Genomic DNA, 57671 nt, shown 5'->3' on the forward strand with positions numbered 1-57671 from the left:
CGTAGAGGTCGAGACTGTGCATCACGCTGCGTACGGTCCGCGAGAATCGGGAACCTGAATCGGACATGCCGCCCCCCTGGGAAGAATCGCTCCAGAAGTGTTGTCTCCAGGGGCGGGTGGCGTGAACCGGGCCGTGCGGAGTCGGCCGGCTGTCGAGCTCGAGCCAGGTCGGGTCAGCCGTCGAACCAGACGACCAGGCGGACGCCCTCGTCGCCGTGGAGGTTCGCCAGTGTGCGCATCACCGACCAGACGGGGGCCCAGTCCCTGTGCGGCACGGCATCCTTGCGGCGGAGGCGGCCGATGCGGAAGAGGCGGTCGCCGTCCGGCCACTCGGTGCCCTCGGCGTAGACCCTGCCCGCGTGGTGGAGGGTGTGGTGGTCGGTGTGACCGGAGAGCTCGGCGAAGCGGGTGAGGCCGGAGTTCTGCCCGTGCATCACCCAGGTCCCGTCGGGGCTGCGGCGGTACTCGTGAACGCAGTCGTCGACCTCGTTCGCGATCTCCTCCCAGTCCGCGGCCTTCAGCTCCGCCCAGGTGATCCAGGATGCGTCGGGGCAGGTCCGAGCCCCAGGACTGGACGTCGGCGAGGGTCTCCCGCGACGCGTCGGACGGAAGGCCGCGGAGATCGGCGAGCGGGCGGAAGGAGGTGGTGTCGCGGACACCGAACAGCGACCCGAAGGCGACGTAGGAGCGCCCGTTGTACAGATGCATGAGGTTGATGGCCCTGAACCAGACCCGGTCGTCCTCGTCCAGCCAGTGATCCCAGCGGCACTCTATGAACCCGTAAATGTCCGTCCCCATGACGGGAATTGTTCTTCGTCGGGGCGAGGAGGGCGACGGGATTTCCGCTGTGCCGGCGCCCGGACGGGCGTGTCGGCTGCTCGCAGTCGCCCCCTCGCGGCGCGGACCGCGTCGTCCGGGCCGTCTGCGGGCCGTGAACGGTCGGTCGAGGCCGACCGCGGTCGACAGGGGACACCGGAGAGTGACGGGGGCCTCACCCGTCCGACCTGGGGCGCCCCAAACGATCTGCGACACTGGACGGACCATGCCTGCACCCGGAGAACTCACTTTCGTCGCGCCGCGCGCCGCCAAGAAGCCGCCGCGGCACCTCGCCGACCTCACGCCCGACGAGCGGCGGGAGGTGGTCGCGGAGCTGGGGGAGAAGCCGTTCCGGGCCAAGCAGCTGTCGCAGCACTACTTCGCGCGGTACACCGACGACCCGGCCGCGTGGACGGACATCCCGGCGGCGTCGCGCGGGAAGCTGGCCGAGGGGCTGCTGCCGGACCTGATGTCGGTCGTGCGGCACAGCAGCACGGACAACGACACGACGCGCAAGACGCTGTGGCGGCTGTTCGACGGGACGCTGGTCGAGTCGGTGCTGATGCGCTACCCGGACCGCGTGACGATGTGCATCAGCTCGCAGGCGGGCTGCGGCATGAACTGCCCCTTCTGCGCGACCGGGCAGGCAGGCCTGGACCGGAACCTGTCCACCGGCGAGATCGTGCACCAGATCGTCGCGGGCATGCGCGCGCTGCGTGACGGGGAGATCCCGGGCGGCCCGGCGCGGCTGTCGAACATCGTCTTCATGGGCATGGGCGAGCCGCTGGCCAACTACAAGCGCGTGGTGGGCGCCATCCGCCGGCTGACCGACCCCGAGCCGGACGGGCTGGGGCTGTCGCAGCGGGGCATCACCGTCTCCACGGTCGGCCTCGTGCCGGCGATGCTGCGTTTCGCCGACGAGGGCTTCAAGTGCCGCCTCGCGGTGTCGCTGCACGCGCCCGACGACGAGCTCCGCGACACCCTGGTGCCGGTCAACACGCGCTGGAAGGTGCGCGAGGTGCTGGACGCCGCGTGGCACTACGCCGACGTGTCCGGCCGCCGCGTGTCGATCGAGTACGCGCTGATCCGGGACATCAACGACCAGGCGTGGCGCGCCGATCTGCTGGGGCGGCTGCTCAAGGGCAAGCGCGTGCACGTCAACCTGATCCCGCTCAACCCGACGCCGGGCTCGAAGTGGACGGCGTCGCGGCCCGAGGACGAGCGGGCGTTCGTCGCGGCGCTGGAGGCGCACGGCGTCCCGGTGACCGTGCGCGACACCCGGGGCCAGGAGATCGACGGGGCCTGCGGGCAGCTGGCGGCTTCCGAGCGCTGAGCGGCGCTTGCTAGGGTGGCGGTCGTTTGCGGCCGTTTGCCCTGAACGGCCTGAACGACAACAGAACATCCGACAGGGGAGCGCACACAGCGCTGAGAGTGCGGCACGGCCGCAGACCCTCGAACCTGATCCGGGTCATACCGGCGTAGGGAGTCACTTGATGAGCACCATCCGTCGGCGTGCCGCCGGCACCGCCCTCGTTGTCGCGCTCGGCGCGGCGTCCCTCGCGGCCTGCGGCGGAGGCGGCGATTCTGCCGCCGGCGGCGGTTCCAGGACCGTCACCCTCGTCAGCCACGACTCCTTCGCCGCCTCGAAGGCCGTGCTGAAGGAGTTCACGCGGCAGACCGGCTACACGGTCAAGGTCCTGCGCGGCGGTGACGCGGGCGCTGCGGTCAACCAGGCCGTGCTGTCCAAGGGCAACCCGCAGGGCGACGTCTTCTTCGGCGTCGACAACACCCTGCTCTCCCGCGCCCTCGACAACGGCCTGTTCACGCCGTACGAGGCGAAGGACCTGGACAAGGTGCCCGCCGCCCTGCAGCTCGACGCCGCGCAGCACCGCGTCACGCCCGTCGACTTCGGCGACGTGTGCGTCAATTACGACCGCGCCTGGTTCGCCGCGCACAAGGTGCCCGTTCCCGAGACTTTCGACGACCTGGTCAAGCCGGAGTACAAGGACCTGCTGGTCACGGAGAACGCCGCGACCTCCTCCCCGGGTCTGGCCTTCCTGCTGGCGACCACCGCGAAGTACGGGGACGAGGGCTGGCAGGACTACTGGACCAAGCTGAAGGCCAACGGCGTCCAGGTCGTCGACGGCTGGGAGCAGGCGTACTACGACAACTTCTCCGGAGCGGGCGGCGGCAAGGGCGACAAGCCGCTGGTCGTGTCCTACGCCTCCAGTCCGCCCGCCGAGGTGCTCGCGCTGAAGGAGCAGCCCGCGCAGGGCCCGACCGGCGTGGCGACGGCCACCTGCTTCCGGCAGATCGAGTTCGCCGGGCTGCTGGACGGCGCGAAGAACACCGAGGGCGGCAAGGCGCTGATCGACTTCCTGCTGAGCCGCGCCTTCCAGGAGGACATGCCGCTCAGCATGTTCGTCAACCCCGCCCGCGGCGACGCGAAGCTGCCCGAGGTCTTCACCAAGTACGCGCCCGTGATCAGCGGTTCGGCCACCGTCGAGCCGAAGAAGATCGCCGCGAACCGTGAGCAGTGGGTCAAGACGTGGTCCTCGCTCGTGCTGAAGTGACCGGAGCGGCCCGGCGCAGGGCGGCCGCCGCGCGGCCGCACGCCGTGCGGCTCGGCCTGATGGCCGTGCCGGCCGCCTTCTTCGCGGTGTTCTTCGGCTACCCGGTCGCCGCCATCGTCACCCGCGGGCTCCGCGAGGGCGGCCGATGGCGCCTGGGCCGGTTCGCGGAGGTGCTGGGCGATCCCGACATCCTGCACGTGCTGTGGTTCACCTGCTGGCAGGCGGCCGCCTCGACCGCGCTGACCCTGGCGGTCGCCCTGCCGGGCGCCTATGTGTTCGCGCGCTTCGACTTCCCCGGACGGCATCTGCTGCGGGCGGTGGTGACCGTGCCCTTCGTACTGCCGACGGTCGTCGCCGGGTCGGCGTTCCTCGCGCTGCTGGGGCGGGGAGGGCTGCTGGACGAGCTGTGGGGGGTGCGCCTGGACACCACGGTGTGGGCGATCCTGCTGGCGCACGTCTTCTTCAACTACGCGGTGGTCGTACGGACCGTGGGCGGCCTGTGGGCGCAGCTCGACCCGCGGCAGGAGGAGGCCGCGCGGGTGCTGGGTGCCGGGCGGTTCGCCGCGTGGCGGCGGGTGACGCTGCCCGCGCTCGCGCCGGCCGTGGCGGCGGCCGCGGTCATGGTGTTCCTCTTCACCTTCACGTCCTTCGGGGTTGTGCAGATCCTCGGCGGGCCCGCGTACTCCACCCTGGAGGTGGAGATCTACCGCGAGACCGCGCAGCTGCTGGACCTGCCGACCGCGGCCGTGCTGACGATCGTCCAGTTCGCCGCCGTCGTCGGCATCCTGGCCGTGCACGCCCGGACGGTACGCCGCCGCGAGAGCGCGCTGCGGCTGGTCGACCCGGCCGGGACGGCCCGGCGCCCGCGCGGCGCGGGCGAGTGGGGGCTGCTGGCCGGGGTGCTCGCGGTGGCCGCGCTGCTGATCCTGGTGCCGCTCGGCGTCCTCGTCGAACGGTCGCTGGACGGGCCCGCGGGATACGGCCTGGACTTCTACCGCGCGCTCGGCTCCTCCGACGGCAGCGGCGGCACGTTCGTGGTCGCGCCCGTGAACGCCGTGTGGAACTCGCTGGAGTACGCGGCCGCGGCGACCGCGATCGCCCTGGCCGTCGGCGGCCTGGCGGCGGCCGCGCTCACCCGGCGCGCCGGGCGGTTCGTCCGCGGCTTCGACGCGCTGCTGATGCTGCCGCTGGGCACCTCCGCCGTCACCATCGGCTTCGGCTTCCTCATCACCCTCGACGAGCCCCCGCTGGACCTGCGGTCCTCGTGGATCCTCGTGCCGCTCGCCCAGGCGCTGGTCGGGGTGCCCTTCGTGGTGCGCACCATGCTGCCGGTGCTGCGTGCCGTGGACGAGCGGCTGCGCGAGGCCGCCGCGGTGCTCGGGGCGTCACCCCCGCGCGTCTGGCGCGAAGTGGATCTGCCGCTGGTGCGGCGGGCCCTGCTGGTGGCGGCCGGCTTCGCCTTCGCGGTCTCCCTCGGAGAGTTCGGGGCGACGGTCTTCATCGCGCGGCCCGACAACCCCACGCTGCCGGTCGCGGTGGCCCGGCTGCTCGGGCGGGCCGGCGAGCTCAACTACGGGCAGGCGATGGCGCTGAGCACCGTGCTGATGCTGGTGTGCGCGGGCGCGCTGCTGGCGCTGGAACGACTGCGGGTCCGCGCGATCCGCGGCGACGAAAGGCCGGGGGAGTTCTGATGGCCCTGCTGCGACTGGACGGCGCCACAGTGCGCTTCGGCGGACGGCCCGTCCTGGACGCCGTGGACCTGGAGGTCGCCGACCACGAGACGGTGTGCGTGCTCGGGCCCAGCGGCGGCGGCAAGTCCACGATGCTGCGCGCCGTGGCCGGGCTGCAACCGCTGGACGCCGGGCGCGTCCTGCTCGGCGGCCGGGACCAGGCAGGCGTTCCGGCGCACCGCCGCGGGGTGGGCCTGATGTTCCAGGACCACCAGCTCTTCCCGCAGCACGACGTCGCGGGCAACGTCGGTTTCGGCCTGCGGGTGCGCGGCACGGGACGGGATGAACGCGACCGCCTGGTGGGGGAGTTGCTGGAGCTGGTGGGGCTCCCCGGCGCGCAGCGCCGCGCCGTGGCCTCCCTGTCGGGCGGTGAGCAGCAGCGGGTCGCGCTGGCCCGCGCGCTCGCGCCGGAGCCGCGGCTGCTGATGCTGGACGAGCCGCTCGGGCAGCTCGACCGCGGTCTGCGCGAACGTCTCGTGGTCGAACTGCGCCAGCTCTTCCGCCGGCTGGGCACGACCGTGCTGGCCGTCACCCACGACCAGGGCGAGGCCTTCGCGCTCGCCGACCGGGTCGTCGTCATGCGCGACGGGCACGTCGAACAGGCCGGGACGCCGCTGGAGGTGTGGCGGCGGCCCGCGTCGGAGTTCGTGGCCCGCTTCCTCGGCTTCGGCAACGTACCGGCCGTGACCGTCACCGGCGATGTCGCCGACACCCCCTGGGGCAAGATCCCCGTACCGCCCGGATCACCGCAGGGGCCCGGCCGGCTCCTGGTGCGCCCCGCCGGGGTGCGGCTCGTCCCGGTCGAGGAGGGGCTGCCCTGCGCGGTGGCCGCCCGCACCTTCCGCGGCGACCAGGTCACGCTCCTGCTGGAGCCCGCCGACGGTCCGCGCCTGGAGGCCTCGTGCGCCCTGCGCGACGCGCCGTCCGAGGGCACGACGGTCGGCGTCGCCTTCGCCCCCGACGAGGTCGTGCTCCTCGGGACGTGAGGCCCGGGGCGACGGCCCCGACGGGACCCGGATCCCGGGTGCGCCGCCGTCGGCGCGTGCCGGCGGCCGGGTCGGTCCTCGTCGGGAACCGGCGGCCCATGCGCGAGGCCGCCCTCGCGATCGCGACCAGTGTGCGCGGCGCGGCGGTCGCCTAGCCCCGGCGCGGCCGCGCGCGGGGTTCGCTCGGTGGGGCGGACGTGCTGGAGTGGGTGCGGCAGCGGTGCGTGCGGCGGTGGCTGGGCGTGTGCCCTTCGTGCCGTGCTGCCGTCGGGCAGCACTGAGGTGGCGGCGTAGCTGCCATTGCGGCGGCGACCGGTGTGCGCCGGCGTCGCTCGGTGGGGCGGATGTGCTGGAGTGGGTGCGGCAGCGGTGCGTGCGGCGGGCGGCCGAGCCCGTGCCCTTCGGGCCGTGAGGTAGCGGCACGGAGCCGCCGGCCGTCTGGATCCCGTGGCCGGCGCCGCAGGGCCGTGAGCGCCTCGCGCAAGGCCACCGCGGACACACTCGGCCCGATGGCGTCCGCAGGCCGCCGCACGACCGCGTTCGCTCAGGCGAGGTTCCCGGCCCCGCGTCGCGAGGGTCGGGACGCGGGCCTACTGAGCGGCCTCCGCCGAGAGGCGGGCCAGTGCTCTCGGGGCGTCCTCGATGGAGTTCACCAGGGCGATGCGCGGCGCCATGCTGCGGCCCTCGGCGAGGGCCTGGAGCAGGGGCCAGGCCGGGAGGCGGGTCGTCCAGTGCTCCTCGTCGACCAGCACCATGGGGCGCGGGGCGCCGTTCGACTCGTAGTAGTTGGGCGTGGTGTTGTCGAAGATCTCCTGCACGGTGCCGGCCGCGCCCGGGAGGAAGACCACGCCCGCCGTGCAGCGGGCCAGCAGGCCGTCCTCGCGGGTGGCGTTGGCGAAGTACTTGGCTATGTGCGCGGCGAAGGCGTTCGGCGGCTCGTGGCCGTAGAACCAGGTCGGCACGCCGACCGAGGCGCCCCCGCCGGGGTAGCGGTCGCGCACGGCGAAGACCGCGCGGGCCCAGTCGGTGATGGAGGGCCGGAAGGAGGGGACCTGGGCGAGGGTGTCCAGGGCGTCCTTGAGCATCGCGTCGTCGAAGGGGGCCGCGTACGCGCCGAGGTTGGCCGCCTCCATGGCGCCGGGACCGCCGCCGGTCGCCACGGTCAGGCCCTCGCGGGCCAGTGCCCTGCCGAGCCGGGCGGCGCCCGCGTAGGCGTCGGTGCCGCGGGCCATGGCGTGGCCGCCCATCACGCCGACGACACGGGATCCGGCGAGGACTTCGTCGAAGGCGTCGGAGACGGCGTCGTCGTGGATGCTGCGGAGCATCGAGGCGAAGATGTCGCCCGTGCCGCGGGTGCGCAGGAACCACTGGTACGCGTGCGCGTCGGGTGTCGCGTCGTACCCGTCGGGGCCGGTCAGGCCCTCGTACAGGGCGTCCGGGGTGTACAGCGAGCCCCGGTACGGGTCGAAGGGCAGCTCCGGCACGGGCGGGAAGACCAGGGCGCCGGTGGAACGCACATGGGCGGCGGCCTCGGGCTCCATCGGGCAGCCGAGGAACACGGCCTCGGCGGTGTCCGCGGAGAGCAGGGCGAAGGTACGGGTCGTCAGATCGACCGACTGCACGCGGTGTTTGCGCAGGGAGCCCGACGCGGCGACGCGGTCGAACTCGTCCAGGGTCTCGATCTCGGTGTCGCGGGGCGGCTGTTGCACGCCCGCCAGCCTAGCGAGCACCCGCGGACGGGTCGGGGGCGGGGGGATGGGGCGCCCGGTTCGAGGAGGGGAATCGGGCGCCCCGGTCCAGCGGGGCCCGGAGGGTGCCGGGCCCGGGGCCCACTACGGCAGGGGGAGAGTGCCGAGGTGGGAGACCAGCCAGGTGACCGGCGCCACCAGGACGAGCGCGGTGGTCGTCCGCAGGGTGGCGGCGGAGCGCAGCAGGGAGGCGGGGGCGCCGAGGCGGGTCAGTGCCGACGTCGAGGGGCGCCGGGCCCGCCGGGCGTCGACCGTCGCGGTGAGCGCGGTGGCGGCGGCCGCGACGGCGACGAGCGTGGCGCCGAGGACGGTCAGCGGCCCGAGCGGCCGGGCGCCCGCGTCGAGCCGGGCCGTCGTGGCGAGCCCCGCGGCGCACACGGCGCACAGCACACCGAGCGGCCTGCCGACGCGCGGGGCCTCCTCCTGAAGGGCGCGCCCGGCGAGCAGGCGCAGCGCGGTCGGCCGGCAGGAGGCCAGCAGGCGGCCGCACTCGTGGAGCAGCCCCGGCATGGCCAGGACCAGGCCGATGGCGATGAGGATCCAGCCGCCCGCCACGGCCGGCGCGATCCCGCCGAGCCCGCCCGGCAGCGGGAGGAGCGTGCCCGCCGGGGTGCGGCGCGCGTCGTGGGCGGCGGTGATCTCTACAGCGAGGCCGATCGTGGTGAGCGCCGCGCCCCAGGGCAGTCCGGTGGGCGGCGTGCGGAGAGCCGTCTCGTCGGTGGTCGCGGTGCGCGCCGCCCGCAGGCAGTACGCGGTGGCCACGGCGCAGACCACCGGCACCAGGGCGATCAGGGTGAGCGCCCCGACCAGCGGCAGCGGGCGGTCCGCGCCGAGCGGCCCGGCGAGGGCGCCGCCCAGCGGGGAGCCGGGCAGGTCGCCGCGCAGATGCAGGAAGGCCAGCAGCGCGAGCAGGACCCCGAGTCCGGTGCTGAGGGCGGTGCTCGCCGCGCCCAGCAGCGGCAGACCGTGCCGTCCGAGCCCGGCCGCGGACAGGCCGGCGTGCAGCCGCCCGCTGGGCTCGGTCCGCGCGACGAACACCGACAGGTGGACGGTGGCGGCGAACGGCACGGCGCACCACGCGAGCCGGATCAGCCCGCGGCCGGTGTCCCCGGGGTGGACGAGGGCGTGGCCCAGGGTGGCGAGCAGCAGGAAGCCGGTGCCGGCGGCCGCCGCGACGACCAGAGCCCGGCGGGCGAGGACGGCCGGCCGGGAGCCGAGCGCTACACGGAGGCTGAGCACGAGTCGGCGCCCTCTCGGTCCTGCTGCGGCATGCCCGCGACGGGGCGCCCGTCGACAAGGGTGATGACCCGGTCGGCGAGCGAGACGACCTCAGGTTCGTTGGACGCCAGGACGACGGTGATGCCGTGCGAGCGCGCCGCGCTGGTCAGCATGCGCAGCACCTGGGAGCGGTCGGCGCGGTGCAGCGGGGCGGTCGGCTCGTCCGCGAAGACCACGGCCGGCCGGTTGACCAGGGCCCTGGCGATCGCGACGCGCTGGCGTTCGGCCTGCAGCAGCTGGCCGGGACGCTTGCGGGCGGCGCCGCCGATGTCGAGGCGGTCCAGCCAGTCCTGGGCGGCGGTGCGGGCCGTGCGGTAGGGGATGCCGGCCAGCAGCAGCGGCAGCGCGGCGTTCTCACGGACCGTCAGCTCGGGCAGCAGTTGCGGGGTGCTCTCGACCCAGCCGAACCGCTCGCGGCGCAGTCGCTCGCGTGCGGCGCTGCCCAGGGTGTGCACGGGTGCGCTGTTGAACCACACCTCGCCCTGCTCCGGCAGCAGTTCGCCGGACAGGCAGCGCAGCAGGGTCGTCTTCCCGGCGCCGTGCGGGCCGAGGATGCCGAGGATCTCGCCCTCCCGCACGCCCAGGGACACACCGAGCAGGGCGGGTGAGCGGTCGTGCGTGTGGCGCAGGCCGCGGGCCCACAGCACGTCGTTGTCGGGTGGGTTCACGTTGGCCTCTAACGAACGCGGGGAGTCCGGGTCACTGCGGGCACGCTACGCGCCAGGACCCCCGGGGCCGCGCTTCTCGCGGGCTGTTCCCGCACGCGGCCACCCGTGCGGCCTACGCCGGCCGTCGGCGAGTGAGCCGAAGGGGCGCGGCCGGTGTCGAAAAGGAGAGCACGCGCAGGCCCCGAGGAACGAGGGACCGAGCATGGTCGACTGTCGACACCGGCTGGAGCGCCCCGGAGGCGAACCGAGCCCCAAGAAGACGTCAGAGCTTGGTCCAGGCCTCCGTCAGGACCGTGCGCAGCACGCCCTCGATCTCGTCGAACGTCGACTGGTCGGCGATCAGCGGCGGCGCGAGCTGGACGACCGGGTCGCCGCGGTCGTCGGCGCGGCAGTACAGGCCGTTCTCGAAGAGCGCCTTGCTGAGGAAGCCGTACAGGACGCGCTCGGTCTCCTCGTCGGTGAAGGTCTCCTTGGTGACCTTGTCCTTGACGAGTTCGATGCCGTAGAAGAAGCCGTTGCCGCGGACGTCGCCGACGATCGGCAGGTCGTGGAGCCGCTCCAGGGTGGCGCGGAAGGCGTCCTCGTTGTCGAGCACGTGCTGGTTGAGCTGCTCGCGCTCGAAGATGTCGAAGTTGGCGAGGGCGACCGCGGACGACACCGGGTGGCCGCCGAAGGTGTAGCCGTGCAAGAAGGTGTTGCCGCCCTTGTAGAAGGGCTCGGCGATGCGGTCGGAGATGACGCAGGCGCCGATAGGGGAGTAGCCCGAGGTCATGCCCTTGGCGCAGGTGATCATGTCCGGGACGTAGCCGAACTTGTCGCAGGCGAACATGGTGCCGAGCCGGCCGAAGGCGCAGATGACCTCGTCGGAGACGAGCAGCACGTCGTAGCGGTCGCAGATCTCGCGCACGCGCTGGAAGTAGCCGGGGGGCGGCGGGAAGCAGCCGCCCGCGTTCTGCACGGGCTCCAGGAAGACGGCCGCCACGGTGTCGGGGCCCTCGAAGAGGATCTGCTGCTCGATCTGGTCGGCGGCCCAGCGGCCGAAGGCCTCGGGGTCGTCGCCGAAGATCGGGGCGCGGTAGATGTTGGTGTTGGGCACCTTGAACGCGCCGGGGACCAGCGGCTCGAAGGGCGCCCGCAGGCCGGGCAGGCCCGTGATGGACAGGGCGCCCTGCGGGGTGCCGTGGTAGGCGACGGCGCGCGAGATGACCTTGTACTTGCTCGGCTTGCCCTTGAGCTTGAAGTACTGCTTGGCCAGCTTCCAGGCGGTCTCGACCGCCTCGCCGCCGCCGGTGGTGAAGAAGACCTTGTTCAGGTCGCCGGGGGCGTAGTCCGCGAGTCGTTCGGCGAGCTCCACGGCCTTGGGGTGGGCGTAGCTCCACACCGGGAAGAAGGCGAGTTCCTGCGCCTGCTTGTAGGCCGTCTCGGCGAGCTCGACCCGTCCGTGGCCGGCGTTGACCACAAAGAGGCCCGCGAGGCCGTCGATGTACCGCTTGCCCTTGTCGTCGTAGATGTACGTGCCCTCGCCGCGCACGATGGTCGGCACAGGGGCGTTCTCGTACGACGACATGCGGGTGAAATGCATCCACAGGTGGTCGTACGCGGTCTTTGAATGGTCCGCGCTCATGACTATCTGGTTCCCCAGGTGTAGGTCTGCTTCCGGAGCTTGAGGTAGACGAAGCTCTCGGTGGACCGCACGCCGGGCAGCGTGCGGATTCGCTTGTTGATCGTCTCCAGGAGGTGGTCGTCGTCCTCGCAGACGATCTCGATCAGCAGATCGAAGGAGCCCGCGGTGACGACGACGTACTCGACCTCCGTCATCGCGGCGAGCGCGTCGGCGACGGGGTCGATGTCGCCGTCGACGGTGATGCCGACCATGGCCTGCCGCCGGAATCCCACGGTGAGCGGGTCGGTGACGGCGACGATCTGCATGACGCCCTGGTCGAGCAGCTTCTGGACCCGCTGGCGCACGGCCGCCTCGGACAGGCCCACGGCCTTGCCGATGGCGGCGTACGGACGCCTGCCGTCCTCCTGGAGCTGCTCGATGATCGCCTTGGAGACGGAATCGATCACAAAGGTGCTGTTGGCGCCTCTGGGATCCGGAGTACGAGTGGCCACGCACACACTGTGCATGAGAGGTCAGCAGTCGCGCAAGCCCCAATCAATGAAATCCGCAGTTTTAGGGCCTCAAACTCACGGAATCCATTGTCGCGGAGTTTCGGCTATGTCGAATACCGCAGTGCTGTGGGTACTCTGGGGGCGTCTCACACATCGGACAGGACAGGGAGAGGTGCAGTGAGCGAGCTCCGTATCTTGCGCAACTACATCAACGGAGAATTCCGCGACGCCGCCGACGGGCGCACCACGGACGTGGTCAACCCGGTCACCGGCGAGGCCTACGCGACCGCCCCGCTGTCCGGTGCCGCCGACGTCGACGCCGCCATGGCGGCGGCCGCCGCCGCCTTCCCGGTCTGGCGCGACAAGACGCCCTCCGAGCGCCAGAAGGCGCTGCTGAAGATCGCCGACGCCTTCGAGGCGCGCGCGGACGAGCTGGTGGCCGTCGAGAGCGAGAACACCGGAAAGCCGATCGGGCTGACCGCGAGCGAGGAAATCCCGCCGATGGTCGACCAGATCCGCTTCTTCGCGGGCGCCGCCCGCATGCTGGAGGGCCGGTCCGCCGGCGAGTACATGGACGGGATGACCTCCATCGTCCGCCGCGAGCCGGTCGGCGTCTGCGCCCAGGTGGCGCCGTGGAACTACCCGATGATGATGGCCGTGTGGAAGTTCGCCCCGGCGATCGCCGCGGGCAACACGGTCGTCCTGAAGCCCTCGGACACCACGCCCGCCTCCACTGTGCTGATCGCGGAGATCATCGGTGGCGTCCTCGCCGAACTGGACCTGCCCCAGGGCATCTTCAACGTGGTCTGCGGCGACCGCGACACCGGCCGGCTGATGGTCGAGCACGCCACGCCCGCGATGGCCTCCATCACCGGTTCGGTGCGGGCCGGCATGCAGGTCGCCGCCAGCGCCGCCAAGGACGTCAAGCGGGTCCACCTGGAACTGGGCGGCAAGGCCCCCGTCGTGGTCTTCCAGGACACCGACATCGCCAAGGCCGTCGAGGACATCTCCGTCGCCGGCTACTTCAACGCCGGCCAGGACTGCACCGCCGCCACCCGCGTCCTGGTGCACGAGTCCATCCACGACGAGTTCGTGGCCCAGCTCGCCAAGGCCGCCTCCGACACGAAGACCGGCGCCCCGGACGACGAGGACGTGCTGTACGGCCCGCTCAACAACGCCAACCAGCTCGCCCAGGTCACCGGCTTCATCGAGCGCCTGCCCGCGCACGCCAAGGTCGAGACCGGCGGCCACCGGGTCGGCGACAAGGGCTACTTCTACGCCCCGACCGTGGTGTCCGGCCTCAAGCAGGACGACGAGATCATCCAGAACGAGGTCTTCGGCCCGGTCATCACCGTCCAGTCCTTCACCGACGAGGACCAGGCCGTCGAGTGGGCGAACGGTGTCGAGTACGCCCTGGCGTCCTCGGTGTGGACCAAGGACCACGCGCGCGCGATGCGCATGTCCAAGCGCCTCGACTTCGGCTGCGTGTGGATCAACACCCACATTCCGCTGGTCGCGGAGATGCCGCACGGCGGCTTCAAGAAGTCCGGCTACGGCAAGGACCTGTCGGGCTACGGCTTCGAGGACTACACCCGCGTCAAGCACGTCATGACCTCGCTCGACGGCTGACACCACCGGCACGAACCCCCGCCACGGCCCCGGCGCGACCCCGCGTCCGGGGCCGTGGCGCGTGCGCGTACGCTCCGGAGCATGGAGGATCGAAGATCTCTTGAACAGCGTATACGCGCCTGGCTCGTTGTCTTCGTGGTGTGCCTGGTGCTGAGCGGCGTGACCGCGTTCCCGCTCGTCCACGAGGTGCGGTGGCTGGACGGCTGGGACCTTCCCGGCTTCGCCGACGACTGGATCTCCCGGGTGCGGGAGGGGCTGGACGCCACCGACGCCCACTACCCGTTCCTGTTCTACGGAACCGACTGGCTGGCCTTCGCCCACCTGGTGATCGCCACCGCCTTCTACGGCGTCTGGCGCGACGCGGTGCGCAACATCTGGATCGTGGAGTGGGCCATGATCGCCTGCGCCGGGGTCGTCCCGCTCGCGGCGATCTGCATCCCGCTGCGGGGCCTGCCGCTGTGGTGGATGCCGGTCGACATGGCGTTCGGCGTCTTCGGCGTCGTCCCGCTGCTGATCCTGCGCCGCATGATCAAGCGGCTGGAGGCGATGCCCCCGGCGGCCGCCGCGCCGTCCGGGCCCCTGTCAGGCGCGGGCGCCCCGGCCTGAGCACGCACGGCGCACCCGGCCGGACGCCCCGCCCGCCGTCACCGGCGGGCGGCAGGGTCCGGCCGGCCGCCGAGCTCGTCGAGCAGCACCTCGATGCGGTTGGAGGTGACGGCGTCCACGCCCAGCCGCTCCAGCCGGCGCATCGTACGCCGCAGGTCCGCCGTCCACGCGCCCACCAGCAGGCCCTCGCCGCGCGCCCACGCCACCAGGGGCCTTCGCACCAGCCCGAAGCGCAGATTGACCCAGCGCGGCCGCAACTCCGTGAGCAGCAGCGGGGGCACCGGCGCGGCGGTCTTCCAGGTGAGCGCGATCTCCGCGGCCGGGTCGCGGTCCCGGACGGCGAGCATCACCGCTGCCTCGCCGCAGTAGTACGTCCGGTCCTCCGCGCCCGCGTCCCGCACCGCGGCCAGGACCGCGGGCGCCGACTCCGGCACCGTCATGTCGACCAGCGCCCGGCACCCCTCGACGGCGCCCAGCGCCTCGTACAGCGTCGGGATCCCCGGCGGCAGGGCGGCCGCGGGCAGTCCGGCGAGGGCCGCGTCCACTCCCCACAGCCGCGTGAGGGTGGGATCGTGCAGCAGTACCGGCACGCCGTCGCGGGTCACCCGTACGTCCATCTCCACCGCGTCCGCCCCCGCACGCAGTGCGCTGCGCAGCGAGGGCAGGGTGTTCTCGCGGTGGCGGTACGGGTCGCCGCGATGCGCGACGGCTAGCGCTGCCATCCGGCCAGGTACGCGTCGATCTCGGCGGACAGCCGCGCCTTGCCGCTGGCGTCGAGGAAGGACGCCTCGACGGCGTTCCGGGCCAGGGCGGCCACGCCCGCCTCGTCCAGCTCCAGCAGCCGGGCGGCCACCGCGTACTCGGAGTTGAGGTCGGTGCCGAACATCGGCGGGTCGTCGCTGTTGATCGTGACCAGCACGCCCGCGGCCACCATCTGCTGCACCGGGTGCTCGTCCAGGGTGGCCACCGCGCGGGTGGCGATGTTGGAGGTCGGGCACACCTCCAGCGGGATGCGGTGCTCGGCCAGGTGGTCCAGCAGCCGCGGGTCCTGCGCGGCGCTGGTGCCGTGGCCGATGCGCTCGGCGCCCAGCTCGTTCAGCGCGTCCCAGATCGTCTGCGGGCCGGTGGTCTCGCCCGCGTGCGGCACGCTGCGCAGGCCCGCCGCACGGGCGCGGTCGAAGTACGGCTTGAACTGCGGGCGCGGCACACCGATCTCCGGGCCGCCCAGGCCGAAGCTCACCAGGCCCTCCGGGCGCAGTTCGGTCGCGATCCGCGCGGTCTCCTCCGCGGAGGCGAGACCGGCCTCGCCGGGGATGTCGAAGCACCAGCGCAGCACGATGCCGAGCTCCTTCTCGGCCGCCGTGCGCGCGTCCTCGATCGCCTCCACGAACGCCCGGTCCGGGATGCCGCGCCGCACCGAGCTGTACGGGGTCACGGTCAGCTCGGCGTAGCGGATGTTCTGCCGCACCATGTCGCGGGCGACCTCGTACGTCAGCAGGCGCACGTCCTCCGCGTCGCGGATCAGGTCGACGACGGACAGGTAGACCTCGATGAAGTGGGCGAAGTCACGGAAGCTGAAGTACTCGGCGAGTGCGGCGGGGTCGGAGGGCACCTTGGAATCCGGGTGCCGCGCGGCCAGCTCGGCGACGATGCGGGGCGAGGCGGAACCCACGTGGTGGACGTGGAGTTCGGCCTTCGGCAGCCCCGCGATGAAGGCGTCGAGGGCGGGCACGGTGTCGGACATGCGGTGATCCTCCTGAGCGGTCGGCGGCAACGGCCATCGTAGACGCGAAATTGTTGCGGTCCGCAGTCTTCGCAGGCCATAGCATTGCCCGACGTAGCCAGGAGGATCACCGCATGTCCGACGACCGCGAGACCCCGGCGCCCCACGACGCCGCCCCCGCCCAGCCCCCCGTCCCGCCGCCGGACGACACCCCCGACGACCGCACCCGGGCCTTCCGCCGTCCCCCGGCGGAGCCGCAGGCGGCGGCACCGGACGGCCAGGCCGCCGAGGTGGTGCCGCCCGGCGGTCCGGTCGAGCACGTCCCCGCGCGGGAGTCGGATGCGGTGGAGCCGCAGGCCCCGGCTCCGGAGCCGGTCGGTCAGGCGGCCGAGGAGGCCCCGTCGGTTGAGGATGCCTCGCCGGCCGGTCCGGTCGAGGGTGTGCCCGTGCGGGAGTTCGGTGGGGTGGAGGCGCAGGACCCGGCACTGGAGCCCGCCGGTCCAGTCGAGCCTGTCGCGACGCGGGAGTTCGGAACGGTGGAGCCGCAGGCGTCCGCGTCGGAGCCCGTGGCGGTGCCGGTCGGTCAGGCTGCTGAGGAGGTCCCGTCGGTTGAGGATGTCCTGCCGGCCGGTCCGGTCGAGGGTGTGCCCGTGCGGGAGTTCGGCGCGGCGGAGCCGCAGGCGGCGGCCCCGGTGGGCAATCCGTGGGCCCCGCCGGTGCCCGGGGCCGGACAGCCTGGCGGTCCGGTCGACGGCGTTCCCGCGCAGGAGTTCGGCGCGGCGGAGCCGCAGGCGGCGGCGCCGGTGGGCAATCCGTGGGCGCCGCCGGTGCCCGGGGCGGGGTATCCGGGCGCGCCGCAGCCGGGGCCGTGGGGGTACCCCGTGGCCGGCGCACCGGCGCAGGCGCAGGCGCCGGGGGCAGGGGATCCGTGGGCGCCGCCGCCCATACCGCAGGCGCCCGGCGTGGAGATGACGAAGCGGCCCGTGCCCGCCGACGCGCCCGCGCCGCAGGCACCGACGCAGCCGTACCCGTACGGCCCGTGGGGAGCCGTCCCGCCGCAGGGGCAGTACCCGGGGCACCCCGGACACCCGGGATACGCCGACTACCCGGGGTACCCGGGTTATCCGGGCTACCCCGGCGGCCCGTACGGGGCCTGGGGGCAGCCCGCCCCGCGCAACGGGTTCGGCGTGACCGCGATGGTGCTCGGCATCATCGGGGCGATCCTCGGCATCGCGTGCTTCGGGGCGTTCCTCGGCCTGCCCCTCGGCCTGGCGGCGCTGGTCTTCGGCATCGTCGGCCTGCGGATCGTGCGCCGCGGCGAGGCGACCAACCGCGGCCAGGCGCTGACCGGCCTGATCCTCGGCATCGTGTCCGTGGTGATCTCCGGAGCGATGATCGCGCTGCTGGTCGGCGGGATCGCCGGCGGCTGGTTCGACGCGATGGACGACGACCTGATCAGCGCGGACCAGGGCGCGTACGGCACGCCGATGGCGGCCGGCAGCCCCGTGACGTACGACGACGGCGTGGTGGTGACCGTCTCCGCCGCGCACGCGGCCGGCGGCGCGCCCGCTGACGCGGTCTCCGACGGCACCGCCGTGACCTTCACGGTGACCGTGGAGAACACCGGTGACCAGACCGCCGACACGGAGGAATCCGAGGCCAACGCCTACGCCGAGGAGGAGGACGACAACACCCTGGAGGACGTCACGCGCGGCCGCGGGCTGCCCTCCGAACTGCGTTCCGGCGCCACGGTGACGTCCGACGTCACCGTGATCGTTCCCGACGACGACCCGGACGGCAGGTTCCAGGTCGAGATCGCCCCGGGCTACAACTACGACTACACCTACTGGGAGTTGCCGCTTCCCTGACCTGCCGCCGCGGCCGGCCTACCGCCGCACCGCCTCCAGCGCGAGCAGCGCCACATGCAGCGACAGGCAGGACTCCACCTGGTCCAGGTCGACGCCGAGGACGCGCTCCACGCGGTGCAGCCGGTCGTAGAAGGAGGGCCGTGACAGGTGCGCGGCGTCCGCCGCCGCGGACTTGTTGCGGCCGCTCTCCAGGTAGACGGCGAGGATGCGCACGAGGTCCGTGCCGTGTTCGGCGTCGTGCGCCAGCAGCGGGCCGAGTTCGCGCTCGACGTACGTCTGGAGGCGGGCGTCGTCGCGCAGCAGGTGCAGCAGTCCGCGCAGCCGCACGTCGGGCAGCCGGTAGTAGGCGCGTCCGCCGCCCGTCCTGCCCCCCTCCTGCCGGGCGCCGTGCAGCGCGGCGTCCGCGACCTGGGCGGCCTCCAGCAGGGTCCGGCGGGCGTCGCGCAGCGATCCGACGGAGGAGCCGGCGGCCATGACGAAGGCCGGGCCGCCGTCGGGGGCGGGCTCGGTCAGCCGGGTGAGGGCCGCGGCGAAGCCCTCCAGCGCGCTGTGCTCGTCGTCGGCGGGGCCGAGGGAGACCAGGACGCCGACCGCGCCGTCGTCGAGCGTGCCGGTGAGCGCGGTCAGCCCCCGGTCGCGCACGGCCTGGCCCGCGGTCTCGGTGAAGTCCCGCAGTCTGGCCTGCGCCTCCAGGGCCGCGGCGACGCCCGCGCCGCGCAGCCGCAGCATGACGCCGACGAGCCGGCGCCCCTCCAGGGGCACGCCGATCGCCCGGGCGCGCAGGGCGACGTCGGAGACGGTGAGGGCGTGGGTGAGGATTCCGGACAGCAGCGTGCGGTGGGTCTGGCGTTCCAGCGACTCGCGGTCGCGTTCCAGCAGGCGGTTCAGGGCGAGGGTGGCGGCGCCGCGTTCGAGGAGCACGGTGTGCGGGTGCGGGCGCTGGTCCGCCGCCGGCGCGGTGTCCGGGAGCGGTTCACCGACGACGACCAGCCGCCCCCAGTCGCGGCCGCGCGCCCCGACCCCGGTGACCAGCCAGCCGGTGCGGGGGTCGTGGCCGGTGCGTCCGGACGGGGCGACGCCGCGGCTGCGGCGCTCCCAGCCGTCGAGCAGGGCCTGCGGGTCGTGGCCCGCCGGGTCGAAGGCGAGCACCTGGTGGGAGAGGTTCTCCAGGACGACGGGCGCGCCCGCGATGCGTGCGACCTCGCGGACGATCTCGTCGGCCTCGGCGCCCTCCACGGACAGCTCGTTGAAGGTCTGGTGGATCGCCTCGGAGGCCCGCAACTCGCTGAGCTGGGCGTCCACGACGTGCGCGTGCACGGCCTCGGTGACGGCGACGAACCGCACCTCGTTGCGGAGCGCGACGAGTGTCAGCCCGCGCCGCTCGGCGGCCCGCACCAGCGGCCGCGGCAGGGTGTCGGCGTACCGGCGGCCGAGTTCGACGACCAGGCCCGCGGCGCCGACGTCGGCGAGGTCGTCGATGTACCGGGCGAGCGGTTCCTTGTCCTCGGGGAGCATGACGCCCGTGGTCAGCACCAGTTCGCCGCCGTGCAGCATGCCGGCGATGTCGGCGAGTTCGCTGACGTGGACCCAGCGCACCGGGCGGCCGAGCCCGTCGGCGCCCGCGACGACCTGCGGCGACCCGCGCCGGAGCGCGTCGAGCTGCAGGACCTCGGCGACGGTGGGGAACACGGTGCGACCTCCGGTGGAGGGAAGGACAGGATCGGCGGGCGGACGGGGAGGCGCGCCCGCGGGCGGCGATTCCACCGTAGCCCGCAGGGTGTAAGGGCGGCCGGGGCACGGCATGCGATGTGTCGGTTGCCGGGCGCGGCCGGCGTTCGGCATTGTCCACGTCAGCGGCGCCGGCGGATCGTCAGTGGTCGCCGATGAAGACAGATTTCGTCGCGTAATCAAAAGGAAACAACGGAATCACTTGTTGGGGCGAGCCTACTCTGTCAGGATCGTCCACCAATCCAGGCTTTGGCCACGCAGCCCGAGCGGATCCGAGGAGAAGACGATGGCCCTCAGTGCGCATGGCGCGTTCGATGTACAGGAACGGTTCGCTGAGGGGGCCCAGTACATCGCCGGAGAACTCCGCCTGGGCACGTCCGGCCACGACCACACCGTGGTCGACCCCGCCACCGGCAAGGCCGTGCACCAGTATGCGCTGGCCGGCACCGCCGACGTGGACGCGGCCGTCGCCGCCGCGAAGGCCGCCCTGCCCGGCTGGGCGGGCGCCACCCCCGCGGCCCGCTCCGACGCCCTGCACCGCTTTGCGGCCGTACTGGCGGAGCGGGCGGCGGAGTTCGCCTGGGCCGAGTCGCTGCAGTGCGGCAAGCCGCTGAGGCTGACCACCGAGTTCGACGTCCCCGGCACGATCGACAACACCGCCTTCTTCGCCGGGGCCGCCCGCCACCTGGAAGGCAGGGCCGCGGCAGAGTACTCCGGCGACCACACGTCCTATGTGCGCCGCGAGCCGGTCGGCGTCGTCGGGTCCGTCGCGCCGTGGAACTACCCGCTGCAGATGGCCGCCTGGAAGATCCTCCCGGCCGTCGCCGCGGGCAACACCATCGTGCTCAAGCCCGCCGAACTGACGCCGCTGACCTCGCTGATGTTCGCCCAGGCGGCCGGCGAGGCCGGCCTCCCGGACGGCGTGGTCAACATCGTCACCGGCGCCGGCCGGCCCGCGGGCGAGCACCTGGTCGGGCACCCCGATGTCGCGATGACGTCCTTCACCGGCTCCACCGCCGTCGGCAGGCGCGTCGCCGAGATCGCGACCGCCACCGTCAAGCGCCTGCACCTGGAACTCGGCGGCAAGGCGCCGTTCGTCGTCTTCGACGACGCCGACCTGGAGGCCGCCGTGCACGGCGCCGTCGCCGGTGCCCTGATCAACACCGGCCAGGACTGCACGGCGGCCACTCGCGCCTATGTGCAGCGGCCCCTGTACGACGCCTTCGTCGCCGGGGTCGCCGACCTCTTCGCCGGCATCCGCGTGGGCGACCCCTTCGACGCCGCGACCGACCTCGGGCCGCTGATCTCGCACGCCCAGCGCGACCGCGTCGCCGGATTCGTGGACCGCGCCCGGTCCTACGCCACCGTCGTCACCGGCGGCGAGGCCCCCGCGGCGGCGGGCGCGTTCTACCGGCCGACCCTGATCACCGGCGCCGCCCAGGACAGCGAGATCGTCCAGTCGGAGATCTTCGGCCCGGTACTGGTCGTGCTGCCGTTCGACAGCGATGATGAGGGTCTGGATCTGGCCAACGACACGCCCTACGGCCTGGCGGCGTCCGCGTGGACCCGCGACGTCTTCCGCGCCGGACGCGCCACCCGCGAGATCAAGGCGGGCTGCGTCTGGGTGAACGACCACATCCCGATCATCAGCGAGATGCCGCACGGCGGCTCCAAGGCCTCCGGCTACGGCAAGGACATGTCCGCGTACTCCTTCGACGAGTACACCCAGGTCAAGCATGTGATGTACGACAACACCGCGGTGGCCCGCAAGGAGTGGCACCGCACCGTCTTCGGCGACCGCTGACCCCGGCCGCCGGCCCCCGGACCGCCCCCACCGGCCCGTACGCCCGTCCGTCCCACGCAATTCCGCCTCTGGAGGCAGCACCGCCATGGAGATGTTCGAGGGCCTGTCCGAGCCCGTACGCACCGCGTGGGAACGCAGCCTGGCCGGCGGGAGGGCCTCCCTCAGCCGGCGCCGGGTGCTGGGCGCCGGTCTCGGTGTCGCGGGCGCCGCGGCCCTGACCGCGTGCGGCATCCCGGCCGCCGCCGGCAACCGGGGCGGTGTGAGGAGCGACGACCTGTCCGACAAGGACAAGTCGCTGGTCTTCTCCAACTGGCAGCTCTACATCGACATGAGCGACGACGAGAAGCACATGCCGACCCTGGAGGCCTTCGAGAAGAAGACCGGGATCAAGGTCAAGTACACCGACGACATCACCGACAACGTCGAGTTCTTCGCCAAGATCAAACCGCAGCTCGCGGCCGGCCAGTCCACCGGCCGTGATCTGGTCGTCCTCACCGACTGGATGGCGGCCCGGATGATCCGGCTCGGCTGGGCGCAGCCGCTGGACCCCACGTACCTGCCGAACGCCTTCACCAACCTGGAGCAGCGCTTCCGCAACCCGGACTGGGACCCGGGGCGCGCCCACTCCTACCCCTGGCAGGGCATCGCGACGGTCATCGCGTACAACGAGAAGGCCACCAAGGGGAAGAAGGTCGCCAGCATCTCCCAGCTGCTCGACGACCCCTCCCTCAAGGGCCGGGTCGCGATGCTGAGCGAGATGCGCGACACCATCGGCATGACGCTGCTGGACCTCGGCAAGCGGCCGGAGTCCTTCACCGCCGACGACTTCGACGCCGCCGTCGCCCGGGTCCAGAAGGCCGTGGACAGCAAGCAGATCCGCCAGTTCACCGGCAACGAGTACACCGACGGCCTGGCCTCGGGGAACATCGCGGCCTGCGTGGCCTGGGCCGGTGACCTGGTCCAGCTCCAGGCCGACAACCCCGAGATCAAGTTCGTGATCCCCGACGCCGGCTACCTGTACTCGACGGACAACATGCTGGTCCCGGCGGGCTCCAAGCACCGCAAGAACGCCGAGCTGCTCATGGACTGGTACTACCGGCCCGCGGTCGCCGCCGAACTGTCGGCATGGGTCAACTACATCACGCCCTGCTCCGGCGTGTACGAGGAGCTGCTCAAGATCGACAAGGACGTGGCCGACAACCCGCTGATCATTCCCAACGCGGAGATGAAGGCGAAGGCCCATCCCTTCCGGTCCCTCACCGCCGACGAGGAGACCGCCTTCGAGGGCAAGTTCGCCAAGCTCATCGGCGCCTGACCGGCCACGCAGACAGGGACTCGACGACATGACCCAGCAGACCGCTTCGCCCACCGACAAGCCGGCCGGACCCGGCGGCCCCGCCGGCGGCGCCGTGACACTGACCGGCCTCGGCAAGACCTACGGCGACTTCACCGCCGTGCACCCGCTCGACCTGACCATCCCCGAAGGCTCCTTCTTCGCCCTCCTGGGCGCCTCCGGCTGCGGCAAGACCACCACCTTGCGGATGGTCGCCGGACTGGAGGACCCGACCTCCGGCACCGTCCGCATCGGGGACCAGGACGTCACCGCACTGCCGCCCTACAAGCGCCCGGTCAACACCGTCTTCCAGAACTACGCGCTCTTCCCGCACCTGGACATCCACGAGAACGTCGCCTTCGGTCTGCGCCGCCGCGGCATCAAGTCCGTGAAAAGCCAGGTCGAGTCCATGCTCGACCTCGTCGAGCTCGGCCACCTCGCCCGCCGCAAGCCGCACCAGCTCTCCGGTGGCCAGCAGCAGCGCGTCGCCGTCGCCCGCGCCCTGATCAACCACCCCAAGGTGCTGCTGCTCGACGAGCCGCTCGGCGCCCTGGACCTCAAACTCCGGCGCCAGATGCAGCTGGAGCTCAAGCGCATCCAGACCGATGTCGGCATCACCTTCGTGCACGTGACGCACGACCAGGAGGAGGCCATGACCATGGCCGACACCATCGCGGTGATGAACGCCGGCCGCATCGAGCAACTCGGCGCCCCCACCGACCTGTACGAGAACCCGCGCACCACCTTCGTCGCCAACTTCCTCGGCCAGTCCAATCTGATCGAGGCCCAGATCTCCGGCACCAGCAGCGACGACCTGCTGCTCAGCGTCGGCGACCGGCGGCTGGTCATGCCCGCCGCGCGCTGCGCCGCCAGGAGCGCGCAGTCCGGCGACAAGGTCCTCGCCGGAGTGCGCCCCGAGAAGATCACCATCGTGCACGCCGACGACGCCGACGACATCCCCACCGGACGCAACTCCATGACCGGCCGCATCGTGGACGCGAGCTTCACCGGCGTCTCCACGCAGTACGTCGTCAACAGCCCCTGGTGCCCCGAACTCGCCGTCTTCGCGCAGAACGTGGAGCGCGACGGCCGCCTGGTGCCCGGCGCCGACGTCGTTCTGCACTGGAGCCCGGCCCACACCTTCGGCCTCGACGCCGCCCAGGACATCGAGGCGGGGGAGGTCAGCGCGTAATGGCCGCCCTCTCCCCGGCACCCGCGGGCGCGCCCGCGCAGCTCCCGCCGGCACCCCCCGGCGCGGCCGCCAGACGCCGCAGACTCGTCCCGTACTGGCTGCTGCTGCCCGGCATCCTGTGGCTGCTGGTCTTCTTCGTGGCCCCGATGGTCTACCAGGCCTCGACCTCCGTGCAGACCGGCTCACTGGAGACCGGCTACCACGTCACCTGGCACTTCGCGACCTACTGGGACGCCTTCCAGGAGTACGACGTCTTCTACCTGCGGTCGCTGGTCTACGCGGGCATCGCCACCGTGCTGTGCCTGGCCGTCGGCTACCCGCTCGCGTACACCATCGCCTTCAAGGCCGGCCGCTGGCGCAATGTGCTGCTGGTGATGGTCATCGCGCCGTTCTTCACCAGCTTCCTGATCCGGACCCTGGCCTGGAAGACGATCCTGGCCGACGACGGCGTCGTGGTCTCGGTGCTGGACAAGCTGCACATACTCAACGCCACCGCCGCGCTGGGCCTCACCGCCGACGACCGCGTGCTCGCCACGCCGCTGGCGGTGGTGTGCGGACTGACCTACAACTTCCTGCCCTTCATGATCCTTCCGCTGTACACCTCGCTCGAACGCATCGACCCGCGGCTGCACGAAGCGGCCGGCGACCTGTACGCCCGGCCGTTCACCACCTTCCGCAAGGTGACGTTCCCGATCTCGCTGCCCGGCGTCGTGGCCGGCACGCTGCTCACCTTCATCCCGGCCTCGGGCGACTACATCAACGCCGAACTGCTCGGCAGCCCCAGCGAGCAGATGATCGGCAACGTCATCCAGTCGAAGTTCCTGACGGTGCTCGACTACCCGACGGCCGCCGCGCTGTCGTTCATGCTCATGGCCGTGATCCTGGTGATCGTCTCGGTGTACATCCGCAAGGCGGGAACGGAGGAGCTGGTCTGATGCCCGTTCTCACCTGGGTGCGCCGCCACCTGGTCGTCTTCGCCGGGGTCGCCGCACTGGCGTACATGACGCTCCCCAACGTCATCGTCCTGATCTTCTCCTTCAACCAGCCCAAGGGACGCTTCAACTACTCCTGGAACCACTTCTCGCTCGACGCCTGGCAGAACCCCTGCGGCGTCGGCGACATGTGCGACTCGGTGTCGCTGTCCCTGGAGATCGCCGTCCTCGCCACGATCGGCGCCACCGTGCTGGGCACCATGGTCGCCTTCGCGCTCGCCCGCCACCGCTTCCGCGGCCGCGGGCCGGTCACCGGGCTGATCTGGCTGCCGATGGCGATGCCCGAGATCGTCATGGGTGCCTCGCTCGGCACCCTGTTCCTCAACATGCGCATCCAGTTCGGCTTCTGGACCATCCTCATTGCGCACATCATGTTCTGCCTCAGCTTCGTGGTGACGGCGGTCAAGGCGCGCGTGATGAGCATGGACCCCCGGCTGGAGCAGGCCGCCCAGGACCTGTACGCCACACCGTGGTCCACGTTCTGGCGGATCACCTTCCCGATCGCCGCGCCCGGCATCGCGGCCGGCGCCCTGCTGAGCTTCGCCATCTCCATCGACGACTTCATCATCACGCAGTTCAACGCGGGACCCACCACGGTGACGTTCCCGATGTTCGTCTGGGGCGCCGCCCAGAAGGGACTGCCCGTCCAGGTCAACGTCATCGGCACGCTGATGTTCGCGGTGGCCGTGCTCTGCGTGGTCGCCGGACAGCTGCTGGGACGCCGCAGGAAGGCCCATACGTAGGCCGGTCACGACATGTGTCGGCCCCGACCCCCCGCATCCCCAAAGGTGTGAGAACCCATGGATCCAGCCCGTTCGCTCGCCGACGCGCAGCCGACACCGTACTGGCTGGAGGACCCCGGCAGGCCGCGGGCGGGATCCGCGCTCGTCGGCGACGAGCACTGCGACCTGCTGGTGGTCGGCGGCGGCTACACCGGGCTGTGGACCGCGCTGCTGGCCAAGGAGCGCGACCCGCGGCGCGATGTCGTCCTCGTCGAGGGCAAGGAGGCAGGCTGGGCGGCGTCCGGCCGCAACGGCGGCTTCTGCGCCGCCAGCCTCACCCACGGCCTGGCCAACGGACTCGCCCGCTGGCCGGGTGAGTTCGCCGCACTGCACGAGCTCGGCAACCGCAACCTCGACGGCATCGAGGAGGCGGTCGCCCGCTACTCCATCGACTGCGACTTCGAGCGCACCGGCGAGATCGACGTGGCCACCGAGCCCTACCAGTTCGACGCCCTGCGCGCCGCCGCCGAGGAGGCGGCCCGGCACGGCGTCGAACTGGAGGTCCTCGACCGCGAGCAGGTGCGCGCCGAGGTCGACTCGCCCACCTTCGTCGGCGGCCTGTGGGACCGCACCGGCGTCGCCATGCTCCACCCGGCCAAACTGGCCTGGGGCCTCAAACGCGCCTGCGAGGAACTGGGCGTACGGGTCTACGAGCACACCCGCGCCACCGGGCTCGCCCGCAACGGCTCCGGCATGGCCGTCCGCACCCCGTACGGACGGATCTTCGCCCGGCACGTCGCGCTCGGCACCAACGTCTTCCCCTCGCTGGTCAAGCGGGTGCGCCACTACGTCGTCCCGGTCTACGACTACGCCCTGATGACCGAGCCGCTCAACGCCGGCCAGCTCGGCGCGATCGGCTGGAAGCGGCGCCAGGGACTCGGCGACAGCGCCAACCAGTTCCACTACTTCCGGCTCACCGCCGACCACCGCATCCTGTGGGGCGGCTACGACGCCATCTACCCCTACGGCGGGCGCCTGGACGCCGCGCGCGACGAGCGCCCGGAGACCTACCTGAAGCTCGCCGGACACTTCTTCCGCTGCTTCCCCCAACTGGAGGGCGTCCGCTTCACGCACGCCTGGGGCGGCGCGATCGACACCTGCTCGCGCTTCTCCGCCTTCTTCGGCACCGCCCACGGCGGACGGGTGGCCTACGCCGCCGGCTACACCGGCCTCGGCGTCGGCGCGACCCGCTTCGGCGCCGACGTCATGCTCGACCTGCTGGCCGGGGAGACCACCGAGCGCACCGCGCTGGAGATGGTGCGCAGCAAGCCGATGCCCTTCCCGCCCGAGCCGCTGGCCTGGGCCGGGATCGGCCTGACCAAGTGGTCGATGGGCCGCGCCGACCGCAACGCGGGCCGCCGCAACCTGTGGCTGAAAGCGATGGACCGGCTCGGGCTCGGCTTCGACAGCTGAGACCGGAGCACCCGGGGGCCCCTCCCGGCGGGGTGTGACGGGAATCACCGGCGAAAGATCCGAAAACTCGCGTAATGATCGGCCCCCGCGGCCCTCTCACCGTGTGACAGACAGACACGCACACACGGAACGGAGGAACCGGCATGGTCGGCACCGGCGCGCGCGGCGCGGTCGAATGGCTGGTTTCCGTGGCACCCGACCCCGAGACCACCCGGTGGGAATGGGAGCGCAACCCCCTCGGGGTGACGCTCCTGCCCGCCGGGCGGCTCTGGGACGTCCTCATCCTCACCGGCGAGCTCGGCTACCCCACACTCGACGTGCTGACCCGGCTCGTCGACCGGCCCGGCCCCGTCCTGGCGGACTTCGGCGACTCCCGCATGGGATTCCTCGTACCGCCGGGCACCGCCGCCCGCTGGATCGGCACCGGTGTGCGCACCGCGGGGAACGGCACCTGGATCGTCGTGCCGTACCCGGGCCGGGCGACCGGCGGCGTGCGCTGGCTCGTCCCGCCGGACGGCACCGGCCACCTCACCGACCCCGGCGTCCTCGAACTCGCCATGCACGAGGCCGCCGCCCACCTCGCGGTGCACCGGCCCCGCGACACGGAAGAGTGACGCGGGGGCCACGGGCCCCGGTGCGCGACACTGGTTCCATGATCCGTTCCGCACACCCGACGGCGGCGGCCTGACGTGGCACTCGCGCCGGGCCACGCCGCGTTCCTGGAGACCGTGCTGCCCGTCTGCGAGCAGCACGGCCTGGCGCTCGCCGGCGGTCACGCGGTCCACGCCCACGGGCTGCGCGGCGCCCCCTCCCGCCACCTGGACCTGGTGATGTTCAGCTCCACCTCGGTCGGGCGGATCGCCGCGGCGCTGGAGGCCGCGTGCACCGCCGCCGGGTACGAGGTCGCCGACCTGCCCCGCACCCCGCTGTCCGCGCAGTTCACCGCGGCGCTGCCCGGATCGCTCGCGTACACCGTGCACATCGCCAAGGAGCCGCTGTCGCACCCGCCGGTCCCGATCGGCCTGGGCCTGTCCCGGCCGGTGCCGGTCGTCGCGCTGGAGGACTGCGCCGCGCTGAAGGTGGCCGCGCTCGTCGACCGGGCCCTGCCCGGCGACCTCGTCGACGTCCGGGCCATGGCCGCGTGGTTCGCCCCCGGGGAGCTGCTGTCGATGGCGGTGCGCCGCGACGAGGACTTCGAGCCCGGCGCGCTCGCCGACCGCCTGGACAAACTGGTCGGGGCCGACGACCGCGCCTACGCCGCCCGCGGCCTGGAGGCCGCAGAGGTCGCCGACCTCAAGCGCTGGGCCTTCGCGTGGGCCCAGGACATCCGGCTCGACCTCATGGAGGGCATGGAGCGCCCCGACGATCTGTACGACATGTAAAGCGAACGCCCCGGTCGCCGACACCTTGGTGCTTGAGGCCTGCCTCCCGCCTGGTGAGACTGGCAGCGAAGGACGTGCGGGACGACAGGGAGAACAGCCGTGACCGACAAGCACATCACGCACTGGATCGCCGGGCAGGCGTGGGCCGGTACCGCGGAGCGCCACGGCGACGTGTACGACCCGGCGACCGGCGCCGTCACCGGGCGGGTGGACTTCGCGGCGATCGCGGAGGTCGACCAGGCCGTCGGCGCGGCCGCCGCCGCGTTCAAGGAGTGGCGCAACGCCTCCGTCGCCAAGCGCACCGCGGTGCTCTTCGCCTTCCGGGAGCTGCTGAACGCCCAGCGCGACGAGCTCGCCGCGATCATCGTCTCCGAGCACGGCAAGGTGCACTCCGACGCCCTGGGCGAGATCGCCCGCGGCATCGAGGTCGTCGAGTACGCCTGCGGCATCCCGCAGTTGATCAAGGGCGGCTTCACCGAGCAGGCCTCGACCGGCATCGACGTCTACTCCATCCGCCAGCCGCTCGGCCCGGTCGCGATCATCTCGCCGTTCAACTTCCCGGCCATGGTGCCGATGTGGTTCTTCCCGATCGCCATCGCCGCGGGCAACACGGTCGTCGTCAAGCCCTCCGAGAAGGACCCCTCCGCCGCCAACTTCCTCGCGGAGCTGTGGAAGCGGGCCGGGCTGCCCGACGGTGTCTTCAACGTCGTGCACGGCGACAAGGTCGCCGTCGACCGCCTCCTGGAGCACCCGGACATCAAGTCCGTCTCCTTCGTCGGATCCACCCCGATCGCCCGCTACGTCTACGAGACCGGCACCCGCTACGGCAAGCGGGTCCAGGCACTCGGCGGCGCCAAGAACCACATGCTGGTGCTGCCCGACGCCGACCTGGACCTGGCCGCCGACGCCGCCGTCAACGCCGGCTTCGGCGCGGCCGGCGAGCGCTGCATGGCCGTCTCCGTCCTGGTCGCGGTCGACCCCGTCGGCGACGAACTGGTCGGGAAGATCAAGGAGCGGATGGCCGGTCTGACGGTCGGCCCCGGCTGCAGCGCCACGTCCGAGATGGGGCCCCTGGTCACCGGCGCGCACCGCGACAAGGTGACGTCCTACCTCGACGCGGGCCTCGCCGACGGCGCGACCCTCGCCGTCGACGGCCGCGAGCACGCCGTCACCGGCGACGCCACCGAGGGCGGTTTCTGGCTCGGCCCGACCCTCTTCGACGACGTCAAGCCCGGCATGTCGGTCTACAACGACGAGATCTTCGGCCCGGTCCTGTCCGTGGTCCGGGTGGGCTCCTACGACGAGGGCCTGGAGCTGATCAACTCCAACCCGTACGGCAACGGCACGGCCATCTTCACCAACGACGGCGGCGCCGCACGCCGCTTCCAGCACGAGGTCGAGGTCGGCATGGTCGGCATCAACGTGCCGATCCCGGTGCCGGTGGCCTACTACTCCTTCGGCGGCTGGAAGGCCTCGCTCTTCGGCGACACCCACGCCTACGGCCCCGACGGCGTCCACTTCTTCACCCGCGGCAAGGCCGTCACGCAGCGGTGGCTCGACCCGAGCCACGGCGGCATCAACCTCGGTTTCCCGACCAACAACTGACCGCGAGGGCGGCGCCCGCCAGCAGGGCGCCGCACAGCAGCCAGCTCCCCACGACGTCGAGCGGCCAGTGGTAGCCGCACCGGACGAGGAAGACCCCCACCGCGATGTTCAGCAGCACGGCGGCCGCGCCCAGCAGCCGCCGTGCCGCCGTGCGTAGCAGGAGGTGCGCCAGCAGCAGCGCCGCGCCCCCGTACGCGACGGCGGCGGTGGCGGCATGGCCGGAGGGGTAGAGCCCCGGGTAGCCGGGGGAGAGCGTCAGCGAACCCGGACCCGCCCGGCCGATCAGTGGCTTGAGCAGGCTCACCAGCAGGGGGACCGCGGCCATCGCCGCGGCGTACGCGAGCGCCGGCAGCCACCAGCGGGGCCGTCCCGCCCGCCGCAGACACCACGTGGTCCAGACCATTGCCGCTATGAGTACCGGCACGGCGATCTGCGCGTTGCCCAGGTCGGCGAAGAACTGCGCGACGGGCGAACCGGCCCCGGCCGGGTGCGCGGCAGGACCCGCGAGCGCGCCGCGAAGGGGACCGTCCCACGCCAGCAGGCGCCCGCGAACCGCTTCCTGCCAGGTCAGCAGTCCGAAGAGCGCCGTGCACACGACGATCAGCAGAGAAGTTGGCCGCCCCGGAACAGGGGGGAGAGTTCCGGGGCGGCCAGAACGATCGCCGTGCCGCCCGTCCCGGGGGGTTTGGGACAAGCGGCCGACCGATCGGCGAGGATTGCCGGAGCCTGCGGCTTCGGCGGTGTGCGCGAGGGCACAGCTGCACCGGTGATGGGGAGTCACCGGCAAAGTGTCGCCCGCGGACTTCCGCAGACGGGGTGTTTCTTCCATCTGCGGAAACCGTACGTCACGGGCGGAGGGCCGGACAGGGGTTGCACCCTCCCGCCATCAGGCCCGCACACCTTCTTCACTGTGGGTGCCGGGAGTTCCCCGGCACCAGGGAAATACCTGGTCACAGGCGGGTGAACGCGCTCTCGATGATGTCCAGACCCTCATTCAGCAGGTCCTCGCCGATCACCAGCGGCGGCAGGAAGCGCAGCACGTTGCCGTAGGTGCCACAGGTCAGGACCACCAGGCCCTCCGCGTGGCAGGCCTTCGCCAGGGCGGCCGTGGCGGCCGCGTTCGGGTTCTTGGTCCCGGGCTCCACCAGCTCCACCGCGATCATGGCGCCGCGGCCGCGGACCTCGCCGATGACGTCGAACTTCTCCTGCATCCCGCGCAGCCGGCCCAGCATGACCTCGCCGATACGGCGGGCCTTCGCGTTGAGGTCCAGCTCCCGCATCGTCTCGATGGCCCCCAGCGCGGCCGCGCAGGCCACCGGGTTGCCGCCGTAGGTGCCGCCGAGACCGCCCGAGTGCGCGGCGTCCATGATCTCCGCGCGGCCCGTCACGGCGGCCAGCGGCAGACCGCCGGCGATGCCCTTGGCCGTGGTGATCAGGTCCGGGACGATGCCCTCGTCCTCGCACGCGAACCACTGGCCGGTGCGGCAGAAACCGGTCTGGATCTCGTCCGCGACGAAGACGATGCCGTTCTCGCGCGCGAACTCCACGATCTTCGGCAGGAAGCCCTTGGCCGGCTCGATGAAGCCGCCCTCGCCCTGGATCGGCTCGATCACGATCGCGGCCACGTTCTCCGGGCCGACCTGCTTGGTGATCATGTCGATCACCTGGGCGGCCGCCTCGTCCGCGCAGTTCTCCGCGCCGGTCAGCCAGCGGTAGGGGTAGGCCAGCGGCACCCGGTAGACCTCGGGCGCGAAGGGGCCGAACGAGTGCTTGTACGGCATGTTCTTCGCCGTCAGCGCCATCGTCAGGTTGGTGCGGCCGTGGTAGCCGTGGTCGAAGACCACGACGGCCTGGCGCCTGGTGTACGCGCGGGCGATCTTCACCGCGTTCTCGACCGCCTCGGCACCGGAGTTGAACAGCGCCGTGCGCTTCTCGTGGTCGCCCGGCGTCAGCTCGTTGAGGGCCTCGGCGACCTCCACGTAGCCCTCGTACGGCGTCACCATGAAGCAGGTGTGCGTGAAGTCGGCGAGCTGCGCCGAGGCACGGCGGACGACCGCCTCCGCGCTGTTGCCGACCGAGGTCACGGCGATACCGGAACCGAAGTCGATCAGCGAGTTGCCGTCCACGTCCTCCAGCACGGCGCCGCCGGCCCGGGTGACGAAGACGGGCAGGGTCACACCGACGCCGTTCGCGACCGCAGCAGCCTTGCGCGCCAGCAGCTCCTGCGACTTGGGGCCGGGGATCGGGGTGACGAGGCGGCGCTCCTGGGCCAGATCGGTCATGGCGGGCGTACTCCTTCGAACCGGTGTCCTTTCCCGCAGGCTAAGCCCGTACGGCGGTACCCCGCACACGCCGCGGGGGCGCACTCTACGAACTCTCTTCGACGTGACGGACATGAGCGTGCCAAGATCCTTCGGACCCGGGTGGCCGCTCGACTACATTGAGTGCGGACCTGCGAGGGGTGGCACACGCGATGGACATCGACGGTACGCACGGGAGGCCTGCGGCGCCTCCGCCCGGCGGTACGGGCCCGGGCACACCGCCCGTTCCGGGCGCCCGGCCGGTGCCGGGCGTCCCACCCGTGCCCTCGGGACCGCCCCCGGTCCCCGGCGCACGGCCCGGACCCGGCGACCCCGGCGGCCGCAGTCCGGCCACCGACAAGGGCCGCACCGGCACGCCCCCGCCGCCCACCACCGCCCCCGGCGCCCGCCCGGCCCCCGGCACCTGGCCCGCGCCCCCGGAGGGCACCCCGCCCGCCGGCCCCGACGGCGCCGGCTTCATCGCCTGGCTGCGCGCCCCGCGCCCCGCCACCGAGCCCGGCGTGTGGCGCCACGGCCACCGCGCCCGACCCGCGGACGACCCCGAGGCCGTGCCGGGCCGCCAGCTGATCAGTGGCGCCGTCATCGCCTTCCTCGGCGGCTGGCTGCTGTGGTCGCTGCTGTGGAACGGCTACCTCGGCAGCTACTGGCTCTGGCCCCTTTACGCATTGACGCCCCAGTCATGGGTGGGAGGGGACGGAACTAACAAACCTGCCTTTATGGTGGCGTGGTTGGCGTACATCAGCATTGTCGCCTTGGGAATCCTCGTATTCTTCGCCCGGCTCGGCCGCTGGCCCGAGATGTGGCGCCGCTACATCTCCGCCCCGCTCCGGCGGGGCCGCGAGGAGGATCCGGCCGCCTCCGCCCGCCCGCCCGCCGACCCGCGGCAGGACCCGGCGGAATTCCCCGCCCTGCGCGACAACGGCGCTGCCGACGCCGCGGACCGGCTCGCCGGGGACGCACGCGCCGGGCGCATGAACGACGTCGACTTCGCGCGGCTGACCCGCGCCTGGCAGTCGGTCCGCTCCGAGCCCGGCCGGCTCCCCGCCTTCACCGACACGGTGCTCCGCTACGGCGCCGCCGCCTGCGCCCACCCCAGCGGCGCCCGCGACCTGCCGGTGCGCGCCGCCGCGCACGACCTGTTCGCCGGACAGGTCCGCATCGGCACCGCCTCCGAGGACGAACGCAATCCCCGCAGCCACCGCGGCGCCGGATTCGCCCTCGACACCTCCGTCCTCGGCACCTCCCTGCTCGCCGTCGGTCCGCCCGGCTCGGGCAAGACCGTCCGCCTCGTGCGGCCCGTCCTGGAGTTCCTGTGCCTCCAGGCCCTCGCCGGGCGGGCGGCGGTCGTCGCCGTCGGCACCGACGGGGCGCGGCTCGCCCCGGACGAGTCCTTCGACGTCGTCGTCAAGATCGGCCGCCCCGACTCCGCGTACGACCTCGACCTGTACGGCGGCGCCGCCGACCCCGACGAGGCCGCCGGCTTCCTCGCCGAAGCCCTCGTCGGCGACCTCGCCGCCGCCCTCCCCGGCGGCGACAGCCGGCGCGCCGCCACGGCCCTGGCCCAACTGCTCGGGCCCTTCCACGCCGCCCACGGCCGCTTCCCCTCCGTCCCCGAACTGCGCGAACTCCTCGACGGCACGCCCGCGGCCCTGGCCGCGCTCCGCGCCGCCCTCCAGGAGCGCGGCCCCGCCGCCCAGGCCCAGCTGCGCGAACTCGACGCCCGCGAGCGCCAGTCCGCCCGCCCCGGCGACGCGGGGCCCCTGCTCGCCGACCGCATCGCACTCCTCGACCGCCCCGCGTTCGCCGGCTTCTTCGACACCACCGGCGGCAGCCACCCCTTCTCCCTGCGCGGCCTCGAGCACCCCCTCCGGGTCCGCATCGACCTCCCCGAACGCGGCCACGCCGAGGTCTCCCGCATCCTCGCGCGGCTCGTCCTCGCCCAGTTCGCGGAGTGCGCCGTCGCCCGGCAGGACCGTTCCCTCTTCGCCTGCCTCGTCCTCGACGACGCGTCCCACACGGTCACCGCGGAATCGGTGCGCGGCCTCCAGCGGATGCGCTCCGCGAACGCCGGGGCCGTCCTCACCCTCCGCACCCTCGACGACGTCCCCGAGCCCCTGCGTGCCGCCCTCCTCGGCGCGGTGGGCTGCCGGGCCGCGCTCTCCGGCGTCACTGCCTGGGACGGGGCCCGCTTCGCGGAGGTCTGGGGCAAGGAATGGGTGGACGTCCAGGACGTCACGAACCGCCAGATCATCGCGGACGAGCCGCTCACGCGTGTGCTGCACACCGTGCGGCGGCTCGTCACGGGGAAGGCGGTCACGGCGGAGTCCGTGACGGTGCGGAAGGTCGAGCGGGAGCGGTGGTCCGCGTCGGACCTGGCGCATGTGGTGCCTGCGGGGCATGCGGTGCTGTCGTTGACTGCCGTCAACGGTGAGCACGCCCCCCCGGTCCTCGTCGACCTCCGCTCTTAGGCTTCGCCTTTTCCCCACCCTCCCGCCCGTGTGCCCGGCAAGGTCTGGGCGCCCCGACGCGCGTTGTTGGGGGGCCGGGTTCGGGGCCTCCGGGGCTGCCATTCTGGACAGCACATTTAGGTGCCTCAGGTACTCGGATTGATCGCTCCGGGTTGTGCACCCAAATATGCTCCACAGTCCAGAACGCCACCCCTACGACCCCGCCCCCTCCGTTTCGTCATGCGCCTGATCCCCGGTGGGTGGGTGAAGGGGCGGTCCGGGGTTGCCGCAAGTGCTCTCCGAACCCCCACCGGCCGTAAGTCGCCCCAACCGGCCCGGGAGGGGGTGTGGCGGGGTGCGCCCGGAAGCGACGAGCGGCGACCGCGTGGTCGATGCCGAACAATGTGGGGCCGACCCGCGAGCGCTGAGGACGTACCCCGGCGCGGCACCGACCCCACGGCAAACGGAGCGGGGCCCGCACTTACCGCGCCGGGCTGGGGGCACCCCCGGCCGAAGGTTGGGGGAGGGTGGGAGGGCGGGGGAAAAACCCTGGCGGCGCCGCAGGTATACGGTGAGGCAGAATCGGAAGAGACCGTACTCCACGATGGAGAAAAAGCCCGTGCCCCCCACCCTCACCTCCCTCCTCCGGAACCCCACCCTGAGGCTGACCGTCCTCGCCGCAGGCGAGCACGTGGACGAGGCAACGGTCCGCTGGGTGCACACCAGCGAGCTGGACGACCCCGCGCCGTACCTGGAGGGCGGGGAACTCCTGCTGACGACGGGCCTGAAGCTGGACATGGGGTCGCCCGACGCCCTCGCGGCGTACGTGGGGCGCCTGGCGCGGGCCGGCGTCGTGGGGCTGGGCTTCGGCGTGGGGCTGAGTCACGACACCGTGCCGGAGGCCCTCGTGGAGGCGGCGCAGGCGCACGGGCTGCCGCTGCTGGAGGTGCCGCGCAAGACGCCGTTCATCGCGATCAGCAAGGCCGTGTCGGCGGCGATAGCCGCCGACCAGTACAAGGCGGTGACGGCCGGCTTCGAGGCGCAGCGGGAGCTGACCCGGGCGGCGCTGGCACCGGACGGGACGAGCGCGCTGCTGGCCCGGCTGGCGGCGCATCTGGACGGCTGGGCGGCGCTGTACGACGCGTCCGGCGCGGTGGTGGCCGCGGCCCCGGACTGGGCGGGACGGCGTGCTGCACGGCTGGCCGGGGAGGTGGACCGGCTGCGGGGCAAGCCGGCGCCGGCGAGCGCGGCCGTGGCGGGCCCGGCGGGCACGGAGGACCGGGTGCAGTTGCAGTCGCTGGGCACGGGCCGCCGCCCGCGCGGCTTCCTCGCCGTGGGGACGGAGGAGCGCCTGGACACCTCCGCCCGCTGGATCGTGCACGCGGCGGTGGCCCTGCTGACCCTCTCGCTGGAGCAGTCCCGCACGTTGCAGGACACCGAGCAGCGGCTCGGTGGCGCGCTGCTGCGGATGCTGCTCGTGGGGGAGGCCGAGCACGCCCGCACGGTGGCGGGGCGGCTGTACGGCGGGCTGCTGGAGGCGCCCGTGCGGGTGCTGGTGGCCGAGCCCGCGGAGTCCGCGGGCGAGGCGGTGGGCCTGCTGGCCGAACGGGTGGAGGCGGCGGCGCTGCGCGCGGCGGAGCCGGTGCTCGCGGTGCGCGAGGGCAACCGGCTGACGGTGCTGGCCTCGGCGGGCGGCACGGTGCTCGCCGCGTGCCTGGCGGCGCTCGACAGCGACGACGACCTGGTGGCGGGGCTGTCCGCCGCGGTCGGCTCCGCCGCCGTCCCGGCCGCCCACGAGCAGGCGGAACGCGCGCTGGCCGTCGCGCGGCGCCGCGGCGCCGGCCTGGTCGAGCACGACGAGGTCGGTTCCGGCTCGGTGCTGCCGCTGCTGAGCGAGGACGCCGTGCGGGCGTTCTCCGACGGGCTGCTGCGCCCGCTGCGGGAGCACGACGCCACCGCCCGCGGCGATCTCGTCGCCTCCCTCCAGGCGTGGCTGTCGCGGCACGGCCAGTGGGACGCGGCCGCGGCCGATCTCGGGGTGCACCGCCACACGCTGCGCTACCGCATGCGGCGGGTGGAGGAGATCCTGGGCCGCTCGCTGGACGACCCGGACGTGCGGATGGAGCTGTGGCTCGCCCTGAAGGCGGCCGGCCGCTGACGGCATCTGCCGAAACGGCACATCGCCCCGGGGTCGTGCTCCGTTGTGGACAAGCCCGTCCGGGTGCCGCCCGTCCTACGGTGTCCGCATGAGCACCTCCACCGCCTTCTGGCTCGCCGGCCGCCCGGTCACCGGCGAGGACAGCTTCGATGTCGTGAACCCGTACGACGGCAGCGTCGTGGCCTCGGTCGCCGTGCCGACCGAGGAGCAGGTCGAGGAGGCGGTCGCGGCCGCCAAGGCCGTCGAGGCCGAGTTCGCCGCCACCCCCGCGCATGTGCGCGCCGCCGCCCTGGACCATGTGTCCAAGCGGCTGGCCGAGCGCACCGAGGAGATCGCGCGCCTGATCACCGCCGAGAACGGCAAGCCGGTCAAGTGGGCGCGCGGCGAGGTCGGCCGTGCCGTCTCGGTGTTCCGCTGGGCGGCGGAGGAGGCGCGCCGCTTCAACAGCGGTGAGGCGCAGCGCCTGGACACCGACGCGGGCGGCGTGGGCCGTCTCGCGCTGACCCGCCGCTTCCCGCGCGGCAGTGTGCTCGGCATAGCGCCCTTCAACTTCCCGCTGAACCTGGTGGCGCACAAGGTGGCCCCGGCGATCGCCGTCGGCACCCCGATCATTCTCAAGCCGGCCCCGTCGACCCCGCTCTCGGCCCTCGTCCTGGGCGAGATCCTGGCCGAGACCGGCCTGCCGGCCGGTTCCTGGAGCGTGCTGACGGTCCCCAACGACCGGATGCCCGCGCTGGTGCAGGACACGCGCCTGCCCGTCGTCTCCTTCACCGGCTCGGACCGGGTCGGTTACCAGATCATGGACTCGGTGCCGCGCAAGCACACCACCTTGGAGCTGGGCGGCAACGCCGCCGCCGTCGTCCTCGCGGACTGGTCCTCCGAGGAGGACCTGGAGTGGGCCGCGAACCGCATCGCCACCTTCGCCAACTACCAGGGCGGCCAGTCCTGCATCTCCGTGCAGCGGGTCGTCGCGGACACGGCGGTCTACGACCGGCTGGCGGAGAAGGTCGTGGCCAAGGTCCGGGCGCAGGTCACCGGTGACCCGTCGGACGAGGCGACCGATGTCGGCCCGCTGGTCGACGAGAACGCCGCGCGGCGTGTCGAGTCCTGGGTCGAGGACGCCGTGGCCAAGGGCGCGAAGCTGCTGACCGGCGGAGTGCGCGACGGCGCCGCGTACGAGCCGACCGTGCTGGCCGACCTGCCGGCCGACGCGATCATCGCCACCGAGGAGGTCTTCGGCCCGGTGCTGTCGCTGCACAGGGTCGACGGCACCGACGAGGCGTTCGCCGTCGTCAACGACTCCAAGTTCGGCCTGCAGAGCGGTGTCTTCACGCACGACCTGCAGACGGCGTTCCGCGCCCACCGGGAGCTGGAGGTCGGCGGGGTCGTCATCGGCGACGCGCCCTCCTACCGCGCCGACCAGATGCCCTACGGCGGGGTCAAGGACTCCGGCGTCGGCCGCGAGGGCGTCAAGTACGCGATGGAGGACTACACCTACGAGCGCGTCCTCGTGCTGACCGGCCTCGCGCTGTAGACCAACCCCTTCCACGGCCGGGGCGCATGTGCGGTGCGCCCCGGCCGTGTTGTCCCGGTTGTCCCGCCGGGTTCCGCCCGACGCTCCGTGAAGCGCTGGCCCCTGGCATCCGGCCGGCGCGGCGGCCCGGGCGTTCACCCGGGTGGAGCCGGACACCGCGGCGAATCCCCCGGAGTCGCTTCTGGTGCCCCGTGTCCTCCCGGCCGTCCGCCGCGCGTGAGCCCGTCCCGCGGCCTCCCGTACGGGCTCCCGGCCGGGCCCGCGCCGCCGGCCCGGGACGCGAAGAACACACCGCGGAAACCCTCCTGACGTCGCATCACCCGCGGCCGGCGCGCCGCCGGACCGGCCCGTCACGGCGCCCCCGGCGGGCCGCCCGGACACCCGCGCCCGCCCCGCTCCCCGCGTCGCCGAACGGGGCCACCGGGCACCGCGGACCCGCCCGGCGGCGCGCGAGGGCTGGTGACCATGCCGGAACCGGGGTACTAACGAACACGTAGCACCGGTCGGTAACGACACGAGGTGATGCCCCCATGTCCGCAAGTTCAGCCCGCCCCACCGTCTCGGAACGCGAAGCACGCCAGGTCGCCGAGGCAGCCCGCGAGCAGGAATGGCGCAAGCCCAGCTTCGCCAAGGAACTGTTCCTGGGACGCTTCCGGCTCGACCTGATCCACCCCCACCCCACCCCGTCGACCGAACAGGTCCAGCGTGGCGAGGAGTTCCTGGCCAAGCTCCGCGACTTCGTCGAGACGAAGGTGGACGGCGCGCTGATCGAACGCGAGGCGCGCATCCCCGACGAGGTCATCGACGGGCTCAAGGAGCTCGGCGCCCTCGGCATGAAGATCGACCCCAAGTACGGCGGTCTCGGTCTCACACAGGTCTACTACAACAAGGCGCTGGCCCTGGTCGGCTCCGCCAGCCCCGCCGTCGGCGTGCTGCTCTCCGCGCACCAGTCGATCGGCGTGCCGCAGCCGCTGAAGATGTTCGGCACCCCGGAGCAGAAGGAGCGGTTCCTGCCGCGCTGCGCCCGCACCGACATCTCCGCCTTCCTGCTCACCGAGCCCGACGTGGGCTCCGACCCGGCGCGCCTGGCCACCACGGCCGTCCCGGACGGGGACTCCTACATCCTCGACGGCGTCAAGCTGTGGACGACCAACGGTGTCGTGGCCGATCTGCTGGTCGTCATGGCCCGGGTGCCGAGGAGCGAGGGCCACAAGGGCGGCATCACCGCCTTTGTGGTCGAGGCGGGCTCGGAGGGCATCACCGTCGAGAACCGCAACTCCTTCATGGGGCTGCGCGGCATCGAGAACGGTGTCACCCGCTTCCACCGGGTGCGGGTCCCCGCCGAGAACCGCATCGGCCCCGAGGGCTCGGGTCTGAAGATCGCCCTGACCACCCTCAACACCGGCCGCCTGTCGCTGCCCGCGTCCTGCGTCGCGGCCGGCAAGTGGTGCCTGAAGGTCGCCCGCGAGTGGTCGGTGGCCCGCGAGCAGTGGGGCAAGCCGATCGCCGAGCACGAGGCCGTCGGATCGAAGATCGCCTTCATCGCGGCGACGACGTTCGCCCTCGAGGCCGTCATGGAGCTGTCGAGCCAGATGGCCGACGAGAACCGCAACGACATCCGTATCGAGGGCGCGCTCGCCAAGCTCTTCGCGTCCGAGATGGGCTGGGTGATGGCCGACGAACTCGTCCAGATCCGCGGCGGCCGCGGCTTCGAGACCGCCGAGTCGCTCGCGGCGCGCGGCGAACGCGCCGTGCCCGCCGAGCAGTTGCTGCGCGACCTGCGCATCAACCGGATCTTCGAGGGTTCGACGGAGATCATGCACCTGCTGATCGCCCGCGAGGCCGTCGACGCCCACCTGTCGGTGGCCGGCGACCTCATCGACCCCGACAAGGCCCTCGGCGACAAGGCCAGGGCCGGCATGAAGGCCGGCGGCTTCTACGCCCGCTGGCTGCCGAAGCTGGTCGCCGGACCCGGCCAACTGCCTTCCGCCTACGGCAGCTTCCACCCCTCGGGCCATCCGGACCTCGCCGCGCACCTGCGCTACGTGGAGCGCAGCGCGCGCAAGCTCGCCCGCTCGACCTTCTACGCGATGTCCCGCTGGCAGGGCCGTATGGAGACCAAGCAGGGCTTCCTCGGCCGTGTGGTCGACATCGGCGCCGAACTGTTCGCGATGAGCGCCGCCTGCGTCCGCGCCGAGATGCTGCGCACCCGCGGCGAGAACGGACGCGAGGCCTACCAGCTCGCCGACGCCTTCTGCCGCCAGTCGCGGCTGCGGGTGGAGGAGCTGTTCGGCCGCCTGTGGGCCAACACCGACACCATCGACCGCAAGGTGGTCCACGGTGTCCTCGGCGGCGCCTACACCTGGCTCGAGTCCGGCATCGTCGACCCCTCGGGCGACGGACCGTGGATCGCCGCCACCGACCCCGGACCCTCCGGCAAGGAGAACGTCCACCGGCCGATCCGCTGAACGGCAGGCCGCGGCCGAGGGCACCGCTTCCCGGAGGCGGTGCCCTCGGCCTGCCGCCGACCGGACACAATGGGGGGATGACCGACTCTCTCGCCGACCCGCACCTGCGGCCGACCGGACCGGACACGGCCACCGCCGCCCACGACGGCCCGCGCGACATCGTGATCCTCGGCTCGACCGGCTCGATCGGCACCCAGGCCATCGACGTCGTCCTGCGCAACCCCGACCGCTTCCGGGTGGTGGCCCTGTCCGCCGCCGGCGGCCGGGTCGGGCTGCTCGCCGACCAGGCACTGCAGCTGGGCGTCGAGGCCGTCGCCGTCGCCGACGAGAAGGCCGAGGGCCCGCTCCGCGAGGCCCTGGCCGAGCGGTACGGGAGCGAGCCGCTGCCCGAGGTGCTCGTCGGCCCCGACGCGGCGACCGAGCTGGCCGGCCGGCCCTGCCACTCGGTGCTGAACGGCATCACCGGCTCGATCGGGCTGCGCCCGACACTCGCCGCCCTGGAGGCGGGCCGGATCCTGATCCTCGCCAACAAGGAGTCGCTGATCGTCGGCGGCCCCCTGGTGAAGGCCGTGGCCGCGCCCGGCCAGATCGTGCCCGTGGACTCCGAGCACTCCGCGCTCTTCCAGGCCCTCATGGGCGGCGCCCGCTCCGAGGTCCGCAAGCTCGTCGTCACCGCCTCCGGCGGCCCCTTCCGCGGGCGGACGAGGGAGGAACTGGCCGGGGTCACCCCGCGGCAGGCGCTGGCCCACCCCACGTGGGACATGGGACCGGTGGTGACCATCAACTCCGCCACCCTGGTCAACAAGGGCCTGGAGGTCATCGAGGCCCACCTGCTCTTCGACATTCCCTTCGACCGCATTGAGGTCGTTGTCCACCCGCAGTCGTATGTCCACTCGATGGTGGAGTTCACGGACGGTTCGACCCTGGCCCAGGCCAGCCCGCCGGACATGCGGATGCCGATCTCGCTGGGGCTGGGCTGGCCCGAGCGGGTGCCCGACGCCGCGCCGGGGTGCGACTGGACGAAGGCGGCCACCTGGACCTTCTTCCCGCTCGACGACGAGGCGTTCCCGGCGGTGGCGCTCGCGCGGCACGTCGGTACCCTCGGCGGTACCGCGCCCGCGGTGTTCAACGCGGCCAACGAGGAGTGCGTGGCCGCGTTCCTCGCGGGTTCGCTGCCCTTCACCGGCATCGTGGACACTGTCGCGCGGGTGGTGGAGGAGCACGGCACCCCCACGGCGGGAACTTCTCTCACCGTCGAGGACGTCCTCGAGGCGGAGAGCTGGGCACGGTCCCGTGCCCGGGAACTGGCAGCGGAACAAGCGGAGCAGGCGACTACGGAGGCGGCACGCGTATGACGGCACTCATGTGGGTCCTGGGGCTCGCGGTGTTTTTCGTGGGCCTGCTGTTCTCCATCGCCTGGCACGAACTCGGCCACCTCTCCACCGCCAAGCTCTTCAAGATCCGCGTGCCCCAGTACATGGTCGGCTTCGGGCCGACCATCTGGTCCCGGCACAAGGGCGAGACCGAGTACGGCGTCAAGGCCATCCCGCTCGGCGGATACATCCGCATGATCGGCATGTTCCCGCCCGGCGACGACGGCCGGGTCACCGCCCGCTCCACCTCGCCGTTCCGGGGCATGATCGAGGACGCGCGCTCGGCGGCCTACGAGGAACTGCAGCCCGGCGACGAGACCCGGATGTTCTACACGCGCAAGCCGTGGAAGCGCGTGATCGTGATGTTCGCCGGGCCCTTCATGAACCTGGTCCTGGCGTTCGGGCTCTTCCTGATGCTCTTCATGGTCTTCGGTTTCCAGACCCAGACCACGACGGTCGGCTCGGTCTCCGACTGCGTCATCCCCGCCTCCGACACCAAGGCCCTGGACTCCAAGGACCCCTGCGCCCAGGGCTCGTACCCGGCGGCGCCCGCCAAGGCGGCCGGACTGCAGAAGCGCGACCGGATCGTGGCGCTCAACGGCGTCAAGGTCGACGACACCCAGTGGTCGCTGCTGCAGCAGCAGATCCGCAAGACCATCGGCCCCGCCACCATCACCGTGCTGCGCGACGGGAAGACCGTCGACCTGCACGCGAACCTGATCGCCAACAAGGTGGTCAAGACCGACAGCGACGGCCTCGTCGTCAAGGGCCAGTACGTCCAGGCCGGTTTCCTCGGCTTCACGCCCGCCACCGGCGTCGTGCGGCTGGGCTTCGGCCAGTCGGTCGACCACATGGCCACCACGGCGGAGGAGGGTGTCCGGTCGCTCGGTGCGCTCCCCGGCAAGATCCCCGCCCTGTGGAACTCGGTCTTCGCCGGCGCCGAACGCCAGCCCGACTCCCCGGTCGGCATGATCGGCGCGGCACGTCTGGGCGGTGACGTCTTCTCCCTGCCCCTGCCGGCCACGCAGAAGATCGCCCTGATGGTGAACCTGCTCGCCGGGGTCAACCTGGCCCTGTTCCTGTTCAACATGCTGCCGCTGCTCCCGCTGGACGGCGGCCACATCGCGGGCGCCCTGTGGGAGTCCCTGCGGCGCAACCTCGCCCGTGTCTTCCGGCGCCCCGACCCGGGCCCGTTCGACGTGGCGAAGCTGATGCCGGTCGCCTATGTGATCGCGGGCGTCTTCATCTGCTTCACGGCCCTGGTCATGGCCGCGGATCTCATCAATCCGGTGCGTTTGACCTAGCGCGATGTCCTCGGCCTGGGTGGGGTGACGTAGTCTCGTTCAACGGAGCCCGCCCATGCCGCCGGGACCTCGATCCGCGTACTTTGGGGATGCCACGCACATGACCGCGATTTCGCTCGGGATGCCGTCCGTTCCGATCAAGCTCGCCGACCGCCGCAAGAGCCGCCAGATCCAGGTCGGATCCGTGGCCGTCGGCGGCGACGCACCGGTCTCCGTCCAGTCCATGACCACCACCGTCACCGCGGACATCGGCGCGACGCTGCAGCAGATCGCCGAGCTCACCGCCTCCGGCTGCCAGATCGTGCGGGTCGCCTGCCCCTCGCAGGACGACGCGGACGCCCTCGCCACCATCGCCAGGAAGTCGCAGATCCCGGTGATCGCCGACATCCACTTCCAGCCGAAGTACGTGTTCGCGGCGATCGACGCGGGCTGCGCGGCGGTGCGGGTGAACCCGGGCAACATCCGGCAGTTCGACGACAAGGTGAAGGAGATCGCGAAGGCGGCCTCCGACGCCGGTACGCCGATCCGGATCGGGGTGAACGCCGGGTCTTTGGACCGGCGTCTGCTGGAGAAGTACGGGAAGGCGACGCCCGAGGCGCTGGTGGAGTCGGCGTTGTGGGAGTGCTCGCTGTTCGAGGAGCACGGGTTCCGGGACATCAAGATCTCGGTGAAGCACAACGACCCGGTGGTGATGGTCAACGCGTACCGTCTGCTGGCGGCGCAGTGCGACTATCCGCTGCACCTGGGTGTGACGGAGGCGGGTCCGGCGTTCCAGGGCACGATCAAGTCGGCGGTGGCGTTCGGTGCGCTGCTGAGCGAGGGGATCGGGGACACGATCCGGGTGTCGTTGTCGGCTCCTCCGGCGGAGGAGGTCAAGGTCGGCATCCAGATCCTGGAGTCGCTGAACCTGCGGCAGCGGCGGCTGGAGATCGTCTCGTGCCCGTCGTGCGGTCGGGCGCAGGTGGATGTGTACAAGCTGGCCGACCAGGTGACGGCGGGTCTGGAGGGCATGGAGGTCCCGCTGCGGGTCGCGGTGATGGGCTGTGTCGTCAACGGTCCGGGTGAGGCGCGCGAGGCGGACCTGGGGGTGGCCTCGGGCAACGGCAAGGGGCAGATCTTCGTGAAGGGCGAGGTCATCAAGACCGTGCCGGAGTCGAAGATCGTGGAGACCCTCATCGAGGAGGCCATGAAGCTCGCCGAGCAGATGGAGGCCGACGGCATCGCCTCCGGCGAGCCCTCCGTCTCCGTCAGCTGACCGCCACGCACACGCGTACCGTGCCGCCCCTGTCACCCCTCCCGGTCCGGGATCCGGGCGGCAGGGGCGGAACACGTCGCGGCGGGGTAAGGTTCTGGGACTTCCCCGACCACCGCTGCCCGTACGGTGAGGCGCCCACGTGCTGACGACCACGACGACCAAGGTTCTGGAACCCGGAGAACTCGACGCCGTACTCGCGGTGCTCGACCGGGACCCGGTGGCCAACGCCTTCGTCGCCTCCCGGGTCGCCGTCGCCGGGCTCGACCCCTGGCGGCTCGGCGGCGAGTTGTGGGGCTGGTACTTCGGCGGCCGGCTGGAAGCCCTGTGCTACGCGGGCGCCAACCTCGTGCCCATCTGCGCCGGACCCGAGGCCGTCCGCGCCTTCGCCGACCGGGCGCTGCGCTCCGGCCGCCGCTGCTCGTCCATCGTCGGCCCCGCCGAGTCCACCCGCGCGCTGTGGTCGCTGCTCGAACGGAGCTGGGGACCGGCCCGTGAGATCCGCGCCCACCAGCCGCTGATGGTCACCCGGGCCCTGCCCGCCGACGTCGAACCCGACCCCTGTGTGCGCCGCGTACGGCGCGACGAGCTGGACGTGATCATGCCCGCGTGCGTGGCCATGTTCACCGAGGAGGTCGGCGTCTCCCCGCTCGCCGGCGACGGCGGGCTGATCTACCAGGCGCGGGTCGCCGAACTCGTCTCCACCGGGCGCTCGTTCGCCCGCATCGAGGACGGCAAGGTGGTCTTCAAGGCCGAGATCGGCGCCGTCACCCGGCACGCCTGCCAGATCCAGGGCGTCTGGGTCGACCCCGACCACCGCGGCCGGCGGCTCTCCGAGACCGGCATGGCGGCCGTGCTCCACTACGCACTGCGCGACGTCGCGCCCGTGGCCAGCCTCTACGTCAACGACTTCAACGCGCCCGCCCGCGCCGCCTACCGGCGCGTCGGCTTCACCGAAGTCGGCGCTTTCATGAGCGTCCTGTTCTAGTAGTGTCCCCGCCCATGGATGACGTGGCGGTCGAGCCGATCGACCTGACGGCACGGGTGGACGAAGCACTGGCCGTCCAGGCGGTCGCCTTCGGGCTGGGCGCGGAGGAAGTCGCCATCCGCCGCCAGATCGTGCTGCGCCACCTCGGCTTCCCCGGGGTCCGCGCCCTCGGCGCCCTCACCCCCGAAGGACGGCTGGCCGGCTTCGTCTACGGCATGCCCAACCACCGCACGCACTGGTGGTCCACCGTCGTCGAGCCCTACCTGCGCCGCACCGGCACAGACGACTGGCTCGACGACTCCTTCACCATCACCGAACTGCACGTCCACCCCGACTTCCAGTGCCGCGGCGTCGGGCGCGCCCTCATCACCACGATCACCGACGCCGCCGCCCAGCCGCGCAGCATCCTGTCGGCCATCGACACCGAGAGCCGCGCCCGGCGCCTGTACCGCGCGCTCGGCTACACCGATCTCGCCCGCCCCGTGCACTTCCCCAGCGCGACGAGCCCGTACGCCGTCATGGGCGCCTGGCTGCCGCTCCTGAGGTAATCGGTTTCCGGGGGCGCCCGGCGGGTCGATATCCTCGCCGCAACGGCACGAAACCCCCTGGAGAGCCCCATGGTCCTGCGCATGTCCAAGCTGATGCTCAAGACGCTGCGCGACGACCCGGCCGACGCCGAGACCACGAGCCACAAGCTCCTGGTCCGGGCCGGATACGTCCGCCGCTCCTCGGCGGGGGTGTGGACCTGGCTGCCGCTCGGCAAACGGGTCCTGGAGAACGTCACCCGCGTCGTCCGCGAGGAGATGGACGCCATCGGCGGCCAGGAGGTCCTGCTGCCCGCGCTGCTCCCGCGCGACAACTACGAGGCGACGGGCCGCGCCGGCGAGTACGGCGACCTGCTCTTCCAGCTCCGCGACCGCAAGGGCACCGACTACGTGCTCGGCCCCACGCACGAGGAGATCTTCACCCAGGTCGTCAAGGACCAGGCCGCGTCCTACAAGGACCTGCCGGTGATCCTCTACCAGATCCAGACCAAGTACCGCGACGAGGCCCGCCCCCGCTCCGGCGTGCTGCGCGGCCGCGAGTTCCAGATGAAGGACTCGTACTCCTTCGACACCACCGACGAGGGCCTGGCCGAGGCCTACCGCCTCCACCGCGAGGCCTACATCAAGATCTTCTCCCGCCTCGGCTTCGACTTCCGCATCGTCTCCGCCGTCTCCGGCGCCATGGGCGGCTCCGCCTCCGAGGAGTTCCTCGCCCCCGCCGCGGCCGGCGAGGACACCTTCGTGGACTGCCCCGCGTGCGACTACGCGGCCAACACCGAGGCCGTCACCACCAAGGTGCCCCCGGTCGAGGGCGTGGACCACCCGGCCCTGGAGGAGGTGGACACCCCCGACACCCCGACCATCGAGACGCTGGCCGCGCACCTCGGCGTCCCCGCCTCCGCCACGCTGAAGAACCTGCTGGTCAAGGTCGACGGCGAGATCGTCGCCGTCGGCGTCCCCGGCGACCGCGAGGTCGACCTCGGCAAGCTCGCGGAGCACCTCGCCCCCGCCGAGGTCGAGCTCGTCACCGCGGAGGACTTCGCCGGCCGCCCCGACCTGGTCCGCGGCTACGTCGGCCCGCAGGGCCTGACCGGCGTCCGCTACCTCGCCGACCCCCGGGTCGCCCCCGGCACCGCCTGGGTCACCGGAGCCAACAAGCCCGACACCCACGCCCGCAACGTGGTCGCGGGCCGCGACTTCCACGTCGACGAGTACCTCGACGTCGTCACCGTCGAGCCCGGCGACCCCTGCCCGCGCTGCGGCGCCGGCCTCAAGCTGGACCGGGCCATCGAGATCGGCCACATCTTCCAGCTCGGCCGCAAGTACGCCGACGCCTTCGAGCTCGACGTCCTCGGCCAGAACGGCAAGCCCGTCCGCGTCACCATGGGCTCCTACGGCATCGGCGTCTCCCGTGCCGTCGCCGCCATCGCCGAGCAGACCGCCGACGCGCAGGGCCTGTGCTGGCCGCGCGAGATCGCCCCCGCGGACGTCCACGTGGTGGCCGCGGGCAAGGCACTGCAGACCGAGCTGGCGCTCGAGGTCGCGGACAAGCTGCACGCCGCCGGGGTCCGGGTCATCGTCGACGACCGCGCGGGCGTCTCGCCGGGCGTGAAGTTCACGGACGCGGAGCTGCTCGGCGTGCCGACGATTTTGGTGGTCGGGCGGGGGGCGGGGGACGGGGTGGTCGAGGTCAAGGACCGGCGTACGGGAGAGCGCGAGGAGCTCTCCGTGGGGGATGCGGTGGCCCGCCTCTCCGCGTAGCGGTGTTCCGGGTTTTTTTCCCCGCCCTCCCTCCCTCCCCCGACCTTCGGCCGGGGGTGCCCCCAGCCCGGCGCGGTAAGTGCGGGCCCTGCGCTCTGTTCGGTGTGGGGTCGGCGCCGCTCCGGAGTCCTCCCCCAACCTTCGGCCGGGGGGACCCCCACGGCGCTCGCGGTCTACCCCTGCAATTCGTGTACCGCGGTCGCCGCTCGTCCCTCCCCCAGCTACCGCTGGGAGGTGCCCCAGCGGGCGGACCCCGGCGCACCCCCTCCCGGGGTCGTTGGGGCGGCTTACGGCCGGTGGGGGTGCTGTTGGCGGTGACGGCGGAGCATGTCGTTGGCGCTTCGCCTACGGGTGCCCGAGCACGGTGCCGTCTCTACCCACTCACCGGGGATCAGGCGCGGAGACTACGGAGGGGGCGGGGCTGTAGGGGTGGTGTTCTGGACTGTGGAGCATATTTGGGTGCGTGACCCGGGGCACGCAGCCGACAGTGCCTGAGGCACCTAAATGTGCTGTCCAGAATGGCAGCCCCGGAGGGCCCGCACCCGGCCCCCCGACAACTGGCGTCGGGGTGACCTGACTTCACAGGGCACACCGGCGGGAGGGCGGGAAAGGGACCCGGCACAGGTCAGAGCAGGCCTGCGAACTCGAGCAGGAGCTCGCCCCCCGCCCGGTCCCCGACCGAGAACGCCCACACGCCCGCCTCGACCGCCCGGAACAGCCCCCACCCCCGCACCCGTTCCCGGTCCACCTCGAGCGCGTCGGAGAGTTTGGCGACCCGCCTCCGCGCGGCGGCCTGCGCGCCACCGGTGGCCAGCAGCGTCTCCAGGCGGTCGCGGACGAGCCACGCGAGATCGAAGGCGGGGTCGCCGACGAGCGGCTTGGGGTCGATGGCGAGCCAGGGGACGCGGTCGGCGGAGAGCACGTTGCCGTGGTGGTAGTCACCGTGCAGCAGCACAGCGGGCCCGGGCCCGCCCGTCAGGGCGTCCCGCAGGGCGAGGGCCTCGTCGACCAGGGGCCGTGCCTCCGCGTCGACGTAGGGCTGGGCGGCCCGTTCCCGCAGCCGCGCCGCGAGCCCCGCCGTGTGGTCGGCCACGGACGTGAAGGGGTGGGCGTCGTCCGGCGGGAGCGGCACCCACAGCCGCTGGAGTGTGGCGCACGCCTCCAGCATCGCCTTGGGCTCGGGCAGCGAGCGCAGCGAGACCTCGCCGTGGAGGCGTTCCATGAGCAGGACGCCCTCGTCGGGGTCGGCGCGCAGCAGCCGTACCGCGCCGCGTCCGTCCCAGCGGGCGAGCGCGGCGTGCTCGTGCCGGGTCTCGTCGGTGACGAGGCCGAGCTTGAGGGTGGCGGGGGTGCCGTCGGCCTGGCGGACCAGGACGACCATGCTGATCCGGCCGCCGGGGGAGAGCACGCGTTCGGGCCGCAGGTCCCATCGCGCGAGGTGGTCCGCGGCGCGTTGGGGGAGCGTGGCGAGCCAGGCGCGGCCCGGGTCGCCCTCCCAGGCGCTGATGGTGCGGATCAGCCGCTCGGGCGGTTCGAGGTGCTGCGGTGCCGGGGTCATGCGGGGGCTTGTCCCTCCTGCGGATCGGGTCTACCGGCCGCGCTCGGCCAGCCCGGGGAAGGCTACGCTCCCGCCGCGCCAGCCCACCGCCCGCACCGCGGCCTCGCGGAGCGCGTCGGCGGCCTCGCGGCGCAGGCCGGCGGTGGCGGCGCGGACGAGGTCGGCGTAGACACCGGCGACCCGGTCCTCCAGTTCCGCGGCGAGGCGGATCGCCGCCGCGCGGTCCGGCACGGGGAAGGGCAGCGTGTAGGCGGCCGAGGCCGCGACGGGCTCGCCGCCGAGGTCGGTGACGGTGCGGCGCAGGGAGTCGCGGCGGGCGCGGTGGGCGTCGTAGCCGGCGGTGGCCCGTCCGGTGGGGTCCGTACCGATGCGGGCGCCGACCACGCCGTAGCCGTAGACGGCCGCGTGCTCGGCGGCGAGGGCGGCCTGGACGGCCGCGAGCGGCTGCTGCTGAGCCATGGGCGGGTCATTTCTCCTTGAGCAGCAGGACGTGCCCGGCGCCGCAGGCGGCCACCGAGGCGAGCAGACGGGCGAGTTCGGGCGGGGCGTCGAGCAGCGCGGCCGCCCGTTCGCCGGCGAGCGTCCGTTCCTCGGTGGCGAGGGCGGCCAGTGCCGCGGACTCGGCGGAGGGAACAGACACGGAGGCCGACGGTGATGGCGACGGCGAACGCCTGGGCGCCGCCGGCCCGAACGCCGCGACGTGCCGGGCGACTTCGGCCCGCAGCGGGCGCAGCCGCGTCGCGAGCCGGGGGTGGGCGGCGATCGTGGCGTCGTAGCGGGCGAGCAGCGCGCCGCTGTCGTGGGCGGCCCGCTCCCGCAGGATCTCGCCGGGGTCGGGCGAGGGTGTGGAGGGCCCCGGGGCACCGGAGCGCCGGCCAGGGGGGTCGGAGCAGCCGCCGAGCAGTCCGGCCGCGGCCGGCAGGGCGGGCAGGACGAGAGCGGTGCGGACCGCGCGCCGGCGCGGCATGTTCCTGAGCGGCACAGTGCCCCTTCCCGTGATCACCAACGGAGAGGGTACCGGCGTGGGCGGCGCCCTCCGCGACGGCGCCCTCCGCGGCGCCGAATCGTCGTTCCGGCACCCGAACCGATAGGCTTTGGGCCGACACACGACCTTCCACCACAACAGCACACGCGGCCGAGGAGTCACCCGGATGAGCACCACCCAGAGCGAGAGGCTGCGCGGGCTGCTGGAGCCCCTCGTCGCGAAGACGGGGCTGGAGCTGGAAGAGATCAAGGTGACGGCCGCCGGCAACCGGCGCCAGCTCCAGGTGATCGTGGACTCCGACGAGGGCGCCCCGCTGGACACCCTCGCCGACCTCAGCCGGGAGATCTCGCAGGCACTGGACGACGCCGACGCCATGGGCGGCACGGCGTACCTGCTGGAGGTCTCCTCCCCGGGCGTGGACCGCCCGCTCACCGAGCCGCGCCACTTCCGGCGGAACGAGGGCCGGCTGGTCAAGCTGAACCGGACCGACGGCGGCGAGCTGGTCGCGCGGATCATGGCGGTCGACGAGGACGGTCTCGACCTGGAGGTCCCCGGTGTCAAGGGGCGCAAGCCCAAGCCCGCCCGTGTGGCCTTCGGCGAGATCGCCAAGGCGCGGGTGGAGATCGAATTCAGTCGCAAGGACCCGGCCGATGCCGATACCGACGGCGACGAGAGCACTGAGGAGGCGTAGCCGTGGACATCGACATGAGTGCCCTGCGGGGGCTGGTCCGGGAGAAGGAGATCTCCTTCGAACTGCTGGTCGAGGCGATCGAGTCGGCGCTCCTCATCGCGTACCACCGCGAGCCGGGCAGCCGCCGCAACGCGCGGGTGGAGCTGGACCGTACCAACGGCCATGTGACCGTGTGGGCCAAGGAGGACGCGTCGGAGACCCCGGAGGGCGCCGAGCCCCGGGAGTTCGACGACACGCCGAGCGGCTTCGGCCGGATCGCGGCGACCACCGCCAAGCAGGTGATCCTCCAGCGGCTGCGGGACGCCGAGGAGGAGATCACCTTCGGCGAGTACGCGGGCCGCGAGGGCGACATCGTCACCGGAGTGGTCCAGCAGGGCAAGGACCCGAAGAACGTACTGGTCGACATCGGCAAGCTGGAGGCCATCCTGCCGGTGCAGGAGCAGGTGCCCGGCGAGGACTACAAGCACGGCACGCGGCTGCGCTCGTACGTCGTCCGGGTCGCCAAGGGCGTGCGCGGCCCGTCGGTGACGCTGTCGCGCACCCACCCGAGCCTGGTGAAGAAGCTCTTCGCGCTGGAGGTCCCGGAGATCGCGGACGGATCCGTGGAGATCGCGGCCATCGCCCGCGAGGCCGGGCACCGTACGAAGATCGCGGTGCGCTCCACCCGTTCGGGCCTGAACGCCAAGGGCGCCTGCATCGGCCCGATGGGCGCGCGGGTGCGTGCCGTGATGGCCGAACTGAACGGCGAGAAGATCGACATCGTCGACTGGTCGGACGAACCGGGTGAGATGGTGGCGAACGCCCTGTCACCCGCTCGGGTGAGCAAGGTGGAGATCGTCGACATGGCTGCGCGCTCAGCCCGGGTGACCGTGCCGGACTACCAGCTCTCGCTGGCGATCGGCAAGGAAGGGCAGAACGCACGCCTGGCCGCGCGGCTCACGGGCTGGCGGATCGACATCCGCCCGGACACCGAGCCGGCCGAGCAGTAGCACCTGTTGGCAATCGAGGATCGACCGTGCGCCGGATAACCCAGAGGGGTGAGGTCGGCGCGGGGAGGTAGACTAAAGATGTCTGGCCGGACGCACGGCCCAGCACGCCCGGAGCGCACATGCATCGGCTGCAGGGAGCGGGCGGCCAAGCACGATCTGCTGCGTGTGGTGATGGCCGGGGACTCCTGTGTTCCCGATCTTCGCGGTACGCTGCCCGGTCGGGGTGCCTATGTGCACCCCGACACCGTCTGTTTCGACCTGGCGGTCCGCCGCCGGGCGTTTCTGCGGGCCTTCCGGGCCCAGGGACCGCTGGACACCGCGGAACTCCGCGATCATGTCGAGCAGGCGACACTGTGAGTGAGCAAGGAGACCGCGCGGGCGACCGTGCGGTCCAGGTACCCCGCGAGTTGGAAGTAGGTCGAGATTGCGATGAGCACTCGATGAGCACGCGATGAGTACGCCCATGAAGTAGCGACGGTCCGGCGGACGACCACCCCGGACCTCATGAAGGAGCGAAGTGGCTAAGGTCCGGGTATACGAACTCGCCAAGGAGTTCGGAGTTGAGAGCAAGGTCGTCATGGCCAAGCTCCAAGAACTTGGCGAATTCGTCCGTTCGGCGTCCTCGACGATCGAGGCGCCGGTTGTTCGCAAGTTGACTGACGCACTGCAGGGCCCGGGCGGCGGTTCCGCCCCCGGCAAGCCCTCCGCCGCCAGGCCCGCGGCGCCCCGCAAGGCAGCGCCCGCAAAGCCGGCCGCACCCACTCCGGGCGCGCCGGCCCGTCCCGCTGCCCCGGCCCCCAAGCCGGCGACGGGACCCGCCCCCACCCCCCGGCCCGCGACCGGCTCCGCGCCGACTCCCGGTCCGCGCCCGACGCCGGCCCCCAAGCCGGCTCCGGCCAAGCCCGCCCCGGCGCCGGTCACCCCTGTGCCGCAGGCGGAGTTCTCCGCCCCGCCGGCGCCGCAGGCCCCGGCTCCCGAGCGTCCGGCCCAGGCCGAGCGCCCCGAGCGCCCCGCCGCGCGTTCCGGTCAGCCCGGTCCGCGTCCCGGCGGCAGCGCGCCGCGTCCCGGTCAGCGCGACGGCCAGCGTGACGGCGGCCAGCGTGACGGCGGCCGCGGTCAGGGCGGCCCCGGCGCTCCGCGTCCGGGCGGCCAGGCGCCGCGTCCGGGTGGTGCCGCACGTCCGGCCGGTCCCCGTCCGGGCAACAACCCCTTCACCTCCGGTTCCACCGGCATGCCGCGCCCGCAGGCGCCGCGTCCCGGTGGCGGGGCCCCCGGCCAGCCCGGCCCGCGCCCCGGTGGCGCCCCGGGTGCCGCCGGTCCGCGTCCCGGTGGCGCGCCGCGCCCCGGCGGCGGTGCTCCCTCCGGTCCCCGTCCGACCCCGGGCGGCATGCCCCGTCCGCAGGGCGGCGGTCCCCGTCCGAACCCCGGCATGATGCCGCAGCGTCCCGCTTCCACGGGCGGCGGTCCGGGTCGTCCCGGCGCCGGCGCCGGTGCCCGTCCGGGCCCGCGTCCCGGCGGTGGCGGCGGTGCGGGTCGTCCCGGTGGCGGCGGCTTCGCCGGCCGTCCCGGTGGCGGCGGCGGTGCCGGTCGTCCCGGTGGTGGCGGCGGCTTCGGCGGCCCGCGCCCCGGTGGCGGTGCCCCCGGTGCCGGTGGTGGCGGCGGCTTCGCCGGCGGCGGTGGCCGTCCCGGCTTCGGCGGTCGTCCCGGCGGTCCCGGTGGCCGTGGTGGCACGCAGGGTGCCTTCGGCCGCGGCCCTGGTGGCCGTCCGGCCCGTGGCCGCAAGTCGAAGCGTGCGAAGCGCCAGGAGTACGAGGCCATGCAGGCCCCGTCCGTCGGCGGTGTGATGCTGCCTCGCGGCAACGGCGACACCGTTCGCCTGTCCCGTGGCGCGTCGCTGACGGACTTCGCCGAGAAGATCGGCGCCAACCCGGCGTCGCTCGTCCAGGTGATGCTGAACCTCGGTGAGATGGTCACCGCGACCCAGTCCGTCTCCGACGACACGCTGCAGATGCTGGCCGACGAGATGAACTACACCCTCCAGGTCGTCAGCCCGGAGGAGGAGGACCGCGAGCTGCTCGAGTCCTTCGACATCGAGTTCGGCGAGAACGAGGGCGGCGAGGAAGCGCTCGTCGCGCGTCCGCCGGTCGTGACCGTCATGGGTCACGTCGACCACGGAAAGACCCGCCTTCTCGACGCGATCCGCAAGACCAACGTGGTCGCGGGCGAGGCCGGCGGTATCACCCAGCACATCGGTGCCTACCAGGTGGCCACCGAGGTCAACGGCGAGCACCGGGCCATCACCTTCATCGACACCCCCGGTCACGAGGCGTTCACCGCCATGCGTGCCCGTGGTGCCAAGTCCACCGACATCGCGATCCTCGTGGTGGCGGCGAACGACGGCGTCATGCCGCAGACGATCGAGGCGCTGAACCACGCCAAGGCGGCCGACGTGCCGATCGTGGTCGCGGTCAACAAGATCGACGTCGAGGGCGCGGACCCGACGAAGGTGCGCGGTCAGCTGACCGAGTTCGGCCTGGTGGCCGAGGAGTACGGCGGCGACACGATGTTCGTCGACATCTCCGCCAAGCAGGGCCTCAACATCGACGGCCTGCTGGAGGCCGTGGTCCTCACCGCGGACGCCGCGCTCGACCTGCGCGCCAACCCCGAGCAGGACGCACAGGGCATCGCGATCGAGGCCCACCTCGACCGCGGCCGCGGCGCCGTGGCGACCGTCCTGGTCCAGCGCGGCACCCTGCGGGTCGGCGACACCATGGTGGTCGGCGACGCGTACGGCCGTGTCCGCGCGATGCTCGACGACACCGGCAACACGCTCGAAGAGGCGGGCCCCTCGACCCCGGTCCTGGTGCTCGGTCTGACGAACGTGCCGGGTGCCGGCGACAACTTCCTGGTGGTCGACGAGGACCGTACGGCCCGTCAGATCGCCGAGAAGCGTGCCGCCCGCGAGCGGAACGCGGCCTTCGCCAAGTCCCGCCGCCGGGTCAGCCTGGAGGACCTGGACAAGGTGCTCAAGGCCGGCGAGGTCCAGCAGCTCAACCTCATCATCAAGGGCGACGCGTCCGGTTCGGTCGAGGCCCTGGAGTCCTCGCTGCTCCAGCTCGACGTCGGCGAGGACGTGGACCTGCGCATCCTCCACCGGGGTGTCGGTGCGGTCACCGAGACCGACGTCACCCTGGCGGCGGGCTCCGACGCGATCATCATCGGCTTCAACGTGCGGGCCGAGGGCCGCGCCACGTCGCTGGCCGAGCGTGAGGGCGTCGACGTCCGCTACTACTCGGTGATCTACCAGGTCATCGAGGAGATCGAGGCGGCGCTCAAGGGTCTGCTCAAGCCCGAGTACGAGGAGGTGGAGCTCGGCACCGCCGAGATCCGCGAGGTCTTCCGCTCCTCCAAGCTCGGCAACATCGCCGGTGTGCTCATCCGCTCCGGCGAGGTCAAGCGCAACACCAAGGCGCGCCTCCTGCGCGACGGCAAGGTCGTCGCCGAGAACCTCAACATCGAGGGTCTGCGGCGCTTCAAGGACGACGTCACCGAGATTCGTGAGGGTTACGAGGGCGGTATCAACCTCGGCAACTACAACGACATCAAGATCGACGACGTCATCGCGACCTACGAGATGCGCGAGAAGCCGCGCGTCTGATCGCTGGTGCCGTGTCCGGGGCCGGTCGGTGGAAGAAAAATTCCGTCGATCGGCCCCGGCCGTTGCCTTTAGTGTGGTGCTTACTGTTCGCAGTGCTCGCACTGTTCGCCACGAGGCCCCACAGGTCGGCTTGACCTGACGCCCATGTTTGTAGGGACGCTGTCCTTCGATCTGCTTCTCGGCGACGTCCGGTCGCTCAAGGAGAAGCGCTCCGTCGTCCGGCCCATCGTGGCCGAGCTGCACCGCAAGTTCGCGGTCAGTGTGGCGGAGGTCGACCACCATGATCTTTACCGCAGGGCCGAAATCGGCGTGGCGGTCGTGTCCGGGGACCTCGGGCACATCAATGACGTACTCGGACGCTGCGAGCGATGGATGGTCGCCCGTCCCGAGGTGGACCTGCTGTCGGCTCGGCAGCGGATCCACGGGGACGAAGACGACTGACACCCACGTACCGAAGAGTGAAGAGTAGAGAGAAGAGCAGGCATGACCGACACCGCGCGGGCGCGCAAGCTGGCGGACCGCATCCGGGTCGTGGTCGCCGAGACCCTCCAGCGACGGATCAAGGACCCGCGGCTGGGGTACGTCACGATCACCGACACCCGGGTCACCGGTGACCTGCGGGAGGCGACCGTCTTCTACACCGTCTTCGGGGACGACGAGGAGCGTGCAGCCTCGGCGGCGGCCCTGGAGAGCGCCAAGGGCGTCCTCCGCTCGGAGGTCGGACGGCAGACGGGCGTGCGCTTCACGCCGTCCCTGACGTTCGTCGCCGACGCGATCCCGGAGAACGCGCGCACTATCGAGGACCTGCTCGCCAAGGCCCGCGAGGCCGACGAGGAGGTGCGCAAGAGCGCCACCGACGCCGCGTACGCCGGCGAGGCCGATCCCTACCGCAAGCCGGCCGAGGACGGCGACGACGAGGATGACGAAGGCGCCGAGGGCGCCGAGGGCGCCGAGGGGACCGGGGGCGAGGCGCGGTGAAGGACGGGCTTGTCATCGTCGACAAGCCGGGCGGTATGACCTCGCACGACGTCGTGTCCCGGCTGCGCAGGCTCGCCGGGACGCGGCGGGTCGGCCACGCCGGCACGCTCGACCCCATGGCCACCGGCGTCCTCGTCATCGGCGTGGAGAAGGCCACCCGGCTGCTCGGGCACCTCGCGCTCACCCGCAAGGAGTACGAGGCCACGATCCGGCTCGGCCAGACCACCGTCACGGACGACGCCGAGGGCGAGATCACGGCCGCGGTCCCCGCGGGCGCGGTCACCCGCGAGGCCGTCGACGCGGGCATCGCGGCGCTCACCGGCGACATCATGCAGGTGCCGTCCAAGGTCAGCGCGATCAAGGTGAACGGCGTCCGCTCGTACGCGCGCGTACGCGGTGGCGAGGACTTCGAACTGGCCGCCCGGCCGGTGACGGTGTCCTCGTTCGTCGTGCGGGACGTGCGCCGCGAGGGCGACGACCTCGTGGACGTCGACGTCACGGTCGAGTGCTCCTCCGGCACGTACATCCGCGCCCTCGCGCGCGACCTCGGCGCGGGACTCGGCGTCGGCGGCCACCTCACCGCGCTGCGGCGCACCCGGGTCGGCCCCTACGGGGCGGGCCTCGCCCGCACGCTGGAGGAACTGGCCGAGTCCTTCGCGGTCCTCCCCATCGCGGAGGCCGCGGCGGCGG

Annotated in this window: 48 protein-coding genes and 1 riboswitch (2 of these 49 cut by a window edge); of the genes, 33 read left to right on the plus strand and 15 right to left on the minus strand. The window is 72.6% G+C overall.

Translation table 11 applies throughout. The annotated features are described in order from the left end of the window. Both ABZ883_RS29140 and ABZ883_RS29145 read right to left on the minus strand, forming a co-directional pair. Window positions 1–25: the 5' portion of a hypothetical protein gene (locus tag ABZ883_RS29140; RefSeq protein WP_360911231.1), read on the minus strand. Its footprint begins 707 nt before the window's first position; the window shows 25 of its 732 coding nt (coding positions 1–25); it begins with the start codon at window positions 23–25; its stop codon lies beyond the left edge, outside the window. A 148-nt stretch (window positions 26–173) separates the two neighbouring features. Next, the gene (locus ABZ883_RS29145) at window positions 174–659 is read right to left on the minus strand and encodes a hypothetical protein (protein WP_360911233.1); all 486 of its coding nucleotides are present in this window, start codon (window positions 657–659) and stop codon (window positions 174–176) included. A gap of 383 nt (window positions 660–1042) precedes the next feature. Between ABZ883_RS29145 and rlmN the strand changes: the two genes are divergently transcribed. The 4 genes from rlmN to ABZ883_RS29165 all read left to right on the plus strand — a co-directional run bounded on the left by rlmN (window position 1043) and on the right by ABZ883_RS29165 (window position 6105). Beyond that, the gene (rlmN, locus tag ABZ883_RS29150; RefSeq protein WP_360911235.1) at window positions 1043–2149 is read left to right on the plus strand and encodes a 23S rRNA (adenine(2503)-C(2))-methyltransferase RlmN; all 1107 of its coding nucleotides are present in this window, start codon (window positions 1043–1045) and stop codon (window positions 2147–2149) included. Between the two features lie 64 nt (window positions 2150–2213). Further along, window positions 2214–2318: riboswitch (TPP riboswitch) on the plus strand. Then, window positions 2310–3389, plus strand: a complete 1080-nt coding sequence (locus tag ABZ883_RS29155) for a thiamine ABC transporter substrate-binding protein (RefSeq protein WP_360911237.1) — start codon at window positions 2310–2312, stop codon at window positions 3387–3389. Its footprint overlaps the riboswitch before it by 9 nt. Before the next feature lie 59 nt (window positions 3390–3448). Beyond that, window positions 3449–5080: an iron ABC transporter permease gene (locus ABZ883_RS29160; protein ID WP_360911330.1), complete on the plus strand. Its 1632-nt coding sequence runs from the start codon at window positions 3449–3451 to the stop codon at window positions 5078–5080. Next, on the plus strand, window positions 5080–6105 hold the full coding sequence (locus ABZ883_RS29165; protein ID WP_360911239.1) for an ABC transporter ATP-binding protein: 1026 nt from the start codon (window positions 5080–5082) through the stop codon (window positions 6103–6105). The genes ABZ883_RS29160 and ABZ883_RS29165 overlap by 1 nt, the downstream gene beginning before the upstream one ends. Before the next feature lie 590 nt (window positions 6106–6695). Here the strand turns inward: ABZ883_RS29165 and ABZ883_RS29170 are convergent. The 5 genes from ABZ883_RS29170 to ABZ883_RS29190 all read right to left on the minus strand — a co-directional run bounded on the left by ABZ883_RS29170 (window position 6696) and on the right by ABZ883_RS29190 (window position 11929). Beyond that, window positions 6696–7814, minus strand: a complete 1119-nt coding sequence (locus ABZ883_RS29170; RefSeq protein ID WP_360911241.1) for a Rossmann fold nucleotide-binding protein — start codon at window positions 7812–7814, stop codon at window positions 6696–6698. A gap of 123 nt (window positions 7815–7937) precedes the next feature. After that, window positions 7938–9092 (minus strand): hypothetical protein, encoded by a 1155-nt coding sequence (locus tag ABZ883_RS29175; RefSeq protein ID WP_360911243.1) that lies wholly within the window; start codon window positions 9090–9092, stop codon window positions 7938–7940. Continuing rightward, on the minus strand, window positions 9074–9799 hold the full coding sequence (locus ABZ883_RS29180; protein WP_360911245.1) for an ATP-binding cassette domain-containing protein: 726 nt from the start codon (window positions 9797–9799) through the stop codon (window positions 9074–9076). The genes ABZ883_RS29175 and ABZ883_RS29180 overlap by 19 nt, the downstream gene beginning before the upstream one ends. Before the next feature lie 262 nt (window positions 9800–10061). Beyond that, window positions 10062–11423: an aspartate aminotransferase family protein gene (locus ABZ883_RS29185; protein ID WP_360911247.1), complete on the minus strand. Its 1362-nt coding sequence runs from the start codon at window positions 11421–11423 to the stop codon at window positions 10062–10064. A gap of 2 nt (window positions 11424–11425) precedes the next feature. Beyond that, entirely contained in the window at window positions 11426–11929 is a 504-nt protein-coding gene (locus ABZ883_RS29190; protein ID WP_360911249.1) for an Lrp/AsnC family transcriptional regulator, read from the minus strand. A 162-nt stretch (window positions 11930–12091) separates the two neighbouring features. Between ABZ883_RS29190 and ABZ883_RS29195 the strand changes: the two genes are divergently transcribed. Then, window positions 12092–13543: a gamma-aminobutyraldehyde dehydrogenase gene (locus tag ABZ883_RS29195; protein ID WP_360911251.1), complete on the plus strand. Its 1452-nt coding sequence runs from the start codon at window positions 12092–12094 to the stop codon at window positions 13541–13543. A gap of 81 nt (window positions 13544–13624) precedes the next feature. After that, complete coding sequence (locus ABZ883_RS29200; protein ID WP_360911253.1) at window positions 13625–14149, plus strand: hypothetical protein; 525 nt, start codon at window positions 13625–13627, stop codon at window positions 14147–14149. A gap of 38 nt (window positions 14150–14187) precedes the next feature. On the opposite strand, the gene ABZ883_RS29205 is transcribed toward ABZ883_RS29200, so the two are convergent. Next, a complete protein-coding gene (locus tag ABZ883_RS29205) occupies window positions 14188–14871 on the minus strand; it encodes a glycerophosphodiester phosphodiesterase (RefSeq protein WP_360911255.1) in 684 nt (227 codons plus the stop codon). Beyond that, window positions 14859–15893: an adenosine deaminase gene (locus tag ABZ883_RS29210; RefSeq protein ID WP_360911257.1), complete on the minus strand. Its 1035-nt coding sequence runs from the start codon at window positions 15891–15893 to the stop codon at window positions 14859–14861. Before ABZ883_RS29210 ends, ABZ883_RS29205 begins: the two co-directional genes overlap by 13 nt. A 113-nt stretch (window positions 15894–16006) precedes the next feature. Between ABZ883_RS29210 and ABZ883_RS29215 the strand changes: the two genes are divergently transcribed. Next, on the plus strand, window positions 16007–17740 hold the full coding sequence (locus tag ABZ883_RS29215) for a hypothetical protein (protein ID WP_360911258.1): 1734 nt from the start codon (window positions 16007–16009) through the stop codon (window positions 17738–17740). A gap of 18 nt (window positions 17741–17758) precedes the next feature. Here the strand turns inward: ABZ883_RS29215 and ABZ883_RS29220 are convergent, their stop codons facing one another. Continuing rightward, window positions 17759–19429 (minus strand): PucR family transcriptional regulator, encoded by a 1671-nt coding sequence (locus tag ABZ883_RS29220; protein ID WP_360911260.1) that lies wholly within the window; start codon window positions 19427–19429, stop codon window positions 17759–17761. Window positions 19430–19754: 325 nt separating this feature from the next. Between ABZ883_RS29220 and ABZ883_RS29225 the strand changes: the two genes are divergently transcribed. The 9 genes from ABZ883_RS29225 (at window position 19755) to ABZ883_RS29265 (ending at window position 29971) form a co-directional block, all read left to right on the plus strand. Further along, window positions 19755–21272 carry a gamma-aminobutyraldehyde dehydrogenase gene (locus ABZ883_RS29225; protein WP_360911261.1) on the plus strand — a complete coding sequence of 506 codons (1518 nt, stop codon included), beginning with the start codon at window positions 19755–19757 and terminating at the stop codon, window positions 21270–21272. 91 nt (window positions 21273–21363) lie between these two features. Beyond that, window positions 21364–22587, plus strand: a complete 1224-nt coding sequence (locus ABZ883_RS29230) for a spermidine/putrescine ABC transporter substrate-binding protein (protein ID WP_360911332.1) — start codon at window positions 21364–21366, stop codon at window positions 22585–22587. 28 nt (window positions 22588–22615) lie between these two features. Beyond that, window positions 22616–23797 (plus strand): ABC transporter ATP-binding protein, encoded by a 1182-nt coding sequence (locus ABZ883_RS29235; RefSeq protein ID WP_360911263.1) that lies wholly within the window; start codon window positions 22616–22618, stop codon window positions 23795–23797. Beyond that, window positions 23797–24732, plus strand: a complete 936-nt coding sequence (locus ABZ883_RS29240; protein WP_360911265.1) for an ABC transporter permease — start codon at window positions 23797–23799, stop codon at window positions 24730–24732. The genes ABZ883_RS29235 and ABZ883_RS29240 overlap by 1 nt, the downstream gene beginning before the upstream one ends. Then, window positions 24732–25532 carry an ABC transporter permease gene (locus tag ABZ883_RS29245; protein ID WP_360911267.1) on the plus strand — a complete coding sequence of 267 codons (801 nt, stop codon included), beginning with the start codon at window positions 24732–24734 and terminating at the stop codon, window positions 25530–25532. Before ABZ883_RS29240 ends, ABZ883_RS29245 begins: the two co-directional genes overlap by 1 nt. Window positions 25533–25589: 57 nt before the next feature. Next, complete coding sequence (locus tag ABZ883_RS29250; protein ID WP_360911269.1) at window positions 25590–26984, plus strand: FAD-binding oxidoreductase; 1395 nt, start codon at window positions 25590–25592, stop codon at window positions 26982–26984. A 143-nt stretch (window positions 26985–27127) separates the two neighbouring features. After that, window positions 27128–27598: a hypothetical protein gene (locus ABZ883_RS29255; RefSeq protein ID WP_360911271.1), complete on the plus strand. Its 471-nt coding sequence runs from the start codon at window positions 27128–27130 to the stop codon at window positions 27596–27598. A 75-nt stretch (window positions 27599–27673) separates the two neighbouring features. Continuing rightward, window positions 27674–28366, plus strand: a complete 693-nt coding sequence (locus ABZ883_RS29260) for a nucleotidyl transferase AbiEii/AbiGii toxin family protein (protein ID WP_360911273.1) — start codon at window positions 27674–27676, stop codon at window positions 28364–28366. 99 nt (window positions 28367–28465) lie between these two features. Then, complete coding sequence (locus ABZ883_RS29265) at window positions 28466–29971, plus strand: CoA-acylating methylmalonate-semialdehyde dehydrogenase (protein ID WP_360911275.1); 1506 nt, start codon at window positions 28466–28468, stop codon at window positions 29969–29971. Here the strand turns inward: ABZ883_RS29265 and ABZ883_RS29270 are convergent. Both ABZ883_RS29270 and gabT read right to left on the minus strand, forming a co-directional pair. After that, window positions 29943–30566: a phosphatase PAP2 family protein gene (locus ABZ883_RS29270; RefSeq protein WP_360911277.1), complete on the minus strand. Its 624-nt coding sequence runs from the start codon at window positions 30564–30566 to the stop codon at window positions 29943–29945. The two genes, ABZ883_RS29265 and ABZ883_RS29270, sit on opposite strands and share 29 nt — an antisense overlap. Before the next feature lie 355 nt (window positions 30567–30921). Then, window positions 30922–32253, minus strand: coding sequence for a 4-aminobutyrate--2-oxoglutarate transaminase (gene gabT, locus ABZ883_RS29275; protein ID WP_360911279.1), 1332 nt, complete (start codon window positions 32251–32253; stop codon window positions 30922–30924). A 191-nt stretch (window positions 32254–32444) separates the two neighbouring features. Between gabT and ABZ883_RS29280 the strand changes: the two genes are divergently transcribed. From ABZ883_RS29280 to ABZ883_RS29325, 10 genes are all read left to right on the plus strand, one after another. Further along, window positions 32445–34760, plus strand: a complete 2316-nt coding sequence (locus tag ABZ883_RS29280) for an ATP-binding protein (protein WP_360911281.1) — start codon at window positions 32445–32447, stop codon at window positions 34758–34760. Window positions 34761–35358: 598 nt separating this feature from the next. Next, window positions 35359–36897, plus strand: a complete 1539-nt coding sequence (locus tag ABZ883_RS29285; protein ID WP_360911283.1) for a PucR family transcriptional regulator ligand-binding domain-containing protein — start codon at window positions 35359–35361, stop codon at window positions 36895–36897. An 88-nt stretch (window positions 36898–36985) separates the two neighbouring features. After that, entirely contained in the window at window positions 36986–38431 is a 1446-nt protein-coding gene (locus tag ABZ883_RS29290; RefSeq protein ID WP_360911285.1) for an aldehyde dehydrogenase family protein, read from the plus strand. Between the two features lie 530 nt (window positions 38432–38961). After that, entirely contained in the window at window positions 38962–40899 is a 1938-nt protein-coding gene (locus ABZ883_RS29295; RefSeq protein WP_360911287.1) for an acyl-CoA dehydrogenase family protein, read from the plus strand. A 77-nt stretch (window positions 40900–40976) separates the two neighbouring features. Continuing rightward, window positions 40977–42254 carry a 1-deoxy-D-xylulose-5-phosphate reductoisomerase gene (gene dxr, locus ABZ883_RS29300; RefSeq protein WP_360911289.1) on the plus strand — a complete coding sequence of 426 codons (1278 nt, stop codon included), beginning with the start codon at window positions 40977–40979 and terminating at the stop codon, window positions 42252–42254. Beyond that, complete coding sequence (locus ABZ883_RS29305) at window positions 42251–43576, plus strand: site-2 protease family protein (RefSeq protein WP_360911291.1); 1326 nt, start codon at window positions 42251–42253, stop codon at window positions 43574–43576. Before dxr ends, ABZ883_RS29305 begins: the two co-directional genes overlap by 4 nt. A 100-nt stretch (window positions 43577–43676) precedes the next feature. Beyond that, window positions 43677–44831 carry a flavodoxin-dependent (E)-4-hydroxy-3-methylbut-2-enyl-diphosphate synthase gene (gene ispG / locus ABZ883_RS29310; RefSeq protein ID WP_360911293.1) on the plus strand — a complete coding sequence of 385 codons (1155 nt, stop codon included), beginning with the start codon at window positions 43677–43679 and terminating at the stop codon, window positions 44829–44831. 139 nt (window positions 44832–44970) lie between these two features. Continuing rightward, window positions 44971–45816 carry a GNAT family N-acetyltransferase gene (locus ABZ883_RS29315; RefSeq protein ID WP_360911295.1) on the plus strand — a complete coding sequence of 282 codons (846 nt, stop codon included), beginning with the start codon at window positions 44971–44973 and terminating at the stop codon, window positions 45814–45816. A 14-nt stretch (window positions 45817–45830) separates the two neighbouring features. Then, window positions 45831–46364, plus strand: a complete 534-nt coding sequence (locus ABZ883_RS29320; protein ID WP_360911297.1) for a GNAT family N-acetyltransferase — start codon at window positions 45831–45833, stop codon at window positions 46362–46364. Window positions 46365–46445: 81 nt separating this feature from the next. Continuing rightward, a complete protein-coding gene (locus ABZ883_RS29325; RefSeq protein WP_360911299.1) occupies window positions 46446–48122 on the plus strand; it encodes a proline--tRNA ligase in 1677 nt (558 codons plus the stop codon). A 625-nt stretch (window positions 48123–48747) separates the two neighbouring features. On the opposite strand, the gene ABZ883_RS29330 is transcribed toward ABZ883_RS29325, so the two are convergent. From ABZ883_RS29330 to ABZ883_RS29340, 3 genes are read right to left on the minus strand one after another with little or no spacing between them, the layout of a single operon-like run. Then, a complete protein-coding gene (locus tag ABZ883_RS29330) occupies window positions 48748–49680 on the minus strand; it encodes an aminoglycoside phosphotransferase family protein (RefSeq protein WP_360911301.1) in 933 nt (310 codons plus the stop codon). A gap of 30 nt (window positions 49681–49710) precedes the next feature. After that, entirely contained in the window at window positions 49711–50139 is a 429-nt protein-coding gene (locus ABZ883_RS29335; protein ID WP_360911303.1) for a ferritin-like domain-containing protein, read from the minus strand. A gap of 7 nt (window positions 50140–50146) precedes the next feature. Next, entirely contained in the window at window positions 50147–50683 is a 537-nt protein-coding gene (locus ABZ883_RS29340) for a hypothetical protein (RefSeq protein WP_360911305.1), read from the minus strand. A gap of 148 nt (window positions 50684–50831) precedes the next feature. On the opposite strand from ABZ883_RS29340, the gene rimP reads away from it, so the two are divergent. From rimP to truB, 7 genes are all read left to right on the plus strand, one after another. Further along, window positions 50832–51356, plus strand: coding sequence for a ribosome maturation factor RimP (rimP, locus tag ABZ883_RS29345; protein ID WP_360911307.1), 525 nt, complete (start codon window positions 50832–50834; stop codon window positions 51354–51356). 2 nt (window positions 51357–51358) lie between these two features. Beyond that, complete coding sequence (gene nusA, locus ABZ883_RS29350) at window positions 51359–52345, plus strand: transcription termination factor NusA (protein WP_360911309.1); 987 nt, start codon at window positions 51359–51361, stop codon at window positions 52343–52345. Between the two features lie 78 nt (window positions 52346–52423). Beyond that, entirely contained in the window at window positions 52424–52702 is a 279-nt protein-coding gene (locus ABZ883_RS29355; RefSeq protein WP_360911311.1) for a YlxR family protein, read from the plus strand. Window positions 52703–52862: 160 nt separating this feature from the next. Continuing rightward, a complete protein-coding gene (gene infB / locus ABZ883_RS29360) occupies window positions 52863–56003 on the plus strand; it encodes a translation initiation factor IF-2 (RefSeq protein ID WP_360911313.1) in 3141 nt (1046 codons plus the stop codon). Window positions 56004–56147: 144 nt separating this feature from the next. Then, entirely contained in the window at window positions 56148–56444 is a 297-nt protein-coding gene (locus ABZ883_RS29365) for a DUF503 domain-containing protein (protein WP_360911315.1), read from the plus strand. 42 nt (window positions 56445–56486) lie between these two features. After that, the gene (rbfA, locus tag ABZ883_RS29370; protein ID WP_360911317.1) at window positions 56487–56981 is read left to right on the plus strand and encodes a 30S ribosome-binding factor RbfA; all 495 of its coding nucleotides are present in this window, start codon (window positions 56487–56489) and stop codon (window positions 56979–56981) included. Next, window positions 56978–57671 carry the 5' portion of a tRNA pseudouridine(55) synthase TruB gene (truB, locus tag ABZ883_RS29375; RefSeq protein ID WP_360911319.1) on the plus strand. 179 nt of this gene lie beyond the right edge of the window, so only the first 694 of its 873 coding nucleotides appear in the window; the start codon lies at window positions 56978–56980; its stop codon lies off the right edge, out of view. Before rbfA ends, truB begins: the two co-directional genes overlap by 4 nt.

Origin of the sequence: Streptomyces sp. NPDC046977 (assembly GCF_040644455.1) — a bacterium.
Classification (GTDB): domain Bacteria; phylum Actinomycetota; class Actinomycetes; order Streptomycetales; family Streptomycetaceae; genus Actinacidiphila.

Bases quoted from the DNA above. Each gene is read 5' to 3' on its own strand.
- ABZ883_RS29240 (WP_360911265.1), top strand. From the start codon at position 23,797: ATGGCCGCCCTCTCCCCGGCACCCGCGGGCGCGCCCGCGCAGCTCCCG.
- ABZ883_RS29165 (WP_360911239.1), top strand. From the start codon at position 5,080: ATGGCCCTGCTGCGACTGGACGGCGCCACAGTGCGCTTCGGCGGACGG.
- ABZ883_RS29365 (WP_360911315.1), top strand. From the start codon at position 56,148: ATGTTTGTAGGGACGCTGTCCTTCGATCTGCTTCTCGGCGACGTCCGG.
- ABZ883_RS29255 (WP_360911271.1), top strand. From the start codon at position 27,128: ATGGTCGGCACCGGCGCGCGCGGCGCGGTCGAATGGCTGGTTTCCGTG.
- ABZ883_RS29320 (WP_360911297.1), top strand. From the start codon at position 45,831: ATGGATGACGTGGCGGTCGAGCCGATCGACCTGACGGCACGGGTGGAC.
- rimP (WP_360911307.1), top strand. From the start codon at position 50,832: ATGAGCACCACCCAGAGCGAGAGGCTGCGCGGGCTGCTGGAGCCCCTC.
- ABZ883_RS29290 (WP_360911285.1), top strand. From the start codon at position 36,986: ATGAGCACCTCCACCGCCTTCTGGCTCGCCGGCCGCCCGGTCACCGGC.
- ABZ883_RS29185 (WP_360911247.1), bottom strand. From the start codon at position 11,423: ATGAGCGCGGACCATTCAAAGACCGCGTACGACCACCTGTGGATGCAT.
- ABZ883_RS29235 (WP_360911263.1), top strand. From the start codon at position 22,616: ATGACCCAGCAGACCGCTTCGCCCACCGACAAGCCGGCCGGACCCGGC.
- ABZ883_RS29305 (WP_360911291.1), top strand. From the start codon at position 42,251: ATGACGGCACTCATGTGGGTCCTGGGGCTCGCGGTGTTTTTCGTGGGC.
- ABZ883_RS29330 (WP_360911301.1), bottom strand. From the start codon at position 49,680: ATGACCCCGGCACCGCAGCACCTCGAACCGCCCGAGCGGCTGATCCGC.
- ABZ883_RS29160 (WP_360911330.1), top strand. From the start codon at position 3,449: ATGGCCGTGCCGGCCGCCTTCTTCGCGGTGTTCTTCGGCTACCCGGTC.
- ABZ883_RS29225 (WP_360911261.1), top strand. From the start codon at position 19,755: ATGGCCCTCAGTGCGCATGGCGCGTTCGATGTACAGGAACGGTTCGCT.
- ABZ883_RS29215 (WP_360911258.1), top strand. From the start codon at position 16,007: ATGTCCGACGACCGCGAGACCCCGGCGCCCCACGACGCCGCCCCCGCC.
- ABZ883_RS29200 (WP_360911253.1), top strand. From the start codon at position 13,625: ATGGAGGATCGAAGATCTCTTGAACAGCGTATACGCGCCTGGCTCGTT.
- ABZ883_RS29190 (WP_360911249.1), bottom strand. From the start codon at position 11,929: ATGCACAGTGTGTGCGTGGCCACTCGTACTCCGGATCCCAGAGGCGCC.
- ispG (WP_360911293.1), top strand. From the start codon at position 43,677: ATGACCGCGATTTCGCTCGGGATGCCGTCCGTTCCGATCAAGCTCGCC.
- ABZ883_RS29335 (WP_360911303.1), bottom strand. From the start codon at position 50,139: ATGGCTCAGCAGCAGCCGCTCGCGGCCGTCCAGGCCGCCCTCGCCGCC.
- ABZ883_RS29205 (WP_360911255.1), bottom strand. From the start codon at position 14,871: ATGGCAGCGCTAGCCGTCGCGCATCGCGGCGACCCGTACCGCCACCGC.
- rbfA (WP_360911317.1), top strand. From the start codon at position 56,487: ATGACCGACACCGCGCGGGCGCGCAAGCTGGCGGACCGCATCCGGGTC.
- gabT (WP_360911279.1), bottom strand. From the start codon at position 32,253: ATGACCGATCTGGCCCAGGAGCGCCGCCTCGTCACCCCGATCCCCGGC.
- ABZ883_RS29155 (WP_360911237.1), top strand. From the start codon at position 2,310: ATGAGCACCATCCGTCGGCGTGCCGCCGGCACCGCCCTCGTTGTCGCG.
- ABZ883_RS29355 (WP_360911311.1), top strand. From the start codon at position 52,424: ATGTCTGGCCGGACGCACGGCCCAGCACGCCCGGAGCGCACATGCATC.
- rlmN (WP_360911235.1), top strand. From the start codon at position 1,043: ATGCCTGCACCCGGAGAACTCACTTTCGTCGCGCCGCGCGCCGCCAAG.
- ABZ883_RS29325 (WP_360911299.1), top strand. From the start codon at position 46,446: ATGTCCAAGCTGATGCTCAAGACGCTGCGCGACGACCCGGCCGACGCC.
- ABZ883_RS29230 (WP_360911332.1), top strand. From the start codon at position 21,364: ATGTTCGAGGGCCTGTCCGAGCCCGTACGCACCGCGTGGGAACGCAGC.
- ABZ883_RS29280 (WP_360911281.1), top strand. From the start codon at position 32,445: ATGGACATCGACGGTACGCACGGGAGGCCTGCGGCGCCTCCGCCCGGC.
- ABZ883_RS29295 (WP_360911287.1), top strand. From the start codon at position 38,962: ATGTCCGCAAGTTCAGCCCGCCCCACCGTCTCGGAACGCGAAGCACGC.
- ABZ883_RS29250 (WP_360911269.1), top strand. From the start codon at position 25,590: ATGGATCCAGCCCGTTCGCTCGCCGACGCGCAGCCGACACCGTACTGG.
- ABZ883_RS29245 (WP_360911267.1), top strand. From the start codon at position 24,732: ATGCCCGTTCTCACCTGGGTGCGCCGCCACCTGGTCGTCTTCGCCGGG.
- ABZ883_RS29210 (WP_360911257.1), bottom strand. From the start codon at position 15,893: ATGTCCGACACCGTGCCCGCCCTCGACGCCTTCATCGCGGGGCTGCCG.
- dxr (WP_360911289.1), top strand. From the start codon at position 40,977: ATGACCGACTCTCTCGCCGACCCGCACCTGCGGCCGACCGGACCGGAC.